This is a genomic window from Engelhardtia mirabilis (genome assembly GCF_007748095.1).
GTDB lineage: Bacteria > Planctomycetota > UBA1135 > UBA1135.
The window spans coordinates 3,055,921-3,113,591 of record NZ_CP036287.1; the positions used below are offsets into that span (position 1 = coordinate 3,055,921).

Below are 57,671 nucleotides of genomic sequence, written 5' to 3' on the forward strand. Positions count from 1 at the left end.
GCTGGTAGTTCCAACGCACCCGCTCGTCGCCCTCGGGGGGATCCGCCAGGAACGCATCGTTGCGCGGCCCGAAGTGGGCGTCCCAGGCGGCGCGCTCGTCGTCGCTCATGCGGTCGAGCAGAGCCTGGGCCCAGCGATCGGGACCCGTCAGCTCGACACCCGCTGGAATCGGCAGCTTCAGATCGTGGGCCGGCCAGAGGTGGTTCGCGATCGTCATCTCCTGTTCGGCGGCGGCCGGCGCGCGCCCGGACCAGTCGTCGAACAGCGTCGCGGGCTCGGGCAGGTCCTCGTCGGCCCACAGGGAGAGCTCCTGGGGCCCGGGCATCCAGGTGCGGTGGGGCGCCTTGTGGTGCACGTGCAGCAGGAACGGCGCATCCGGATCGCGCTCCTCGCGCAGCCACTCGACCGCCATGTCGGTGACCACGTCGCTGACGTAACCGGACACGGTGAACTTCCCGTCGGGTCCGATGAAGTCCGGCGAGTAATAATTCCCCTGCCCCGGCAGGATCGCCCAGTCATCGAAGCCCTGGGGATCGCTGCCCAGGTGCCACTTGCCGTAGAGGGCCGTCTGGTAGCCGGCGTCGTGGAGCCGGCGCGGGAAGGTGTCGAGGCTCGGGTCGAAGGAGTTGCCGTTCTGGCGGAAGCCGTGCACGTGGCTGTAGGCGCCGGTCAGGAACGCCGCGCGACTCGGCCCGCAGAGGGAGTTCTCGCAGAAGGCGTTCTCGAACAGGAGGCCCTCGGCGGCCAGTCGATCGAGGTTCGGCGTGTAGGCGCGCTCCGAGCCGTAGGCGCCGAAGCCTTCGATCGCGTGGTCGTCGGCCAGGATGAAGACGATGTTGGGGCGCGACGTGAGGCCTCGCGCTTCACGCCTTTCGGAGTGATCGGCGGCGTCCGGCGCAGAGCACCCCACCAGGGCGAAGAAGAGGACAGCGGCAACTCGTCGGGCGGGGGCGCAGCGGTGCATGGTCGGATGGGGGGCTGATTCCGCGGGGCGACTGCGGCCGACACCGACTCACAGTCGCCCCGCAGTCTAGGGCCCCAGGTCCCGAACTCCGTGGCACCGGCCCCGCGCAGGTCGCCGCTGCCTGCCCTGCGCCTGCTTCCCCGATTCGCAGCGAGCACCCGGGTTCGGCGCGTGCTGCTGCTCGGGGCGATCAGGGGACGAGCGTGAGGGGCGTCGCCTGGCTCGCGGAGGTGAGCGCCAGGCCCAGCCCCGCGTCGATCGTCACGAAGGCGTGGTGCAGCGTCAGACCAGCCAGGACGGGGTCGAGCGGTCCTTGGAGGTCTAGAGCCGCCAGGGCCCGACCGTCACCGTCCAGGACGCCGAAGGTCGACTCCAACGGCGGGAGGTTGGGCGCGGAGAGGGTCGCCAGGGTCCAAGCGTCGAGGACCAGGGGAATCAGGACACCGCCGAAGGGAATGCCGGGTGCGGTGCCGCTGACCGAACCCAGGACGAGGTACAGCTCGCCCGCGTGGTCCGGCCCGGCGTCGAGCAAGAGGTCCTGCCGGCCAGCGCCGGACGGGGCCGCAGAGGCGTTGATGAACGAGATCGAGCGGGCCCACGGAACGCCGAGCATGTCGGGGCAGCCGACACCCGCGAAGGACCACAGGGACCCCGAGCCGGCGCTGACTTCGAGCGAATCGTCCAGGTAGGCACCGACCGCGACGGTGTCGCCGGAGACAGCGACGTTCGAGCCGAACTCGGTGGTGTTCGACGGCGGCCAGCTCGGCGTCAGGACCCCGGCCGGTTCGAAGCCCGTGACGCCGTCTTGATAGAGGTAGACCTTGCCGTGCGCCCCGCCCTGTGCGGCCAGTGCCAGGGAACTACCGACGGCCAGGCGTCCCTCGTCGAGATCGATCGACTCGCCCCACGCTTCCGACGGGGTCCCGAAGGGTTGAGGGACCTGCTGCAGCAGGTTGTAGGAGCCGCCCGATCCGATCGGCGCGAGCACGTCGACCCGGGCCCCGCAACCGGGGTCCGGCGCGCCCGCGGCGACCTGGAGCGAGACAGCGATCAGCTCGCCGTCGAAGGCCAGATCCACCAGGTCCGTGTCGGGCGTGCAGAGGCTCAGCAGCACCTGCTCGGAGAGGAACCAGTCCCCATTGGTGTTGCGGTCGTAGATGAAGACGAGGTTCTCGTTCGACGTCACGACGCAGCGCTCGCCGCGAATGTCGACGTTGTCGCCGTGGACCTTCGGCGGCTGTCCGAACGCGCCGAACTGACCTTCGAGGGACCAGGTACCACTCTGACGCCCGTAGATCCGGGCGTAGCCGACGCCACTCGGGTTGAAGGGGAAGCCGGCCACGAAGTGATCGCCGTCGGCGGCCAGGTCCCGCACGAGCGCCGCCGCGGCGGGCACGGCCGCGGTCACGATCCGCTCCTCGAAGGTGAACTCGTCGCCGACGCGGTCGAAGACGTAGATCGCGTCGGGGGCGACGAGGCTGCCGCCCTGCAGGTTGCCGACCCCGACCGTGACCAGGAAGTCGTCCGCGATCGCGACCCGGCGGCCGAAGCCCTGGACGGTTTCGGTGGGCGGCGCGGTCAGCTCCTGGCTGAACTGCCACTGGCCCTGACCGTCGCGCAGGTACACGAACAGGCTTCCGGTGGAAGTCGCCCCGGGATGCGCCTTGCGGTGGGCCGAGAAGACGGCCACGTCCCCGTGAACGGCTATGGCGCGGCCGAACTCGTCCCCGGTCGAACCGCCGAAGTCGGTCACGTGCTGGAGGGGGCATTGGGCGGCGGCGACGCTGGAGGTCGCCAGGGCCGCGAGGAGCAGCGAGCCGTGGCGCAGTAGAAGTGAGATGGGTTGCATGGAGTCGTTGGACCGGAACGGGCCGGGCTGCAAGGGGTTGGCGGGAAGAGGAGGCAAGCCGGCCGTGCGCTCGAGCCGCCGACTGCCAAACTACCCTGGTCGGTGGGGACCCGCCGTTACCGCCCAGAGAGTCGAAAGGGTCGCTGGCCTGGCCCGGAGGCGGTGGGGCAGGCCCAGGGGCTATAGTCGCTGCCCTGCCCCGGCGCCGCGCCGACGCCCCCACATGACCGAAGTCCCCTCCGACGCGACCTGCCCCAACTGCGGAGCCCCGCGGCTCGATCGCTTCTGCCAGGTGTGCGGCCAGGACAACGTCTACGCGCGGCTGCGAGCCCGCCAGATCGTGGGCGACCTGCTCGGGGGCATGTTCGGCTGGGAGTCGCGCGTCGCCTTGACGGTGCGCGGGCTGCTGCGGGATCCGGGCGGCCTGGTGCTCGACTTCCTGCGCGGTCGCCGGGTGCGCTACGTCCGTCCCGCGCGCTTCGCCCTGATGTGCCTGGCCCTGTGGCTGGTCCTCGGGCGCCTGCTCGACTTCGATCCCATGGAGTCGAGCGGCATCACGATCGGTGCGACGAACGAGGTCGCCGTCGAGCTGCGGGCCTTCCTGACCCGGCACTTGGACCTGTTCCTGTACCTCAGCCTGCCCCTGCGCGCCCTGATCCTGAAGCAGATGTTCCGTCGCCAGGGTCTGGACCTGGCCGAGGAGCTGGTCTTGGTGCTCTACCTCGAGGGCCTCAAGTTCCTGATCGCCGTCGCGACCTTCCCCCTGGTCCTGATGGGAGTCGAGGGCATGCTGCCCTTGCAGCGCCTCGTCGCCCTGGTCTGGTTCATCTGGGCGGTGAGGCGGGTGCACGCGGTCGGCTGGTGGACGGCGATCTGGCGGGGGACCCTCGTGGCCTTCCTGCACGCGGTCGGGACCTTCGTCCTGATGACGGCGGTCGCGCTGCCCTGGGTGCTGTTCACGCGCTGACCGGGGCCTGGGGATCGCCGGTCGGGGCTTCGCGCCGGGGCTGGGGAGCGTCGGCTCGAATCGGTAACCTCTGCGGCCCATGGCCAAGATCCGAGCGATCAGCGGGTTCCCCGAGTGGACCCCCGAGCAGCAGCTCGTCGAGAACCACGTGCTGGACCAGGTGCGCCGGCAGTTCGAGCTGCACGGTTTCACGCCCCTGGAGACCCGCGCCGTCGAGCCCCTCGACGTGTTGCTCTCCAAGGGCGAGACCAGCCAGGAGGTCTACGTCCTCAAGCGCCTGCACGCCAAGGGCGACGAGCCGGCCGAGTTCGGGCTGCACTTCGACCTGACCGTGCCCTTCGCGCGCTACGTGGCCCAGAACCGCGGCAACCTGCCCCTGCCCCTGCGGCGCTACCAGATCCAGAAGGTCTGGCGCGGCGAGCGGCCGGCCCTGGGGCGCTACCGCGAGTTCATCCAGGCGGACATCGACGTGATCGCCTCGGAGAACCTGGCCGTGGAGTACGACGCGGAGGTGCTGCGCACGCTCCACAACGTCCTCGCGAGCCTGCCGATTCCCCCGGTCACCCTGCGGGTCAACAACCGCAAGCTGCTGCAAGGGGCCTACGAGGCGCTTGGCTTCCGCGAGCTCGACGAGGTGTTGCGGCTGGTCGACAAGCTCGACAAGGTCGGCCCCGACGAGGTCGCGAAGCTCCTCGTCAAGGAGCTTGGTGCGAGCGAGGACCAGGCGCGCTCGGTGCTGTCGATCGCCAAGGTGCGCGGCACAACCCCGGCGGCCCTCGAGGCGGTGCGCGCCATGGGCCTCGCGAACGCGACCCTCGACGAGGGTCTGGAAGAGCTCTCGACCCTGCTCGAGAACCTGGCCGACCTGCCCGAGGGCGCGGTCCTGTGCGACCTCTCGATCGCGCGCGGATTGAACTACTACACCGGCATGGTCTGCGAGGGCCAGATGCGCGGCTACGAGGACATGGGCTCGGTCTGCAGCGGCGGCCGCTACGACAACCTGGCCTCCATGGGCTCCAACGAGAAGCTGCCGGGCGTCGGTCTGTCGATCGGCGTCACGCGCATCCTCGGGCGGCTGTTCTCGGAGAAACGGTTGGTGGCGAGCCGCGCCACGCCGACGACGGTGCTCGTGGCCCTCGACGCCCCCGAAGCGCGCAGCGCCGCCGACGCCGTGGCCGTGGCCCTGCGCGCGCGCGGGATCGCGACGGAGGTCTTCGACCGGCCGCTCAAGTACGGCAAGCAGATCGCCTATGCCGACAAGAAGGGCATCCCCTTCGTGTGGTTCCCCACCGGCGCCGACGGAGCGCACGCGGTGCGTGACATCCGCACGGGCGAGCAGACCGAGGTCGACCCGGCCGCGTGGGAGCCGCCGGCGGAGGATCGCGGCGTCAGCGTGCGCCTGGTCGACCAGGTCTGAGGCCCGACGCTGGGCTCAGCGCTCGGTCGCGGCTTCCAGGGGTTCGAGCGCGATCGGCGGCAGTTGCAGCCGATCGCCCGGCTGACCGGCGGGCACGGTGACGACGACGGACTCGTAGCCCTCGAGGTGCAAGGCGATCTCGGTCGGTGTTCCGATGGGCAGGCCGCCAAGCACGAGCCGTCCTGCGCGGTCCGTCGGCGCACCGGCGGGTTGCGCCGCCTCGAGTTTGCCACCCTCAGTGGCGCGCTCGGCGAGGGCTTCGGGCAGGGGGGCGCCGGTTCGGGAATCGACGACTGTCGCGACGGCGATGACTCCGTCTGGGGCCAAGTTGAACGGATTCACCAACCGGACGTGTCCGTAGTATCTGCAGACGTAGGACGGAAGCAGGGCGACGCCGTGGCGACCATCGGTGCGCGGGTCGAATCCGCTGATCACGTTGCGCTCGCCGTAGCCGACGTCGATCCAAGGCGGAGGCTCGTCGCCGACCACGACCGTCACGTCGTAGGGCAACTCGGCGCTCACCACGGGAAGGCCCACCGACCACTGCTCGGCCAGGCTCCCTTCGGCGCGCTTCGCACGGACCCTCAGGTCCACTGGGTTGGATCCACTCGTGGAATGGACCGCGCTCAGGTCCAAGGTCACGCTGGCGAGGGGCCTGGGGGCGAGGTGAGCGACCTCGAGTCCGTCAGCGACGGATTGCACGCTCGCGCGGGTGGGTGCATGTCCCACCAGGTCTAGCTCGACCTCTCGAAGGCGAGGCTCGTCGACCTCCTGCCAGGCGGTCATGCGGTCGCCGTCCACGTGCTGAGCCCACGCCGCACGCCAGGCTCCGTCCTCACCGAGCCAACGCAGGGCGGCTCCGACACCCTCGCGCTGGTAGGGCACGTCGCGATCCCGGGTCGGATCCACGCAGCGATGCTCGGCGAGGGACGCGAAGCTGCGCTCGAGCGCCACGTGCAGGTCGATCCGACGCCTCGGCCGCAACCGCAGGATCGTCCCGTCGCAGCGCTCACCCTCGAGAACCCGGGGCATGGGGACCAGCTCGTCCCGGTTGTCGCGCGTGTAGACGCTCAGGATCTGTCCGAAGGCCCAGCGGGCGAGGTCGGTCGGGATGGTCAGCTCGAAACGGCCGTCCTCGCCGGTCCGCGTGCGCGGTCGGGAGCGTGCCGCGCCTCGGTAGCTGAGCTCGCCGGGGAGGAGCGCGCCGGTCTCGAGGTCGACCCGCCTGGGGGTCACGACCACCAGGGCGTCCACCAGGGGACTGCCATCCGAGTCGAGCAGGATCCCGCTCAAGACCGCGCCTTCTCCTTCCCAAGGCGAAAGCTGCGGCAGCGGGTCGACCGCAGTCGTCGACGTCTGCGGCAGCGGGTCGAGCGGGGACCGGGCCGGATCGAGGTCCCCGGCACCAGGTGCCGCGAGGACGACGACCCCCGCAGCCAGGCTCGAGATCAGCGTGGACGCGGCGCAGCAGGCGATCAGCCGCGAGATGGGTCCTGATTGAGTCACCATGGATCGGACCCAACGGCCCGGGGAGTGCGCGGTTCAGTCGAGCGGCGTCGAACCCCACCAGTCGGGCGAGCGGGCCCGCCCGGTGGGGTCCAGGCCCCCGGCGACCGGAGATCTGCGCGCGAAGCGCCTGCCTCGGAGCTCAGCCGCCGGTCGACGCATCCACGACCTGGCGCCCTGTGCCGGGCTCGACGGTGAACTCGAAGGCATCCGTGCCGCTCACGGGCCCGCCGAGTCGGTAGCGCCCTGCGGGCAGGTCGAGCAAGAACCACGCATCGCGGCGAGGCGCGTCCTCCAGGGGCGCACCGAAGAAGCCCAGGTCCGGCAGCCAGTCGACACCCGCCTTACGCAGATCCACGTCGATCAGTTGGAAGGGGCGACCCACGCCGCCCTCGATGCGCAGCTCGACCGAACGGACCTGGGTCAGGCGCAGGGTCACCTCGTCCGGGCCCGTGGGCGGGGCGAACCGCCAACCGGGCTCACGGCCCACGGTGACGAAGCTCGTGTCGTAGGGCGGCCGGCTCGGGAAGCCGACGCGACCCTCAACGTCGGTCTCGCGGGTCAACTGCCCGAGGGCGACGGCGATCCCTGCGACCGGCTCGCCGTCGGGTCCGAGGACCCGCAGCCGGTGGCTCGGCGGCTCGGGCTCGAGCGCAACGTGACCCAGGTCGTAGCGACTGCCCGCGGCGAGGGGCGGGACCTCGACGGTCTCAAGGCGGTAGCCGGGCAGGTCGAAGCCCACGGTCGTGGCCACGTGCGGCGGCAGGCCCCCGGCCAGGGTCCGACCGCGACCGTCGCTGGGCGCACTGGCGGGCCGCTCGATCGTGAGCGGACCGCCGAGACCGGAGCGCACCAGCACGACCCCGGCCAGGGGCTCGCCACTCACCGCGTCGATCGCGGTCCCCGCGACGGTGACGGTCTCGGGCGAGAGGTCGAAGCACGAGGGTTGTCGCGCCGTGGTGCGTGGATCGGGCGGCGGCCAGGCCCCGACGGCGGGGATCTCCACCGACAGGGGGCGAGGGTCGAGCTCGGGTTCGCAGCTTGCCAAGAGCTGCTCGGATCCGTCGGGCTCCATCAGGACCACCTCCAACAGGTCGATCGACCGGCTGCCCAGGGCCACGACGACTTCGCGGGGCAGCTCCTCGAGCCGAACTCTCAGGTGAGCGGCCCAGTCGTAGTGCTCGCGCGACAGGCTCGGCTCTTGGTTGCCCCGCACCTCGAGCCGGACCTCACCCTCGCGATGGCCTGCGACGGCGGAACGCACCCGCAGCGTGAGTTCGCGCTGGGGCGGCGCAGACAAGCGCGCATGAAAGGCGTCGACGCCGGCGCGGGTCACGGGAGCCGACGCCAGCTCGCGCCCCGGAATGGTCAGCTCGACCTCGAGCGGCGCCGAGCCCTCGGGATCGAGCCAGGCGGTCAGCCTGCGGCCGCCGGTCTGGACGGCAGTCAACGCGGTGATCCGGCCCTCGCCGTCGACGACGTGCCCCGTCGCGCCGACGAGCCCGTGGTCGCGATACACGTCCCAGGACCAGCTTCGGTCGCGGTCGAAGTCGACGTAGCGGTCTTGCGTCAGCCGTTGCAGATCCACGTCGGGCACGTCGATGTCGAGCCGGCGCGCGGCGGGAAGGCGCAGGATGAGGTCGTCGACACGATCTCCGCTGCCCACGCGGGGCAGCTCGAGGGACTCCCAGCGACCGTCGGCGGTGACGACGGTGAGCCCGTGCCCGAACCCGGCCCGCGCCGTGTCCTCGGCGAAACGCAGGTCGAACAGGCCATCGCCATCGGTCACGACGGCGTCGAAGGCGCCCGCAGCGGGCCGCGACTCATCCGCCCCGAGGAGGTAGAGGAACGACGACGCGGGGTCGGGTTGAGACCTCACGCGCAGAATGGCGCCCGGCACCGGCCGACCGTCGTGCTCGACCAGCCGGCCCGTCACCCGGGCACCGGGCCCGTCGAGAGCGCTGAACACCGGGGTGCCATTCTCGTTCGGGTCGACCTGGCCCTCGATCGGGGGGGCGACCTCGCGCCGCTCACCGACGGTCTCGACGGGTGGCCGCGCCTCGACGGTGTCCCTTCTCGGGTCGGTCTGCGGCACGGCGACGGTGGCGTCGCCGGCCGGGTCGACGGGGTCCCCGCAGTCGAACAGGAGCCAGCCGAGCAGCGACAACGCCGCCAGGGCCGATGCTCCACCTACCGTTCGCCAGTTCATGGTTCAGCCGAGGACTTGCTGGATGGAGCAGTTGCCGTGCCGCAACGGAGTCGGGTGGCGCGAGTCGAGCGCACGCATCCCGGCTCCGCTGCGCGCCAAGTCAGGGCAACAGGCTCAGGGGCGCTGCTTCACTCGCGAACGTCACCGTCGGCAGCGGGACCGTGCCGAGGGTCACGAAGGCGTGGTGCAGAGTGAGCCCGGCGAGGGCGCCGTCGAGGGGCGCTGCCAGCTGGATCGCCGCCAGGGCGCGGCCCTGGCTGTCCAGGACTCCGAAGGTCGACTGGAGCGGGCCGCTGTTCGGCGAGGACAGGGTGAAGGCCGTCCAAGCGTCGAATACCAGGGGCAGCACTTGTCCGTCCAGGTTGATCCCCGGCGCCGTGCCGGTCACCGAGCCCAGCACCAGATACAGCTCTCCCGCGTGGGCCTGGCCGGCATCGAGCACGAGGTCCTGACGCCCGGCCGGCGCGTAGCCCGGCACATCGTTGACGTAGCCGATGGAGCGCGCGTCGGGCACCCCCGCGAGGCTGGGGCAGCCGCTGCCGTCGATCGACCAGAGGCTGACCGAACCGGCGGCGACGCCGACCGAGTTGTCGGAGTAGGCTCCGTTGACCACCGTGTTGCCGACCAATGCCAGGGATCTCGCCGCGCCCGTGTGGTTGTTGGCCGGCCAGGACGGCGTCAGCAGCGCACCGGCGACCCAGCCCGACGGCCCGCGGTCGTAGACGTGGACCTCACTGTGGGTGAAGGGCGCGCTGGTGTCGTTGGACGGACTACCCACGACCAGTCGGTTGGGCTCGGCGACCATCTTCTGACCCCAACGCAGCTGCGGATCGGTCACCGGCGACAGCAGGGTCTGGCTGGCCGCGAAGGGCAGGCCCGCCGCGGGTCGCTCGAAGATCTCGATGTGGCTGGGGCAGTCCGCTGGCGTCTCGTAGACGCTGACGAACGCCTGGTTCCCGGCGAGGGCGACGTCCATCACCCCCGAGTTCTGGCTGCAGGCTGACGTCGCGAAAGTCTGGGTGTACTGCCAGGTGCCGGCGGAGCGCTCGTAGTGGTGAACGAATCCGGGCCACTGGGCGACCAGCAGTTGGTTGCCGTCCAGGTCCACGTCGCCGCCGAAGTTGGCGTTGCCGAAGCCGGCCGGGGCGGAGATGGTCGGACCGGAAATCCACAGGCTGCCGCTGCGCTCATAGGTGGCGACGGCGCCACCGGCCCAGCCCAGGCCCAGGTCGGAGTAGCCCGCGACGATCGTCGCGTCGTTGGCATCGACGGCATGGACCGCGTTGAAGCCGAGGGCGTCGCTGACGACGCCGGTGTCGAGCTGTTGGGACAGGACGAAGTCGCTGCCTTGGCGCTCGAAGACGAAGATCGAACTGGAGACGGGAAGCCCGGTGGGCCCTACCGCCCCAGGTTCGTTGCGCGTGAGCACGGCCAGGACGTCGCCACCGAAGCCCAACTTCTCGCCGAAGAAGCGCAGGCCGGGGGCCGACGGCATGGTCACCGACTGGCTCAGCTGCCAGCCGGCGGCACCCTGGTCGCGGAAGAGGTGGACGATTCCCTCGGTCCCCTGGGAGCCGGGTACCTCGACGTAGGAGGAGACCGCGAAGCGGTCGGCGCTGGCCGCGATGCGCAGACCGAAGCCCCCTTCGGCGGCTCCGGCGGGCGGCGTGATCGTTCGCACCTGGCACTGGGCGGACGCGATCGAGGTGAGGGTTCCGGCGGCGAGCAACAGTGCGCCGGCGCGGGCGGGGGAGAGGGTGGTCATGGGGCCTCCTATTGGCCTGCGGGAAGTTGGCTCGGAGATCCGGAAAGGCGGATTCGAGGACCGGGCCGAGTCCGAGCCTAGATCGCCGGCGGCCGGCGGCAAGCGGGGATGGGACCCTCTGCTCTCGCCAGCGGCCTGCCAGCCGTCAATTCCAACGGCGTGGGCCGACGCGGATCGCGCCAGGAAACCCCTGAACTCTGTCCGAACAGGGTTCCAGGCCCACTTGGGGCCGCCGCTCCGCCAGTTGCCCGCGCCCCGACGGCGCCTAGTGACCGCGACCGATCCGAGGCGACGGCGATCAGCGTTGAGACCCCGCTCGGCATCCCGGTACCCTCCCCGGCTCCCTTCCCGCCGGCCAACGCTGTGTGGGTCCCTCCGTATCTCCTCCCAGCGCCACTCGAGCCCCCCTTGATCGACGCACGCGACCTGACCAAGACCTTCGGTGCCCACACGGCGGTCGACGACATCTCGTTCCGCCTGGAGCAGGGCGAGGTGGTCGGCTTCCTGGGCCCCAACGGCGCCGGCAAGACGACCACCATGCGGATGCTCACCGGCTACCTCCCGGCGACCCGCGGGACGATCCGGGTGGGGGGCTTCGACGTGCTGCGCGAGTCGATGCAGGTGCGTCGCCGGCTGGGCTACCTGCCCGAGAACGTGCCCCTGTACCGCGAGTATCGGGTCGAGGAGATGTTGCTGTTCCAGGCGCGGCTGCACCGCATGTCGAAGGCCGACGCCAAGCGCCGCTGCGGCGAGGTGCTCGAGCAGGTCGGCCTGACAGACCGCCGCCGCTCGCGCATCGGCGACCTGTCCCGCGGGCTGCGTCAACGGGCGGGCCTGGCCGTGGCGCTGCTGCCGAATCCGGACGTGCTGATCCTCGACGAGCCCACCAGCGGCCTGGACCCGATCCAGCGGCTCGAGGTGCGCGCGCTAATCCGGGACTTGGCAGCCCAGCACACGGTGCTCTTGTCCTCGCACATCCTGGCCGAGGTCGAGGCCGTCTGTCCGCGGGTGATCATCCTGGCCGAGGGTCGCATCGCCGCCGACGGCACGCCCGAGCGCCTGGTCTCCGAGCTGGGCGGAGGGGGCCACGTGCGCTTCGAAGCCGTGGTCGGTGACGCCGCCGTTGCGCGCGAGATCCTGGAGTCCCTGCCCGGCGTGAGTCGAGTGGAAGACGACGGGCGCCTGGGCATCCACCACCAGTTCGACGTCTACGGCTCCGAGGACCTGCGCGAGGACGTGGGGGCCCTGTCGGCGGCCAAGGGCTGGGCCATCCGCGAGTTGTCCTGGCGCCAGCCGACCCTCGAGCAGCTCTTCGCGCGCATCGCCCTGGGCCTCGACAAGGAGGCACAACTGCCGAGCGACCGGCCGGTGGTGACCGCGCCCGCCGCCGACGAGCCGGTCAAGCTGGTCTACAACCTCGATCCCTTCGCCGGCGGCGCCGAGCGTCCACTGGATGCACCCGTGGATGCGGCCGCCGCCAAGAAGCCCGCGGCGCCGACCCTCAACCCCTTCGAGAACTTCGGACAGTCCGCGCCCGCCGCGCCGCCCAAGCCCGCGGGTCCGACCCTCAATCCCTTCGAGAACTTCGGACGACCGGCGCCCTCCGAGGACGACCCCAACCGCGACGTCGGGGGTGAGGGGTGAGCGGCGCCGTCGCGATCTTCCGGCGCGAGTTGTCGGGCCTGTTCTTCCAGCCCCTGGCCTGGGTGCTGTTGTTCCTGGCGCTGCTCTTCAACGGCTACCTGTTCACCTACTACGTGCAGGCCACCGAGGGCGACGTGACCGAGGCGATGCTGCTCTCCCTGGGCCAGGCCCTGCCCTTCTGGGGCGTGCTGTGCGTGCTGGCGCCCCTGATCACCATGCGGATGATCAGCGAGGAATCGCGCAACGGCGTGCTCGAGTTCCTCTTGACCGCGCCCGTGACCGACGCCGCGGTGGTCGCCGGCAAGCTGCTCGCCGCGACGTTCTTCTTCGCCGTGCTGTGGTCTTCGGTGCCGCTCTACGGCCTGGTGATCGACCTGCTCGGGACCTCGCCCGACTGGGGCCAGCTGCTCACGGCCTACGCCGGTAGCGTGCTGCTCTCGGCCTTCTTCTGCGCCCTCGGCCTGTTCGCCAGCACCCTCACCTCGACCCCGGCCCTGGCCGCCTTCCTGGCCTTCCTGCTGAACATCGGCTTCCTCTTGCTGCCGCTGCTCAAGCGCGTGCTCGTCGGCGTGGTCTCCGAGGACCTGCTCGAGGCCGCCGTGGCCAAGGTCGACGTGATGACCCGCTTCCAATCGTCCTTCATGGTCGGCGCCCTCGACACGGGCCACCTGGTGTTCTTCCTGGCCTGGACCGGCGCGCTCCTGTTCGCCACCGTGCGCCTGCTCGAGACGCGGAGGTGGAGCTGATGGTCGCCCGCACCTTCACCCGCTGGACCCGCGCGTCGCTCTCGATCCAGGTCGCCTTCGCGGTGCTGCTGTCGATTGCGGCTGCGGTGCTCGTCATCGGCCTGGCCGAGCAGCCGCGCTTTCGAGCCCGCGTCGACCTGACCGAGAGCGGGCGCAACAGCCTCGACTCCCAGACCGTGGCCCTGCTCGAGTCGCTCGAGGAGGAGGTCCAGGTCGACCTCTTCTTCCGCGCCCAGACCGGCGCCCTCGGCCCGCCCCTGGCCGAGGTGCAGCAGCGCACGCGCGAGCTGCTCTTCGTGGCCGGCGAGGCGGTCCCCGGCTCCCTGGACGTCACCGACCACGACCTCTACTCGCGCGAGGGCCGAGCCGCGGCCGACGAGCGCATGCGCGAACTCGGCGTCTCCGTGATCCAGGTCATGGTGATCTCGATCGGCGAGCGGCGCGCCGTTTTGGGCGTGGACACCGACCTCGCCACCTTCGATCCGGGCGACCCGAACCCGCGTAGCTACCGCGCGCCCTCGGTGGCCTCCTACCGCGGCGAAGAGGCCTTCGACGAGGCCCTGGCGCGGCTCTTGAGCGAGCGCAGCCCGCGCGTGCTCTTCGCCACCGGCCACGGCGAGTACGGCATCGACCCGGTCCCCGCGGCCGAGCGTCAGACCCTGCGCGCGGCCTCGTTGCTGGGCGCCGAGCTACGCGGCGAAGGCTTCGACGTGGGCACCTGGGACCCCCTGCGCGACGGAGGCGTGCCGGCCGACTGCGACGTGCTCGCGATCATCGGACCGGACCAGCCCTATCCCGCCAACCACGCCGACGCGGTGGCGGCGTTCGTGGAGCGCGGTGGCGGCCTGATGGTCGCCGTGGACGACGGCCTGTTCATGCGCGACGACGCCCTCTCGGAGCTGCTCGCGCGCTACGGCATGGGCATCCAGCGCGGCATCGTCAATGCCCCGGTCCGCAATCCCCTCTCGGGCAGCCTCGAGTCCGGCTTCGAGCAGTGCGCCCTGTTGGACGTGTCCGAGGATCGACTGTCGAACGGCCACCCGATCACCGCGCCCCTGCGCGAGCGTGGCCGCCGCCTGCGCCTGTGGCGCTCGCGCAGCTTCGAGCGCTTGCCCGCGCCGGCGGGCGCCGTGCTGTTGGACCTGGTGCAGACGCCCGAGAACGCCTGGCGCGACCTGCCGGACGACTTCGGCCGTTGGAACTTCATCTACGAGCCCAAGCGCGAGGATCGCTCGCCCGCTCACCTGGCCTTGGCAGCGCAGATCAGCGTCGACGGATCCAGCGCGGTCGATGGGGGGCTCGGCGCCGCGGACGACGATGCACGCATCGTCGCCGTGGGGGCTGCCAGCGCCTTCGACGACGAGTTCGTGACGATCAACCTCGACTTCGCGCGCAACGCCTTCAACTGGCTGGTCGACCGCGACCTGCGCATCCGCGTGGCCGAGCGCGACCCATTCGAGGCGCGCATCGACACGCGACGCGGTACGGCCTTCCCGGTCCTCTCGAAGGTGGCCCTGTTCGGATTGCCGGGCCTGTGCCTGGCCCTGGGCTGTTTCGTGGCCTGGCGTCGCCGCCGCTGAGGACCGCCGGTCCCGCTGTCTCCGCTACCAAGAACCGATGCACCTCCGTACGACGCTCGCCCTGCTCCTGGTTGTCCTCGCGCTCGGCGCCCTAGCCTGGTGGGGCGGTGACGGGCAGGAGACGGATCCGATCGCGCAGTTGGATCGCCCCCTGTTCTCGGGGCTCGAGTCCTCGCGCGTCGTGGGCCTGCGCGTGGACTTCACCGATCGCGAGCTGACCCTGGAGCTGGAGCGGGGCCCGTCGGGGAGCTGGTCCCTGATCGCGCCGGTGAGCTTCGCGGCGGACCCCGGGCCGGTGAAGCACCTGCTCGACCTGGTCACCCGCAGCCGAGCGGAGCTGGCGCCCCTGATGACGCCCGACGCGGTCGGACTGGATCCGGGCGTGGTCGAGATCGAGGTGATCGAGTCCCTGGCCGACGGGAGCACGCGCAGTCGATCGATCCAACTGGGCGAGACCGACTTCGACGGCGCCCAAGTCTTTGCCACGATCCGCGCAGGGGGCGCCGACGACGAGCTGGCGGACGCCGTCTACCGCGTGCCCCGCGCCCTGTTGACGGCGGTCGACCTGCCCCTGGTGGAGTGGCGTGAGCGGCGGCTACTCCAGGCCAGTTCGCGCGACGTGATCGTCTTCCGCCGGCGCGGAAGTCTGCCGGAGATGGACGGCTCCTTCGATCCCGCCTTCGCCGGTGAGCTCGACCTGGACTTCGAGTTGGCCGCGAACCAGTTCTACGCCACCGCGCCCTACCGCGCGCGGCTGCATCCCTCGGCGGTCGAGCCCCTGCGTCTGGCCATTGCCGGCGCACGGGCGCGACGCTTCCTGGCCGACGACACCAGCGACCTGCGGCCATTCGGCCTCGAGCCGCCGGCCTTCACGATCGAGGTCGAGCTGCGCGATGGCGTCCGCCAGCGGGTTCTGTTCGGCGTGATGCCCGACCCCGGGGCCGACCCTGCGGACCGGCGTTGGACCGCGTTGGTCGAGGGGCGCCCGGTCGTCTACGAGTTGAACCCGGTGGATGTGCGCATCCTCTCGGCGCCCGTGGACCAGCTCCTGGATTACGACGTGATCAACGTGCTCGCCACCGGGGTCTTCGGGCTCGAGCTACGAGTTGACGGTGCCGAGGTCGGCCTGGAGCGCGACAACCTCGGTTGGACCGTCGCGGACTCCGCGGCGACGGGCGACGAGCCCCGGCGCGCGGACGAGGGCGCGGTGGCCGACCTGTTGGGTGAAGTCCTGAGCGCGGAGGTGGCGGCGTTCCTGACCGAGCCCGAGCAGCGCGAGCAACCCGTCACCGGCCGCGTCTCCGTGCGGCTCGAGGGCGGCGAGGAGATCGGCGCCGACGTGGGGCCGCGCATCGAGTACCGCGGTCTCGAGGGGCGTTTGGTGCGGCGCGACGGCGAAGACCTGTGGGGCCTGGTGACCGTGGACCTGGACGGACTCGCCACGACGGACCAGAGCTCCCTGCTCAGCGCCTACGTGTTTCGGTTGGACGAGCTGAACCAGGCCACGATCGAGCTCGCCGGCGACGAGCGCAGCGCGACCTGGCGCCGCGACCCGCAACAGGGCCTGTGGAGCCGCGCGGGGGCGAGCGGCGAGGATCGCGAGTTCGCACTGCAGGTGGAGAGCATTCTGGCACCGCGGGTGCGCCGCTGGCTCGAGGTGGACTCTGGCGCCGTGATGGAGAGCGCGCTATCGGTCGAGATCGTCGATCGGGCCGGCCGCAGCCAGACCTACGAGCTGGGTCGCATGGCGGTCGGCGGCGAGAGCCTTTCCGTGGTGCGCGCCGGAGTGCGGACCGGTGAGATCGCTCCGCGGTTGACCGAGACTCTGGTCGACCTCCTGGCGCGCTGAGCGGCGGGGGCTGGCCGCTCGGCGGGGCCGAGTCGCCCCGCTGTGGCCCGGATCGAGGGGACCGTTGCCGCCCACGGCTCCGCCGGGCTAGGCTGCGCCCTAACGGAAAGCGAACGCCTCCGTCCCGCCATGAGCCTCGATCAAGACCCCGAGTTCCACCGGCCCCTGGGCGTACCCCGAACCCCCCCCGTGGGCGCGGGCGCCGGTCCCGGCGCGTCCCCCTCGGTCACGCCCCGGCCCGACCGGGGTGGGCCACGGAGGGCGCGGCGCGTGCACGGGGTCGACCGCATCGTCGACGCGCTCAAGGCAGATCCGGAGCTGCGCGATCGCTTCCTGCACTGGCACGAGGCTCCGCCCAGACCGGCTCTCGTGCAGGACCTGCCCGCCAGCTTGGATCCGCGGCTGGTCGCGATGCTGCGCGCCCAGGGCTTCGATGGCCTCTACGCCCACCAGGCGCGCGCGATCGAGTTGGCCCTGGCCGGTGAGGACGTGCTCGTCGCGACGCCGACCGCGTCGGGCAAGACCCTGGCCTACAGCTTGCCGGTCTTGCAGCGCATGCTTGAAACCGGCGGCCGCGCGCGCTCCCTTTGGTTGTTCCCCACCAAGGCCCTGTCCCAGGACCAGTCGGCCGCGCTGAACGCGCGCATCGAAGGCTTGGCCGCGACTTGCGCCAGCGAGGGCGGCGAGCCCTTGGACTGGCACTCGTTCACCTACGACGGCGACACGCCGCCGAGCGTTCGGCGCACCCTGCGCGATCGCGGCAACGTGATCCTGACCAACCCCTGGATGCTGCACCAGGGCATCCTGCCCAACCACGGCAAGTGGTCGGAGCTGTTCCGCGACCTGGCCTTCGTTGTGATCGACGAGGTGCACACGCTCTCGGGCGTGTTCGGCTCGTCCGTGGCCAACGTTCTGCGGCGGCTCGTGCGATTGGCACGCTTCTACGGTTCCGATCCGAAGTTCCTGCTCTCCTCGGCCACGATCCCCGAGCCCGCGGCCCACGCGCGGGCGTTGATCGGACGCGACGTGCAGGTGGTCGACCAGGACGGGTCGCCCGCCGGTCGCCGCATCTTCGGCGTCTACGATCCGCCGCTGGTCAATCCGGTGGCGGGGCTACGAGCCAGCGCGCTCGAAGAGGCTCGCCGCCTGGCGGCCCACGTCTGCGGGCCGAAGCACCAGACGATCTTCTTCTGCAACCGGCGCACGGCGGTCGAGGTCCTGACGCGCTACCTGAAGGAGGGTGCGTCGCGCATGGGCCTCTCGCCGGACGAGGTGCGCGGCTATCGCGGGGGCTACCTGCCCAACCTGCGCCGCGAGATCGAGACGGGCCTGCGCGACGGCAGCGTGAAGGTCGTGGTGACCACCAACGCCCTGGAGCTGGGCGTCGACGTGGGGGCCCTCGACGTGGCCGTGTTGGTGGGCTATCCCGGCAGCCAGGCATCCTTCTGGCAGCGCGCCGGGCGCGTCGGTCGACGGGCCGGGGCCAGCCTGTGCGTGATGATCGCGCGCTCGGACCCGGTGGATCAGTTCCTGGCCCAACACCCCGATTGGCTCTTCGCCGCGCCCAAGGAGCGCCTCGGGGTGGACCCCGACAACCTGGTGCTCTTGTCCGAGCAGCTCAAGTGCGCGGCGTTCGAGCTGCCCTTTAGGGCCCAGGACGACAGCGGCGGCGGCGAACCGACGGTGGGCGACTTCGGCGACAGCCCGCACCTGGTGGACGTGCTCGACTACCTGGCCGAGGAGGCCGGCTTCCTGCACCGGCGCGGCGATGCCTGGTACTGGATGGCCGACGCCTACCCGGCCCAGGACGTCTCCCTGGCCGGCGGCGAGCCCGACAACGTGCTGGTGATCGACCTCGAGACCCAGAAAGCGATCGGTGAGGTCGACCGCGAAGGCTCGATCACCACGGTGCACGAGGGGGCCATCTACCAGGTCGAGGGCGAGACCTGGAAGGTGGAGCGCTTCGACTACGCCGGGCGGCGGGCCTACGTGCGCCAGACCGTCAGCGACTACTACACCGACGCCCAGACCGACACGGAGGTGCGCGTGCTGCGCCTGGAGGAGCGGCGCGCGCGCGTGCTGGAAGGCACCGACACGGAGGACGCGTCGCTGTTCCGCGGCGAGGTGCACGTCACGACCCTGGCCACGCTCTACAAGAAGATCCGCTTCTACACCCTCGAGAACGTGGGCGCCGAGGACATCCACCTGCCGGCCGAGGAGCTGGACACCGAGGCCTTCGTGCTGACGCTCTCGGAGGAGACCGCGGCGACGCTCGAGTTGCACCAGGGCAGTCGCGGGGCCGCGTGGTCAGCGGTGGGGGGCCTGTTGCGGCGTGTGGCGCCCCTGTTCCTGCGTTGCCAACCGGCGGACCTGGGGCTCTCCTCGCAAGTCAAGAGCGGCCACTTCAACCGGCCAGCGCTGTTCCTCTACGACCGCGTCCAGGGCGGCGTGGGCTTGTCGGCGCTGCTCTTCAACCACGCGCGCGAGTTGATCGGCGCGGCCCTCGAAGTGGTCGAACGCTGCGCCTGCCTGAGCGGCTGTCCGGCCTGCGTCGGTCCGACCCAGGAGGCGGGGGTGTTGGGCAAGGAGACCGCGCTGGCGATCCTGCGACACTTGCACGGGGGCGCCGGCTTCGAGCCGGCCGAGATCGGCGAGGACGAGGTCGTGCACGCGCCGGACGACGGCGAGACGTTGGCGAGCGGCGGCGAGAAGGCGGCCGCGGAGAGCTCGGGGTGAGCGGCGGGGACTTCCGCGCGAAGCTCCGCCGGCTGCGGCGCGAGGAGCCGGCGCAAGCCGCGGCGGGGGGCCCCGGGGCCGCCGAGGCGAGCGCGGTCGGAGCGCCCGACCCGGGCACCGGGGGCGAGCCGACCGGCGACCGAGCAACACCTGTCGCGGACCCGGGGCTTGGCGGGGCCCTGGACGGGGCGGAGGGCACGGAGGTCGAACAGGCTGCCGGAGGGACCGCCGAGCGGGCGGAGCTTGTCGTCCGCTCGGACTCCACCGACGAACGAGTCCCTGCGGTTTCGCCCCGGCTGGTGGTGCCCACCGGACCGGCGCCGCGCGGAGAGCTGCCATCCTGGCTCCGCTCCCATCTGGGCCGTGGCGCTCGACCGATCTCGTCGGGTGGATCCATCGATCCACCTGCGGGTCTGGAGCCCGTGCTCGTGGACGGCGTGCCCTCGCGCGCCGTCGCGCGCACCACTCGCTTCGAACCGGATCACCGCCACGGCGCCTGGCGCTTGGAGGCCGTGCACGGGGCCGACTGCGCGTGCCTGTCCTTCGTTGCGCGGGATCCGGCGGTGGCCGAGTTCGACAGCTCGCGGGCCGTCTTCCTCGACATCGAGACCACCGGCCTGTCCGGCGGCGCGGGGACCTACCCGTACCTGGTGGCCCTGGGGTCGTTCGCCGAGGACGGGCGCTTCGAGCTGTGGCAAGGCTTCCTGCGCGAGCCGGACGAGGAGCGCGACCTGCTGCGGGAGGTAGCCCGGCGCGTGGCCTCGGCGGGCCAACTCGTGACCTTCTTCGGCAAGTCCTTCGACCGCCACCGGCTCGAGGACAAGATGCGCCTGCACGGGGTGGCGGCGCCCTTCGAGTCCGTGTTGCACCTGGACCTCTACCACCCTTGCCGACGCCTGTACCGCGAGGGCTTCGTCGACGGTCGTCTGCAGACCATGGAGCGCGGTCTGTGCGGCTTCGAGCGCGTCGACGACCTGCCCGGCTCGATGGCCCCCGCGGCCTGGTTCGACTTCATCGGGGGCCGGCCGCACCAGTTGGAGCGGGTCTTCGACCACAACCGCGACGACGTGTTGTCGCTCGTGACCCTGACCGCGCACCTGGGCCGGACCGTGCTCGAGCGCGACGCCGACGGCGGTGAACTCGAGGGCTGCTCCCTGGCCCGCGCGAGGGGGATGGGCAAGCTGGCCGGCGCCGCCGGTGAACGCGCGGCTGAGTTGCAGTGGGTCGAGCGCGCCCTCGAGCGGCTCGAGCACACGCGCGGCGACCGCGATCATGCGCGGCGGGAGCACCTGCTCTGGCGCGCCGCGACCATCGAGCGTCTAGGGGACCGCGCGCGAGCCTTGGAGCTCCTGGTCGAGCTGGCCCAGGAACGACTGGACGCGAACGCCGCCCACGCCTGGGCGCGGGCCTCGAAGCTGCTCGAGCACCACGCCCGCGACTTCGACGGCGCCGTGGAGGCCTGCGATCGGGCCTCGAGCTTGGCGGCGAGGACGCTGCTTGGTCGTGAACGGCGAATGCTCGAAGCCGAAGTGAGCAAGCGTCGCGCCCGCCTGGAGCAGCGGCAGGCCGATCCTCGTGCGAACAGCACTCGCGCGGATGGACCTGGCCCGGATAGCCGTCGAACCGACGAACCTCGGCCAGCCGATTCGGAACCCGCGCCGAACTGACGCGGCGGTCCCTCGTTCCGACAGCGGACTCGATCAAGTCGAGTAGCGCTCAGCAGCTCGCCCCCGTGCGCCGCGGCGCGAACCCACCGGGCTACTCGTACTGCAAGCTGGCTTCGGTCGTCGTGCCTGCCACGACCTCGAAGGTCGTCGAGAGACGAGTGGGCTCCCTGCTCAGCCGTGCGGTGTAGGTCCCCGGGGCGATCGGACCCAGGTTGATCGACCAATCGCCTTCGAGGGTGCGATCGTCAGCTCGCGGGGTCAGCCAAGTGAAGAAGCTCCGAGGTGCGTCCGTGTCCGACGAACGGATCGCGAGCGGGGCCGGCTCGCCTTCCGCCAGCGTCGATTCCGCGGGAACGTGGACCGTCAGTGCGCCCGTCTCGAAGTCGAGCTCCTCGTCGAGCGCTCCACGTACCTCGAACTCGCGCGAGACTCCGACCGACAACCCGCGGCCGTTGCGCAGGTCGAAGCGCAGTCGCGAGCCGTCTTTGACCCAAGCCACGCAGCGGCCGTTCGCATCGGTCTTGCCGAGCTCGTCGGCGGCACTCTCGCCCTCGATCTGCTGCAACCTCCACACCCCGAATCCGGCCGCCGGCTCGCCATCCACACGCACGGCCAGGCGGGCTTCGACCGTGGCGCCGGCCGTCAGGTCGACGAGTAGCTCGCGTCGCTCTTGCGGTCCCAGGTCCACGCGCTCGCGGTAATTCTCGTCGAGGACGCCAGGCGCGGCGTGCACCCACAAGTGGTAGCGACCCGGGCGCAGCCCGGTGAACTCGAAGCGGCCCGCCGGGTCCGTCTCGGTGAAGGGCTCGTCATCGGGGTAGTTCTCGCTCCCCAGGCCGACCCGCAGACCCTCGGCGGAGTGTCCCGTCGCCACCACGATCGTTCCGCCCAGGGCGGCGCCCGGGGAGCTGGGTACGTCACCGAGATCGAGCACGTCGCCCCGCGAGATTTCGAGCAACTCGACCCAGGTGGTGGGGGCGCCGGGCCCCCGCAGCTCGAGCTCCCAGGTGCCTGCCGCGAGCCCTTCGACCTCGAAGGTCCCGTCCGCGCTGCCGCGCAGGCTGCGCTCGCTGCCTTGGACGTCCCCGAGATCGCGCCGGGTGTCCGCTTCGAAGATGTCGTAGCGATCCTCGGGTGCACCGGGGACCTTCGGGATGCGGTCAGCGCGCACCGAGACCATCGGGTGGGGAACCGGCCGACCTTCGTGCACGAAACGTCCGCGAATCCCGCTCTGCCGCTCGAGTTGCACGACCAAGTGGCCCGCGGCATCGGCTCGATCGAAGGTTCCCCGCTGGAGCACGAAGCCTGGAGCGAAGACGGTGAAGTCGTCGACCTCCGGATCGGCCTGGACCTGGGCCGATCCGCCTGGATGGGGGACCACGGCCGCGGGCGTCCCGAAGACGCTCGAGTGAATCGTCCCTCCGCTTGTGGTGCGGACCTGGATCACCCTCAGCCCGAATTCTTCGACTGCCTGCCCCTCCGCGTCCTGCACCGAGATGCGGAAGCTCGGCTTGTCGGCAACGACGAGCTCGACCTCGCGAGCGCCGGGCGGGAACTCCTGCCAACGGCCGTCCCACATCGGCGGGGTCTGGTCCGGTCTACCGGCAGTCAGGCCGTACCGGCGGTCGACGAGCAGCGACACCTCGAAATGCCCCTGGTCGTCGGCTTCAGCGCTGATCGAGTACCCGCCCCGTTCGGGCACGCCCCAGACCTGGGCCGCGGCGATCGGCCTGCCCGAGGCGTCGACGACCCGCCCGGCGATCGTCGGCGCGATCTCGAGCACGATGGTCGGTTGCTCACAAGTTCTTCCCGGTTGCACCTCGACGGACTCGAACTCACGGGTGAGGAAGCCCTCGCAATCCGCGCTCAAGACATGGGATCCGCCGGGCAGGTGCTCGAGGACGAAGGAGCCATCCGGGCCGGAGCGAACCCGTTGCCCTCGGCCGGGCCCAGCCACACCGATCCGCGCTGCCTCGACCGGCGCGCCGTCGGGCCCCACGACGAGGCCGTGCAACAAGCCGCACTCGGCCAACTCGATCCGACCCAGGTCGTTCTCGCCCGCCTGCAGCGGGGGCTCGTTGCGCCCCCCCGCGCGCCCGAAGTCCCGTCGTAACTGCGCGCGCATGGGCGGCGATGCGGCCGTGAGGGCGACCCAACTGGACGTCGGGAGGATCGTCCCGAGGGCAAAGCGACCCTCGGCGTCCGTCTCCGCCACCAGGGGCTGGTCCGGGTCGAACCCGGCCGGCGGCGTGAGGTGCCAGGGCTCGCCCACGGACTCCAGGCGCAACTCGATCCCCTCCAGGCCTTGACCGAACTCATCGATGAGCTGGCCGCGCAGGCTGAACCGCGGGAGGTCGTCCGGGGTCGCGGCGACCCCATCGTCCTCGCCCGAGAAGGACTGGTCTCCCACGACGACCGTCCGCTCGACCAGAGCACCGACCGGCGCCTCCAACTCGACGGACGGCGCGGAGGGAGCCGAGAGCCTCGCCGGCCCCACCCCCGGCTGCTCGGGAGCCGCCGTTTCACGCTCCGCGGCCGAGCTCCCCAGGTTCGAGATGACGGCGACCACCAGCACGGCGAGGATCGCCAGAACCACAAGCAAGGCTGGCCGGATCGAGCCGGCGCGGGAATCGTCGGTGGACATGGGATCGATCATGCCTCGGTCGTGGATCCTCCAGATCCTTCGGAGCCTCCAGTGACAGACCCGTGACAACTCGGGCTGCGTCAGCCATCGCCGCGCACGACGCGGCCGGCGACGAAACGCACCTCGCCTGCCAGGTGCTGGCGTAGGGCTTCGGGGAGGGCGATGCACTCCTCGTCGAAGACGCGGCCGGCCAGGCTGTGGACGTCGTCGTCGGGGCGCACGTCGACTCGGCGTTGCAGGATGATCGGGCCGGCGTCGAAGACGTTGTCGACGTAGTGCACCGTGCAGCCGGTCACGGCGTCGCCCGCTTCGAGCACCGAGCGGTGCACGTGGTCGCCCCAGAAGCCCTTGCCGCCGTGGGCCGGCAGGAGAGACGGGTGGATGTTGAGTACGCGGCCCAGCCAACCCGCGGGGATCGGGAGGTGTCGCAGGAAGCCCGCCAGCACCACCGTTCCGCAGGCCGCGGCCTCGACCGCGTCGAAGACCTGTGCCGAGAAGTCCTCGGGGCCGTCGCAGTCGCGGGGTCGGATGACCTGGGTCGGGACGCTCGCCGCCTCGGCGATCTCGAGCCCGCGGAGCTTGCCCCGGTCGGCCACGACCAGGCCGACCTCGGCGTCCAGCTCACCGGCCGCGCACACCCGCAGCAGGTTCTCGAGGCTGCGACCGGTGCCCGAGATCAGCACCGCGATGCGCGAGGGACTCACGAGCGGCGCGGGCGCGGCGTGCCGAGCCCCTCGTCGTGGTCGGTCTGGCGAGCGATCGGGCCGGCCAGGTGCACGATCAGCTCCTCGATGGCGGGGGCGCTGCGCTCGGCGCGCTCGAGGATACGCCGCAAGTCCACGCGCTCCTCGGCGGAGGCGGCCAGGGCCACGATGGCGACGCTGGAGAGGCCGGCGTGGGCGGCAGCGATGTAGGGCCAGGCGGCCGATTGCACCGCGACGTCGGCACCGGCCTTGGCGAAGTAGCGACACTCCGCGGGGGTGTCGAGGCTCGGGCCGGCGGTGCAGGCCACCACGGCTTCGCGCGCTTCGATGCCGTTCTCGGTGCAGACCTCCAGGGCGGCGTGGCGCAGCTCGCGGTCGTGGACCGTGGTCTGGTCGGGGAACAGGGGGCCGAGGGTCGTGGTGCCGAGGCCGGTCAGGGGCGAGCGGCCCGAGAGGTTGATGTGGTCGCTGGCGAGGGCCAGGCCACTGGCCCGGGCTGCGGCGCCGGTGCCGAGGGCGACTCCGGCCGAGACGTGGACCATGACCTGCGCGCCGCAGGCGGCCGCGAGCCAGACGGGCAGGGCCCGGCGCCAGTCCGGGCCGCCGTCGTCGAGCGCTTCGCCCGACAGGTCGTCGAGGACCCAGACCGGGAGCGGTCCCAAGCGGCCCGCGACCAGGGTGGTCGTGGTCCAGGGCGCCGGAACGCCGTCCAGCTCCGCCAGGGGCACGCTGGTCGAGGCGGAGCAGCGCTCGGGCAAGAGGCCCACGCCGGTCGCCATCAGGAGCAGCGCGCGCGGCGCCGGAACGTCGTGTTCGTCGAGCTGCGCGCGCAGTCGTTCGACACTGTCGTCGAGGTTCGGCGGGCTGGCGATCAACGGGGGTCCTCGTTCGTGGGGGGGGGATCGGTCGACTCGGCTTCGTCCTCGGGAGTGACCGGAACCTGCGCTTGCATCGCCGCGGCTTCGTCCACGCCGGGCAGCGTCGGCGGCCAGTGGGCGGGTTCCTCGAGCGGACGCCCGTCGGAGAGGATCATCACGAGCAGGGAGGTGGTCTCCTGCTCGAGCAGGGTCTCGAAGGCGTGGGCCGCGCTGGTCCAGTCGTCCTCGTCGAGGGCTCGCAGGGCAGCGCTCAACAGGGAGCCGGCGTGGGCTTCGGCCGCCGCGGCGGCCTCGGCCTCGCCTCCCGCTCGGGCACCCCAGTCCGTGGCTCGCGCGAAGGCGTCGGCAATCTGTCGCGCCTCGGAAGGGCTGAGCCGAGACTGCCGCTCGGAATCGAGCACGGGATCCGCCAGGACCAGGGCCTCGTTGACCGCGGCGACGCGCAGCAGCGTGGCGACGGCGGTCAGCTCGGCCGTGACGAATTCGCGCTGTAGGCGCGATTCGTAGAGCTGCTGCAGGGCGTCCGTGTCGGCGGCGAAGGCGGACCAGGGCAGCGTTTGCGGATCGCCGTCGCCCGTGCCGAGGACCAGGCCCGACGAGATCACGCCGCGCGCCTCGACCACGCTGCGATCGGCGCCGGGCAGGGCCAGGGACTGTCGACGCCATTCACCCTCGCTCCAGGCTCGAGCCAGGGTGGCGAAGGCCGACGGCGCCGCGCGCAAGTCCCGCGCGAGGTCAGCCAGTGCCTCGCCGTACTCGGGCGAGCGCGCTTGGCCGGCGAGCGCCTCGACGGCCGTCGCAGCCGCGGCGAAGTCGAAGCCGCGCAGGTCGCGTTCGACCTTGCCAGCCGGCAGGGTGCGAGCGACCAAGGCGCGGTCCGCCTGGCGCATGGCCAGGGCGTGGGCTTCGATCCAGGTCGGGAGGGTGGCCAGGCGCGAGCGTACCAGGGTTACGCGCGCGGGCAGGGCCCAAGCGGTCGTGCCGGCGCTGCCACCCAGTTGCTCGCGCAGCTCCTCCGGAGTCTGGGGCAGTTCGGAAGCCTCAGCGTTGTCGTCGTCGGTCGCCGGAGCATCGTCGCCTCGGCCGGCCACTCCGTCCTGGCCGTCTTGTCCCGAGCCACCTTCCGTGTTGCCGTCGGTCTTGCCGACAGCGGGGGCAGCGGGTGACTTCGCGCCGGATTTCGCTGGTGGTTGCTCGGTGAGCCAGGCCAGCAGTTCTTCATAGCCTGCCTTGGCCGCCTCGAAGTCGCCCGCCGTCAGCAGCGCGTCGATCGGCACCAAGCGTGAGTCCGCTTCCGCGCGCAGTTGGGTCGAGACCTTCTCGCGCAGGGCTGCATAGCCCTCGAAGTACTCGGCGTCGGCCACGTAGCCGGGTGGCAGGGTCACACCGGCCAGGGCAGCCAGGGCCAGCTCGGGCGCGAGCAGCGCGCCGTCGGCGTCGCGCGTCGCCGCCTCGGCGGTGGCCAGCAGGGTCTGGGCCACGGACACCCCGGTCGAGCCCGCATCGTCGGTCGCGGCGGTCGACTGCTCGGGTTGTTGCAGCTCCTTGGCGCGCGCCAAGGCCACGGTCGCCGCGGTCGTACCCGGGAACTCGGCGGACACTGCGTGCAGGGCTTCCGTACGTTCGACCGGATCGACCAGGGACTCCGTGGCGAGCAGCGCCGCCGCAGCGCGCTCCTCGAAGCGTTGAAGTTGAGCCTCGGCTTCGGCGGCGTCGAGGGTGTCGGGCTCACCGACTTCTGCGCCTGGATCCTCGCTCGCGTCGACGGACGGCTGCGGGTCGTTGGTACTCGTCAGGTCCGCGACTTCGGTTCGGCCGTTTCGTTCGCCGTCGATCGAACCACCGTCGCCGTTGCTCGAGCTGCCGTCGCCCGTGGTGAGCAGCACGACCCCAATCGCCACGGCGGCCAACAGAACCAGCGCGCCGACGACCAGACCCAGCTTGCTGCCCTTCTGCGAGCCGTCGCCGCCAGCCGAGTTGGCCGCGGAAGCGAGCTCTTCGACCCGAGCGCGCAGCACGCTCGCCGAGCGTGGCCGGGCATCGGGGTCCTTGGCCATCAGGCCGTGCACCAACGCAGCCACCGGCGGCGGCAGGTCGGGCACCAGTTCGGTCAGGGGCCGCGGCTCGTCCTGGACCACGGCCCGCAGGATCGCCTTGCTGGACGCCCCTTCGAAGGGCGTCTTGCCCGAGAGCAGGCGGTAGGCGGTGGCTCCCAGGGCGTAGAGGTCCGAGCGCGCGTCGACGGCCATGCCGCGCGCCTGCTCCGGCGCCATGAAGTGCGGCGTGCCGCGGATCTTGCCGTCGCTCTCGGCCTCGGCGGCCGTGGCCAGGCCGAGGTCGACGATCTTGGTCGCGCCCGCGGCGCTCTGCATCAAGTTCGCCGGCTTGATGTCGCGGTGCACGATGCCGTGCTGCTCGGCGAACTCGAGGCCCGCCGCCGCGTCGCGCAGGATCCCGAGCACCGCGCGCCAGGGCAGGGGGCCCTCGGCCGCGAGTCGGTCCTCGAGGCTCCCGCGCTGCATGTACTCGAGCGCGAGGTAGTGCTGGCCCTTGTCCTCGCCCACGTCGTAAACGGTGACGACGTTGGGGTGCGCGAGCTTCGCCGCGGCGCGTGCCTCGGCCTGGAAGCGCGCCACGAAGTCGGCGTTCTCGCAGAGCTGGCGGCGCAGGAGTTTGAGCGCAACTTCGCGATCGAGGCTCTCCTGCACGGCGAGATAGACCAGTCCCATGGTCCCCTTGCCGAGCAGCTTGGAGACGCGGAAACCGGTCACGTCGACCTCAGCGCCCCGGCTGGCGGCAGTCGCATTCGCATTCGCATTCGCAGCCGCAGTCGCAGCCGCAGTCGCAGTCGCAGCCGCAGTCGCAGCCGCAGCGGGGCGAGCGCGCTCGGCTGGCGCCGCTCCCCGGGCCTCGATGGTCAACTCCACGGACCCCAGGCGCAGTCGTGTGCCCGCGTGCAGGCGCGCCTTGCGGACCGGGTGCCCGTCGATCTCGGTGGTTGCCCCATCGTCGAGTGCGACCACGCCGTGGCCTCCGCCGCGCACCGCGGCCAGGGCCACGTGCTCTGGTGCCACACCGACGCCGGCGAGTTCAAAACCGCCCTCGCCCGGCGCGCTACCGACGACCAGTCGCCCCTGGGGCGGGATCTCGGCCGTGCGCCCGTCGGGAGCGCGGACGACCAAGCGATCGGATCGGGCGGCGCTCATCGTCGAGCCTCCTGCGCCGACTCGACGAACAGGGCGGATCCGATCCGCAGCCAATCGCTGCCCTGGTCGACGGCCTGTTCGAGGTCGTCGCTCATGCCCATCGAGAGCAGCGCGCGGCCCTCGATCCAGGGCGCGTCCCCATGGCGCTCGGCCAGCTCGGCCAGGCGACCGAAGGTGCGGCTAGCGGACTCGGCACGGCGCTGGGGATCGTCTTCGAGGGGTGCCATGGTCATCAGGCCGGCCAGGTCGAGGCAGGACGGGTCGCTGGCCTCGATCGCCTGGGGCAGCTCACTCGGGTCCAGCCCGTGCTTGGTGGCCTCGTCGGTCAGCCGTACTTGGAGGTAGATGCGCGGCCGCAGGCCCTCCTCGGCGCAGACCCGCGACAGGGTCCGGGCCAGGGCGACCGAGTCCACCGCGTGGATCTCGTCGGCCAGGCGGGCCACGCGGCGGGCCTTGTTGCGTTGCAGGTGCCCGATGAAGTGCCAACGCACCCTGCGCCCACCCTCTGATTGTCCCGACTCCAACTCGGCGTCGAAGAGCCGCCGCTTGGCCTCGAGACCTTCGGGACGGTTCTCGCCCAGATCGAGCTGACCGAGCCGCGCCAGCGCCAGGGCGACTTCGGGCTCCACGGATTTGGTCACGGCGAGCAGGCGCGCCTGGCCGCTGCGAGTCGCGGTCCGTCGGGCGCGCTCGATCCGCGCGCGGACGCGCTCGAGGTTCTGTGCGAGGGCCAGGGCCAAATCGGGAGCGGGGCGGTCGGGCCGGCGGGGCGTGGTGAGCGGGTCCCGGCGCGTCTGGCGCCCCCCCGTTGCTGGTCGACGAGGGTACCCCCCGAGGACCGTGAAGTCACCGCGCGGGGCGACTCCGGGTCCCTGTCGCTGTGGGCGCGGCGGAACTCGGCGCCTCGGAGCGGGGCGCGGGCCGGTGATCGGCGCAGGCGGACCCGTCCTCAGCCCGCCCGCGCGACCGCGCCGCACAGCAGCGTCAGTCTCAGGCGTCGCTCCGTCGTCGAACTCACCCGCAGGCGCTCACAGGGCCGCAGGCCCACCACCCACAGCACTTCGTCGCCCGCGCACACGACGGGCACCCGCTGTCGTTCCTCGCGCGGCACCCCGGCGTCGGCCAGAAAGCGCCGCAGGGTCTTGGACCCGGGCGCGCCCAGGGGGTGGAAGCGATCGCCGGGCCGGGGCCAGCGAACCTGCAGCCCCGATGCGAGCAGGTCCATGCCGATCGCGTCGGCCGAGAGCTCGACCTCGTCGCGCGCCTGGGGGATCGGCGCGCCGGCGGGGCTCTCGATCAGCTCGGCCACGATGCGGCGGCCGTCCTCGAGGCTCGCGACACCGGGAATGGGCAGGTGGCGCGTGCGGTCGATCTCGTCGGCGGCGGCGCGCCGGGGTCCGAGGTCGGGGAAGGGCAGGTGCAGTTGGATCGATTGGGCCGGATCGGTGGCCTGGGCGATCCGCGGCCGGCGCTCGAGGGCCGGCGGCGGCGGGATCAGCAGCAGCTCGGCCGAGCGCAACACGATGCGCCAGCCCCCGGGCAGGGTGTGCCGGGCGCAGCGACCGCCGCGCAGGTCCGTCACGATGAGCTGCAAGAGGTGCTTGCCGGGCGCGCGACCGCTGCCCTCCGTGATCAGGCGCCACAGCGCTCGGCGCGCCAGGGCGGCCGGCAGGCTCATCAGGTCCGAGCGCGGCATGGAGCCGCCCAGGTCCGCGGCCGAGGCGTCCCGGCTGGCGCCCGCGAAGGAGGGCCGGCGCCAGGCCAGGTGGGCGGTGCTCTTGGCCAGATGGTTTTCGAGCCCCTCGACCGCGCGGGCGAAGGCCGCCAGGGCCTCGCGACCGCCGGCTTGCTCGAGGGCCGGGACCAGGCCGTGGCGCACCCGCGAGCGGGCGAAGCGCGGGTCGCGGTTGCTGGTGTCGTCGACCCAGGTCAGGCCCCGCCCGCGCAGCAGCGCGCGGACCTCCTGGCGCCGCAGGGTGGCCAGAGGGCGCACAACTTCGACGGGCTCCAGGTCCTCGGGACGCTCCTCGGGGGCCTCGCCCGGGCGTCGCCCGCGAATCACCAGGCTCCGCCGAGCGCCGCGCAGGCCGCCCAGCTCGCTGCCGCGCATCCAGCGCAAGAGCAGGGTCTCGAGCTCGTCGTCGGCGTGGTGGCCGGTGAGCAGGGTGGTGTGGCCCGAGGATCGGGCCTCGCGGGCCAGCAGCTCGTAGCGCGCCTCGCGGGCGCGTTCCTCGAGCCCCGACGTGCCCGCCGTGGGGTCGAGATCCGCCTCGAGCACCGCCAGGGGCACGTCGAGGGAGGTGCAGAGGTCCTCGCAGAAGGCTCGGTCGCGCCGGCTCTCGGCCCCGCGCAGGCCGTGGTCGACGTGGACCGCCCGGAAGGTCGGCCGGGGCCGGGCCGCCGCCAGAAGGTGCAAGAGGAGCACGCTGTCGGCACCGCCGGAGAGGGCCAGGGTCAGCCGGCGCCCCTCGTTCAGGCCCGCGCCACGGGCCAACTGGGACCAACGCTGCCCCCAGGGGTCGACGTGGTCGGTCATGGCGCGGGGATTGATCACTGTTGGGGTGGGCCTTCGTTGGAGGGCCCCCGCGTGCGAGGGCCTGAGTGGGGCGAGAGCCCCCGTGGTCGAGAGCCCCCGTGGTCGAGAGCCCCCGTGGGGTCCGGTTACGCAGGTCGCGGGCGGGACGACACCCCAGCCCCGTGGCCGGCAAGATCGCGCACTGTCGGAGTCCGGCACCGCCAATGCGCAGTGCGGAGGCCCTGCCCGAGATTGATGCCATCGGCGGCCAGGGCTAATCTGTTGGCCCGTTTTCGCCAGGAATCGTGGCTTTCGGAAGTCGGGACCCGGGACCTTCCGAGCGGCTCTCGACTTGCAACGGGCCGAGAGCCGTCGGACCTCGATCCGCGCGGCTCCCGACAGCGAGACTGGACCCCGGGGTCCCGAGTCCTCGACTCGGCTCGGCCCCGAGCCACCCTCTCCCGTGGCCCCAGCGAGCCAACCGCAGTCCGCGCGCGTCGATCCTGGCGCGAGACCCTTCGATCACCGGCCGGAACCCCGGCCGAGACAACCAGTCGATCCCCGCCGCCCTCTCGGGCGGTCCAGCCCCCCCGGCAAGGAAATTCATGTCGATCCGCATCGCCATCAACGGCTTCGGCCGCATCGGTCGCACCGTGTTCCGCATCGCCGCCGGTCGCGACGACCTCGAAGTCGTGTCGATCAACGACCTGACCGATCCGGCGACCCTGGCCTACCTACTCAAGTACGACTCGATCATGGGTCGTTTCGACGGAACGGTCTCCTCCGGCGACGGCTACATCGAGGTCGACGGCAAGCGCATCGCGGTCAGCGCCGAGCGCGACCCGGCCGCGCTGAAGCACGCTGACAACAAGGTCGACATCGTGGTCGAGGCCACCGGTGTCTTCTCCAGCCGCGCCGACTGCCAGAAGCACATCGACGCGGGCGCGAAGAAGGTGGTGCTCACTGTTCCGCCCAAGGACGCGATCGACAACATGATCGTGCTGGGCGTCAACCACGAGACGCTGGAGAAGGAGCACCGCATCATCTCCAACGCCTCGTGCACGACCAACTGCTTGGGTCCGATCGCGCGCGTGCTGCACGAAGCGTTCGGTATCGAGCACGGTCTGATGACGACCGTCCACGCCTACACCAACGACCAGCGCATCCTCGACTTGCCGCACAAGGACCTGCGCCGGGCGCGGGCGGCGGCCGAGAACATCATCCCGACCACCACCGGCGCGGCCCGCGCGGTGGGCAAGGTGCTGCCCGCCCTGGCCGGCAAGCTAGACGGCATGTCCATGCGCGTTCCGGTCAAGGATGGCTCGGTGGTCGACCTGGTCGCGACCCTCTCGCGCGACGTGACCATCGACGAGGTCAACGCCGCCGTCCTGGCCGCCTCCAAGAGCGAGTCGTCCATGGGCGTGATCGAGTACTGCACCGACCCGATCGTCTCCAGCGACATCATCGGCAACCCGCACAGCTCGATCTTCGACGTGGCCTCGACCATGGTCATGGCCGGGCGCATGGTCAAGGTCGTGAGCTGGTACGACAACGAGTGGGGCTACTCGAACCGGGTCTGCGACCTGATCGCCTTCGCCCACTCCCTCGGCTATTGAGCCGCTGAAGTGACTGGTGCAGGGGGCACGCTCGGGACGACCTCCCGGTCGTGCCTCCTTCCCGTTCCGGACCAATCTCCGCCCGGGCCGCCCTTGGGTCCGGGGATCCGATCTCTCCCTTCCGCCAACCCAACGTGAAACTCTCGATCCCCGGTCTCGACACGCTCGACGTCAGCGGCAAGCGCGTGCTGGTGCGCGTGGACTTCAACGTGCCCCTCGACGGTGACCAACGCATCACCGATGACACGCGTATTCGCGCGGCCCTACCGACGATCCAGGCGCTGCTCGAGCGCGGCGGGCGACCCGTCTTGATGAGCCACCTCGGTCGCCCCAAGGGACAAGTTGTCGACGAGCTGCGGCTCGACCCGATCGCCGATCGCCTGGCGCAACTGCTGCCCGGGCGTCAGGTGATCAAGCTCGACGCCTGCCGCGGGCCGGAGGTCGAAGCAGCCGTGGCGGGCGCGCCCGCGGACGCGGTCGTGTTGCTCGAGAACATCCGCTTCGAGCCCGGCGAGACCAAGGGGGACGAGCAGTTGGCCGCGGACCTGGCGCGTCTTGGCGACTGCTTCGTGAACGACGCCTTCGGCACCTCCCATCGCGATCATTCGAGCGTGTGCGGCGTCGCGCGCATCCTGCCGGCGGCGGGCGGGCTGCTGCTCGAGCGCGAGATCGCGGCCTTCGCGAGGGTGCTCGAGGATCCGGCGCGTCCCTTGGCAGCCGTGCTGGGCGGGGCCAAGGTCTCCGACAAGCTGACGGTCATCGAGCGCCTGCTGGACGTCGTCGATCGGCTCCTGATCGGCGGCGGCATGGCCTACACCTTCCTGGCGGCGCGCGGCGGGTCGATCGGTTCCTCGCTGGTGCAGCCCGACCAGTTCGACATGGTGCGCCGGGCGATGGCGATGGCCAAGGAGCGCGGCGTGCAGCTCCTGCTGCCAGTGGACCACGTGATCGGGCGCGACTTCGCCGAGGGCACCGAGCACCGCACGGTCGAGGGCGACATCCCCGACGGTTGGATGGGGCTCGACATCGGCCCGAAGGCCTGCGCCGCCTACGCCGCCGCCCTGGCCGACGCCAAGACCATCGTCTGGAACGGCCCCATGGGGGTCTTCGAGTGGCCGTCCTTCGAGGCGGGCACGCGCACGGTGGCAGAGGCCGTGGCGGACTCGCCCGCCTACTCGGTCGTGGGCGGCGGTGACTCCGTCGCGGCCGTGGAGAAGTTTGGCCTGGCCGAGCGCATGGGCCACATCTCCACCGGTGGTGGCGCATCCCTGGAACTGCTCGAGGGCAAGGTGCTGCCCGGGATCGCGGCCCTGCAACGTTGATCGACTAACCTCGAGGGCCTCTCCGACCCGCCGCACGCATCGGTACGCAGATCCAATGACCGACTCCGATCGCCCGATCCTGATCGCCCCCTCGCTGCTGTCCTGTGACTTCGCCCGCATCGGCGAGGAGGTCGCGCGGGTCGAGGCCGGGGGCGCGGACTGGCTCCACGTGGACGTGATGGACGGGCACTTCGTGCCCAACCTGACCATCGGCCCGCCGATCGTGAAGGCCATCCACGCGGCGGCTCGGATCCCCCTCGACGTGCACCTGATGATCTCGGAGCCCGTGCGCTACGCCGAGGCCTTCGTCGACGCCGGGGCCCACGTGCTGACTTTCCACTGGGAGGTGACGGGCGCGGCGGGCACCGGAGCGGCGATCGAGGCGATCCGCGCCACGGGCGTCCCCGCGGTGGGCATCTCGGTCAATCCGGATACGCCGGTGGAGCCCCTGGAGCCCTTCCTGGACAGCCTGGATCTGATCCTGGTAATGAGCGTCTTCCCGGGCTTCGGCGGTCAGAAGTTCATTCCCGAGGTCCTGACCAAGGTCCGGCGACTGCGGGAAATGGGTTTCGAGGGCCTGATCGAGATGGATGGGGGGGTGGCGCCGGCCACGATCGCGGACTGCGCGGCGGCCGGAACCGACGCCTTCGTCGCTGGATCGGCTATTTTTGGGTCCGAGGACGTCGCGGCGACCATGAAGGAGATGCGACGATTGGCCGCAGAAGGACGCCAGACGGCCGCGATCTGAGCCGAAGTCACCAGGGGGACGCTGGTGCCGGCGAGACCATCGCGGACAGAGCGACCCGTCACAGCCTCCCGAGTCCGAGCCTGAACCCGAGACCAGTCGAGCTGCCATGAGCAAAGAACCCGATCCCAAGGAAGTCGCGGAGCAAACCGAGGACCCGTCCGAGCGCAAGCCCGGCCGCCTCTCCCGCCTGCGTTTCTCGAAGAAGAAGGACATGCCGGGCGGGCTGTGGCTGAAGTGCGAGAACTGTAGCTCCCTGATCTACCGCAAGGAGCTCGAAGCCGCCGGGCGGGTGTGCCCCTCCTGCAGCTTCCACTTCACCCTGCCTGGGCGGCAGCGCGTCCAGTCGCTCTTGGATCCGGGCTCCTGGGAAGAGGTCTTCGCCGACATCACCGGCCTCGACCGCCTGTCGTTCACGGACAAGATCCCCTACTCCGAGAAGCTGGCCAAGACCGCCGAGCGGCTTGGCCAGAACGAGGCCCTGATCTGTGGGCGCGGCAGCATCGAGGGTCGCTCGGTCATCCTGGCCGTGCTCGACTTCTCCTTCATGGGCGGGTCCATGGGCGAGGTCGTGGGCGAAAAGCTGGCCCTGGCCAGTGACCTGGCCCGCGTCGAGGGCCGGCCCCTGGTGATCTTCACCAGCTCCGGCGGCGCACGCATGCACGAGGGCGCCCTGTCCCTGATGCAGATGGCGAAGACCTGCTCGGCCCTGCAGAGCCTCTCCGACGCAGGCGGCATGTCGATCTGCGTCATGACCCACCCGACCACCGGCGGCGTCACGGCCTCCTTCGCCAGCGTCTGCGACCTGGTCCTGGCCGAGCCCGGCGCCCTGATCGGCTTCGCCGGCCCGCGCGTGATCGCGGCCACGCTCAAGCAGGAGCTGCCCCCCGGCTTCCAGCGCGCGGAATTCCTGATCAAGAAGGGCATGCTCGACGGCCTCGTCTCGCGTTCCGAGCTGCGCCCGATGCTCGGTCGCCTGCTCGACTACGCCAAGGGCTCCCACGTGGGCGGCGACGTCGAGGACGACCTGGCGGCAGACGAGGTGCCGAACCGCTTGAGCGGAGGCCGTACCGATTCGCGCACGCCCAGCGAGCGCGGCAAGGTTCGTCTCGACGTCCCCTCGGCCGAAAGCTCGAACTAGCGTCCTGGATCAGAAACTCGGCGTCACTTCCCGGGCTCCGATCGCCGCTGGCGTCGCCAGCGCCTCCTCCGAGTATCGCAGCGGATACGCGTCGTCGGCGCGCCTAGCCAGCATCGATCGGACTTCCGGGCAGTGACGCCGAATTCCTGATCCAGGACACCAGACGCCCGATCCGCGGGTGATCGTCACCCCGGAACGGGCGAGGGCCGCGCACGACAACCGGTCGTGCGCGGCCCTCGCTCGTTCTCGCGCGCCAATCCGTACCGCAGCGGGGCGGATCAGCCCAGCGTGGACGGGTCCCAACCCGTCGGCACGTCGAACTCCATCACCCAGGAGTCGAACTGGCTCGCGAGCCCGTTGCCGGACATGCGGTCAATGGCCGTCAGGCCGGCATTGGCCCAAACCAGGGGGTGCGACAGCAGTCCGCCGAGCTTGGTCTCGTTGACCTGCATGATCTGCGGCATGGGCCAGGTGGCCTGGTAGCCGACGGTCTGCTTGTGGACGAAACCGCGGGCCTCGAGCCAGGTGCGCAGCTCGGACGGCCGGCGACCGTTCAACTCGCGAATCGGCAGGATCGGCTTGGCGCCGCGGCGGCGGTGGAAGCCGCGTGAGTCGGGGTTGATGTCGCCGACCACCAGCGTGCCGCCGGGCTTGCAACAGCGCACGAGGCCGCGCATCCAGGCCTCGAAGTCGGGCGAGAAGCTGACCACGCCCGAGCTGATCACCAGGTCGAAGGGCTCTTCGCCCTCGGCCGGGAAGGGCGGGGCCTCGCCGAAGCCGACGCGGCCGGTAAAGTCGGTCACGCCTTCCTTGGCGGCGTTGGCGGCGGCGATCTTGACCATCTCCGGGGAGGGGTCGAAGGCGGCCAGGGCGATGTTCTTGTGACCTGCGGCGGCCTCGATCCCGACCCAGCCGGCGCCGCAGCCGAAGTCGATGATGCGCTGGCCGTCGGCGGCGGGGGCGAACTTGCCCACGAGCTTTCGCATCCAGCGGAAGTGCGGGTAGCCGGGGCCGCCCGGCTCGCCGTTCCAACCGCTGGCGTTCTGGTCGAACTTCTCGCGCGTGGCCTCGGGCGACATCACGTGACTGACCCGCCGCATGGCCATCACGGTGCCGCTGCCAGGGCAGGCGCCCAGCTTGGTGCGCCCTTGCAGGCTGCGTCGAACCAGCGGATCGCCCAGCTCGTAGATGGCGACCACATGCAGCAGCGGCCACAGGTCGTTGCGCCAGCGCGCGAGCTCAGCATCGTCGGGCTGGCCCTCGAGGACCAGCAGTACGGCGCCCGCTGCTCCCAGGCTGGATTTGGCCTCGGCCAGGATTCCGCTCGCCCCGCTGCGACTCGACAGGGCCAGGCTGGCGGTGTCCGCGGCGGCGGCCCTGGAGCCCTCGAGGGCGTCAGCCGGCAGGCCGAGGTCGGCGAGGATCGGGGACCAGTCGAGGTCGATGGGGGCGCTGACGGCGGGCACGGCTGGGCTGAGGGGGGACGCGGGGAGCCGGGGATCCTACGCGGAGGCCTTCCCGGGACGGCGCTCCGGCTCCCGAAAGCTAACCCGTCGGTCCGGCCCGCGTCGTACGCTCTGCGCCCTCTTCGGACCCATCGGACCCGAATCGACCGCCCCATGAGTGCGACTCCCCCCCCGCCCCGGCGGCGCAAGGTGACGACCGAAGCCCTGCGCCGCATGAAGGCCAAGGGCATCAAGATCAGCGCCCTGACCGCCTACGACCACCAGATGGCGCAGGTCCTCGACCTGGCCGGCATCGATGTGATCTTGGTCGGCGATTCGGTGGCCACCGTGGTCCAGGGTCGTGATTCCACGGTCACCGTGACCATGGAGCACATGCTCTACCACGCGTCGATCGTCTCGGGCGCGGTGGCGCGGGCCCTGGTGGTGGGCGACCTGCCCTTCATGAGCTTCCAGGTGAACTCCGACGAGGCCCTGCGGAACGCCGGCCGCATGGTGCAGGAGTCCGGGGTCGAGGCGGTCAAGGTCGAGGGCGGCGAGAAGGTCGCGCCGACCGTGGCGCGCATCGTCGACGCCGGGATTCCGGTCATGGGGCACGTGGGGCTCACACCACAGTCGATCCACAAGTTCGGCACCTACAAGGTGCGCGCGACGAACCCTGCCGAGGCCGATGAGGTCCTGGCCGGTGCGCGCGCGCTGCAGGACGCCGGGGCCAGCGCCGTGGTGGTGGAGAAGGTGCCGGCGGCGCTCGGCAAGCGCCTGGCCGACGAGCTCGAGATCCCGGTCATCGGCATCGGGGCCGGACCCCACTGCGACGGGCAGATCCTGGTCAGCCACGACATGCTCGGGCTCTACAGCAAGTTCCACCCGCGCTTCGTGCGGCGCTACGCGTCCCTGGGGGATGAGATGCAGCGCGCCTTCGAGAGCTACGTCGCCGACGTCAAGTCGGGCGAGTTCCCGACCGACGACGAGAGCTACTGAGCGGGCGAGGAGGGCTCCCCGGGCAGAGTGGCTCCGGGTAGGCGTTCGTACGGTGCCAGGCACAAGACCGCCTACCCGGACGCGCGCGGGCCCCGTTCAGCGGCGCGTGAGCTTGGTGGTGCTCGACTGGGCCGAGGCCCAGAGCACGAGTTCGCCCACGTTGACGCGTTGGGGACGAGTCGCGATCCAGACGATCGACTCGGCGACGTCCTCCGGTGTCAGCGCATCCACGCCGTCGTAGACCGCGGCGGCGCGCTGCTCGTCACCGCGAAAGCGCACGCGGCTGAAGTCGGTCTTGACCATCCCCGGATCGACCGTGCTGAAGCGCACGCCGCGCCCGCCGGCGTCCTGGCGCAGGCCCTCGTAGATGGCGCGCACCGCGTGCTTGCTGGCGCAGTAGACCGCGCCGCCCGGGTAGACCTGGCGCCCGGCCACGCTGCCGAGCAGGATCACGTCGCCGCGGCCGGCGTCGAGCATCGGCTGTAGGGTGGCGCGAACCGTGTTGAGCACACCCTTGACGTTGGTGTCGATGACCTCGGACCACTCCGCGGGGTCGCCCTCCTGCAGGGGCTCGACCCCGCGGGCCAGGCCCGCGTTGGCCACCACCAGGTCGAACTCGCGGCCCGCGAGGGCGGCGGTCACCGCGGCGCTGTCGGTTACGTCGAGGGCCAGGGCCTCGGCGCCATCGAGTTCGGCCGCGATGGCCTGGACGCGCTCGAAGCGGCGGGCGGCGAGGGTGACGCGGGCGCCGGCGGCGGCCAGGGCGCGGGCCGTGGCCTCGCCGATTCCGGCCGAAGCCCCGGTCACCAGGGCACGTCGTTGGGAGAGGTCGCTCATGGGCGACAGGTTAGCCCGAAAGCCAGCGCGGCTCCGTAAGCTCTGCGGCCATGGTCGAGATCCACGTCACCTATCGCGGCGAGCTGCGTTGCGGCGCGGTCCACGCTCCTTCTTCGGCCGAACTGGTCACCGATGCTCCTGTCGACAACCAGGGGCGCGGCGAGTCCTACTCGCCGACCGATCTGGTGGCCACGGCTCTTGGCTCGTGCATGCTCACGATCATGGGCATCCGGGCCCGGGACGAGGGCTGGGACCTGGACGGCGCGACGGTCAAGGTGACCAAGCACATGGTCGCGGATCCCCGTAGGCGGATCTCGAAGCTGGAGGTGCGGTTCGCCCTGCCGAACCTCGCCGATGAGGCCCGCGACGTGTTGGAGCGCGCCGCCGAGACCTGTCCGGTGTTTGAGAGCATCCACCCGAACATCGAGGTCCCGGTGCACTTCGGATGGGCCGAACTCGTTCGCTGAGGGGCGGGCGATCGTCGGTGTGGATCGCGGCCCTGGCCCTGGTGGTCACCGGCTTCGGTTGTTTGAACGCGCTGCTGCCCATCGACGGAGCGGCTCGACTGTTGTGGTCGGCGGCCCTCGGCGATGCCCCGGCGAGCGGCGCGGCCAGCCTGGCCGCCGCGACCTGGCGCACGGTGCTCTGCCTGGTGGCGGCGGGCGCGGTGGTCGGGATGGCAGAGGGCGGCTCGACCGACGCCCGGCGGCGCTGGCCGAGCCTCTCGATCGTGGCCGCGAGCCTCGCGGCCAGTGCGGCGGCGGCGCTGGTGCTCGAGCGCGGCGAGGTCTGGCCACCGACCGCTAGCGTCTTGCGATCAGTGACCGCGGCCCTCGCGGCGATGGCGGCTGCGGCCCTCTCGCTTCGATGGACCCGCACTCGGCCCGCCCTGGCCCTGTGCTCGGCGTTGCTGCTGGCCGCTGCCCTGTGGGGCTGGCTGGGGTTCGTCGCCGCAGGGGCGCCTGAGGCCCAGGCCTCGCGCGGGCGCTTTCTGCTCGGCGGGTACTGGGCGCCATCGGTGACCGACACGGCCCTGGCCCTCTTGGGCTGGGCAGTCACCTGTCTGCCAGGCGGCGCTCGCCGATGGGCGCCCTTGGGAATGGGTCTCGTGGCGGCGTCGGTGGGTCCCTTGCCGCTGGTCGGCGCCCTGGCCCTGGTCCCAGGCGCGGCCGCCGGCCCGCTCGCGCGGGGACTGTGGGGGGGATCGGCAGCTCTGCTCGCGGCAACGGTGTCGGCCTTGATCGCGCCCTCTGCCTCGGTTCCGGCGGGTGCCCTAACCCTCCTGGTCGGGTCGCTTTATCTCGCGGGGCGCCTCGTCTGGAGCCGCGCGCGTCCGGGATCGGTCTGACCTGGGTATCCTGCCCCGCTCGCTCGACCGGAGTGCGACTCCGAGCGACACCGCAGAGACCGTCCCCTGTCCTCCCGTTCCCCCTCCGACGCCGGTCTCCGACCCCCGTCGCACCGCGCCTTCGACCCGCAGCGCAACGCGACACGCCCCCGATGAGTGAAGCGATCTGCGTGCTCGGTGCGCTGCACATGGACCTCACCATCGAGGTCGAACACCTTCCGTCCGTCGGCGAGACCGAGATCGGCAAGGGCCTCGAGGTCCATCCCGGCGGAAAGGGAGCGACCCAAGCGGTGGCCGCGGCGCGCCTCGGGGCCAGCGTCAGTCTGGTCGGTGCGGTCGGCGACGACGGTTGGGGAGCGGATTTGCGCTCGGCGCTCTTGGCCGAGGGCGTGAACCTCTCGGGGGTCGTCTCCTCCAGCGCTGCCGTGACTGGCGTGGCCCTGCGCGCTCGGCACGCCTCGGGCGAGAGCGCGACGGTGATCGGTCCGGGTGCCAACCGCATGGTGGACGTGGCGGTGATCGAGGCCGCGCGGGAGGCCTTCGCCCACGCCAAGGTCTTCCTGTGTCAGCTCGAGATCGGCGAAGACGCCCTGTCGGCCGCGGTCGAGTTGGCGCGGGCGTCGGGCGCCCTGGTGGTGCTGAACGCTGCGCCCGCGCGCGAGTTGTCGCGCGAGTTCCTGGCCAAGATCGACGTGATCGTGGCCAACCGGCGCGAGGGCGCTCGGCTGGCACGGGTCGAGAAGGACGAGTGTTCGGACTCCGGGCTGATGCGCCGCATCGCGGCCCTGGGACCGTCCAAGGTGGTGCTGACCCGGGGCAAGCGCGGCGCGATGTTCTTCGACGGCGAGCGCACCTTCGAGCAAGCGGGCTTCCCCGCCGAGCGGCTCGACTCCACCGCGGCCTCCGACGCCTTCTGCGGCGCCCTGGCAGTGGCCCTGGCCGAGGAACAGCGCTGGGACCAGGCCCTGCGCTTCGCCTGCGCGGCCTCGGCCCTGTCGGCGGAAGTGCAGGGGTCCTTCCCCAGCCTGCCGACGCGGGACGTGCTCGAGCCGCGACTCTAGTGTCCTGGATCCGAAATTCGGCGTCACTTCCCGGGCTCCGATCGCCGCTGGCGTCGCCAGCGCCTCCTCCGAGTATCGCAGCGGATACGCGTCGTCGGCGCGCCTAGCCAGCATCGATCGGACCTCCGGGAAGTGACGCCGAATTTCGGATCCAGGACACTAGCTCGCTTCGGCCGCCGGTGTCCGCGGCCAGCGCCGGCCCACACTTCGGCTACCGCATCGAGCGCAATAGCGCCGGCGGGATCGACGCGCGTAGGACCATGCCGCCGGGCACGGGGTTGCCCTCGAGCCAGATCACGCCACCCTTCTTGAGCGGCAGGGAACTGGCGGCCTCGGTCGAGCCAATGGTCAACCACGCGGCGAGTTCCCCCAGCCAGGGCTGATGCCCGACCAACGCCAGTCGCTCGGCACCCTGCTGCTGGAGCTCGGACAAGAGGGTGAACAGGGGCCGACCCGGCGGCCGCGCGAGGAGGTCATCGACGCGGATGTCGTCACAGAGCCCGGCCATCAACTCCGCGCTCTCTACGGCGCGCAGCAGGGGACTGTGCACTATCGCGTCGTAGCGCGGGCCGATCCGACCCAGGCCTCGGGCGCACTTGCGGAAGCGTCGCTTGCCCTCCGCGGTGAGCGGGCGGGCCGCGTCTCGCTCCGCGCCGGCGCGCTCGGCTGCGATCGCATGTCGAACCAGGTGCAGGTGCATGGTCGGATCGTGGCGCCCTTCAGCGGCTCCGTCCAGCGGTCTTGCCCACCAGCTCGCCGCGGCATTCGTGCCATGCGGCCAGTGCGTCCACGTGGGCGTCGTCGATGCGGGCCGCCAACTCGCGGGCGAAGTCGTCCAGTTGCTGGCGGTCGTCGAGCAGGCCTAGGCGGCGCCGCAGCTGCTCCAGATCGTTGAGCTCTCCCAGGGCGGTCTGCAGCCGCTTCAGGGCAGGGTCGTTCTCTCCCAGCCATTCGCGGGCGTAGCGCAGCCGTCGCAGCGCCCGTCGCAGGGCATGCAGCCGTCGGCGTTGGGCTCGGGAACTCTTGCGCTCGCGGTCGACCTGCTCGCCCCGCCGGCGGACGACATCGACCAGTCGGGCCACGCCGTCGGCTGCGCTCCGCGCGGAGAGGGCCGACAAATTCTCGAGCGCGGCCAGCAGGCCGGTGAGTCGAGTGCTCTCGAGCTCGTCCACGAGCTCCCGTCGTGCGCCGTCGCGCCGGGCCGCGAGTTCGCTGCCCAGGCGCTCGGGGAGGGGCTGCATCATCAGCACGTCGAGATCCCGCACTTCGCCAGCGACCTTGCGTAGCCAATGCAGATCCCCGGCCAAGGTCCGCCGCTCGGCCAGCTCGAGCCAGACGGCGATGCGTCGCGCGGCCACGCGCAACTGATGGACTCCCTCGGGATCCAGGCCCTCCAGTGCCGCGGGCAGGTGCCCACGCAGGTCATCGAGGGCGGGTCGCAGCGGGATGGTCCGGGGCATCGGGGGCCGGGCATATTAACTTGCCCGGCGGCGATGGGGGGCCGAGGCTGCGAAGTCCAGCGACCGGGCACCTTCGGCCGATGAGAGTGTCCGAGCAGATTCGACCCGCGCCGTGAAGCAACCCGAGCACCAGCCTCCGATCGACCTACGCCAGCCGGAGCTGTTCCTCAACCGGGACCTGTCCCTGCTGGAGTTCAACCAGCGGGTCCTGGCCCAGGCTCAGGATGAGCACAACCCGCTCTTGGAGCGGCTGCGCTACCTCGCGATCTGCACCACGAACCTCGACGAGTTCTTCGAGATCCGTGCAGCGGGTCTGCGCCAGCAGGTGGTGGCGGGCGTCACGCGGCCTCCCGGACCCGACGGGAACTCACCGCGTGAGGTCCTGCAGGCCATCTCGACCAAGGCCCACGAGCTGGTCGACGAGCAGTATCGGACCCTCAACGAGATGATCCTGCCCGCCCTGGCGGCGGAGGGCATCCAAGTCGTGGCCCGGGACCAGTGGAACGAGGACCAGGCTGCCTGGGTGCGCAAGCACTTCCGGCGCGACGTGCAGCCGGTCCTGACGCCCATGGCGATCGACCCGGCCCATCCCTTCCCGCGCATCGTCAACAAGAGCCTGACCTTCCTGATCTCCCTGCAGGGCAAGGACGCCTTCGGGCGCAACGACGGGTTGGCGGCCCTGAACGTGCCTCGCTCCCTGCCGCGGGTGATCCCGCTCCCGGAGGAGGTCGCGACCGAGCCCAACTCCTTCGTGCTGCTCTCGTCGGTGATCCACGCCCACGTGGACGAGCTCTTCCCCGGCATGGAAGTGCGCGGCTGCTACCAGTTCCGAGTCACGCGCAACAGTGACTTGTGGGTCGAGGAGGAGGAGGTCGACGACCTGCTGCACGCCCTCGAGGGGGAGTTGCCCCGCCGCAACTACGGTGACGCCGTGCGGCTCGAGGTGGCCGACAACTGCCCGGTCGAGATGACCGAGTTCCTGCTCGACCAGTTCAGCCTGGGGGAGCAGGACCTGTACCAGGTCAACGGCCCGGTCAACCTGCACCGCCTGGCCGGCTTGATCGACCTGGTGGAGCGCCCGGACCTGCGCTTTCGCAGCTTCGTGCCCGGTTGGCCCGAGGGACTCGAGCAGGGCGCCGACATGTTCGCGGCCCTGGGCGAGCGTGACCTGCTGGTGCACCATCCCTACCAGTCCTTCCAGCCCGTGGTCGACCTGGTGCGCCAGGCGGCGGCCGATCCGAACGTGCTGGCGATCAAGCAGACCCTGTACCGCACCGGCGAGCACTCCTCGGTGGTGGAGGCGCTGATCGACTCCGCCGAGGCCGGCAAGGAGGTCACCGCGGTGGTCGAGCTGCGCGCACGCTTCGACGAGCGCGCCAACATCGACCTGGCCCATCGGCTGCAGGCGGCGGGGGTCAACGTGGTGTACGGCATCGTGGGCTACAAGACCCACGCCAAGATGCTGCTGGTGGTGCGGCGCGAGGGGCGGCGCCTGCGACGCTACGCGCACCTGGGCACGGGCAACTACCACCCGGGCACCGCGCGGACGTACACGGATTTCGGCCTGTTGACCAGCGATCCGGTGCTGTGCGAGGACGTGCACCAGCTCTTCCTGCAGATGACCGGCATGGGCAAGGTGCGTCGACTCAAGAAGCTCTTGCAGGCGCCGTTCACGCTCCACAAGACGCTGGTCGAGATGGTCGACGCGGAGGCCGAGGCGGCGCGGGCGGGTCGACCGGCGGCGATTCGGGCCAAGATGAACTCCTTGACCGAGCCCGAGATCGCGATCGCCCTGTACCGCGCCTCCCAGGCTGGGGTGAGCATCGACCTGATCGTGCGCGGGGCTTGCTGCCTGCGCCCGGGCATTCCCGGGGTCAGCGAGAACATCCGGGTGCGCTCGATCATCGGGCGCTTCCTCGAGCACCACCGCGTCTTCCACTTCCACGCCGGGGGCGAGGACCGCGTGCTGTGCTCGAGCGCGGACTTCATGTCGCGCAACTTCTTCAGGCGCGTCGAGTGCTGCTTCCCCGTCGAGGATCCGAAGTTGAAGAAGCGTGTCCTGCGCGAAGGGCTGGACCTACCACTCAAGGACAACCTGCAGTCCTGGTTGATGCAGGCCGACGGCAGCTACGCTCGAGTCCACCCGGCGCGGGCGCGGGACCGAGCGTCGCAGCGGGAACTATTGACCCTCTTGGCCGATTTCTCCGACCCGCAGGTCGAACCCGACCGCCGCAAGCTGGGACGCCTCGACCGCGAGGTCCGCGCGGGCGAGCGGCTGCGCGTCAAGCCAGCCGGGCGGAAGGTCGAGGGCAAGCGCGGAGCGAGCCGCTCGAAGCACGAGCGGGGGTAGGGCTTCGACGCGGCGGCTGCGGTGCAGTAGCACGGACAGCCGCAGGAGCGTGGTGAGCTGCAGGGCCTTGCGTGCGGTGCCCGGACCCAGGGCGGCGAACATCTGCTTGGTCAGCTTGCGCCGGTGGGCGCGCACCATCACGGCCAGGAGTTCCTGGTCGTCGCGACTGAAGCCGGGCAGGTCGCTGTTGGCCACCAGGTAGGCGCCGTGCTTGTGGTAGCCCGAGTGGTTCAGGGCCAGGCCGATCTCGTGGAGCTGGGCAGCCCAGGAGAGGAAGCGGCCGGCCTGCTCCTCGTCCAGCTCCCAGATGGCGGCCACCTGTCGCAGCGCGCGGATCGCCGTGCGCTCGATTCGCGAGGCCTGGTTGCGGTCGACCTGGTAGCGCTCCTGCATGCGCTGGATCGTCCGGTCGCGCACGTCCTCGTGGCGAATGCGACCGATCAAGTCGTACAGCAAGCCCTCGCGCAGGGCGAAGGACGAGAGCTGCATCCGTTCGATCCGCAGCGAGGAGAAGATCGCCTTGAGGATCGCGAGCCCCCCGGCCAGAACGGGCGTGCGATCGGGTGTCAGACCCGGGAGCACCAGCTGGTCGATGTGTCCCGCGGCGATCATCTCGCGGCGCAGATTCTTGAGGTTGGCGTAGGTGATCCCGCCGCCTTCCCAGCCGGCCTCGTCGATGATCCGACCGATCGAGTTGATCGTGCCCGACGAACCGGCGGCGTCCTCCCAGCCGAGGGCACGATAGCTCTCCTGCAGGCCCTGGAGCTCGAGCCCCGCCGCCAGCTCCGCGGCGCGGAAGCGCTCGCGGGTGAGTTCACCGTTGTCGAAGTAGCGCTGGCTGAACGAGACGCAGCCCATGTGGAGGCTGTCGCGCAAGAGCGGCTCGAAGCGCCGTCCGATCACGCACTCGGTGCTGCCGCCGCCGATGTCGACCACGAGGCGACGGCCGCCGTCGTCCGACAGGTCGTGGGCGACGCCCAGGTACACGAGTCGCGCCTCCTCCTGGCCGGAGATGATCTCGATCGGATGGCGCAGGGCCTCCTCCGCGTGGCGCAGGAAGCTGCGCGTGTTGCGCGCCTTGCGCAGGGTGTTCGTGCCCACCACCCGCACGTTCGAGCGCGGGACGTCCGCCAGCCGGTGCCCGAAGCGATCCAGGCACTCGAGCGCCCGTTCCCGCGCCGAGCGCCGCAGGCGGTTGTTCTCATCGAACCCAGCGGCCAAGCGCACGGGCTCCCGCAGGCGGTCGACGATCAAGAGCTCGTCGTCCACCACCCGGGCGATCAGCATGTGGAAGCTGTTCGAGCCCAGGTCGACGGCGGCGTACTGCGGCTGGGGGAGGCGATCGGGCGGAGGGGCCAAGGGCGCGAGTATCGCCCGGCGGACTCCGTCGGCGCCAGCGTCCAGGGGGCATGCCGCGGACACGGCGAAGTCGTAGACTCCCGGGCCCATGGCGAAGAACACCTCGAACAGCGACGGGGCCGCGGAGGAGCTCGGATTCGACGAGCGCCTCGAGCGCCTCGAGTCGATCGTCAGCGAGCTGGAGGCCGGCGACCTGGGGCTCGAGCCTGCCATCGAGCGCTACACCAGCGGAATCGAGCTGCTCAAGAGCTGCCACGCGACCCTGGCTGCCCAACGCGCGCGGGTCGAGGAGTTGACCGCCGACGCGGATCGAGCCCTGCGCCCCTTCGAGGGCGATCCGGACCTGGCGGGCGGCGAGTGAGCGGCGTGGCAGCGGACGAAGACAGTTCGACCCGGGCCGAGCGCACCCTCGCATCGCAGGCGGGCGACGCATGGATCGAGGCCGCGCAGGCCTGGATCGAGCAGGGGCTGGCGGAGTTGGTCTGCGCCGAGCGGCGTCCCGAATGGCCTGGTCTGCTACGCGAGGCCATGGAGTACGTGCTGCTCGCCGGCGGCAAGCGCCTGCGACCGGCCCTGGTGCGGATGGTCTGCGAGGAGCTCGGCGGGACCAGCGAGCTGGCCCTGCCGGGGGCCCTGGCGATCGAGCTGGTCCACACCTACAGCCTGGTCCACGACGACCTGCCCTGCATGGACGACGACGACCTGCGCCGCGGCCGGCCCACCTGCCACGTGGCCTATGGCGAGGATGTGGCCGTGCTGACCGGCGACGCGCTCTTGACCCTGGCCTTCGAGGTGCTCGGGGGTTGCGGCGCGCGGGCCGGTGAGCTGGCACTGGTCCTGGCCCGGGCCGCCGGGTCGGGCGGCATGGTGGGGGGGCAGGTCCTGGACCTGCGCTCGGACCTGCGGGCCCCGGGGCACGAGGGGATTCGCGAGGTGCACCGTCTCAAGACCGCGGCCCTGATGGGAGCAGCGTCGGAGCTGGGTGCCACGGCCGCCGGCGCGGACGCCGACGCTCGGGCGGCGGCGGCTGATTTCGGCAGGGCCCTGGGCCTTTGCTTCCAGGCCGTCGACGATCTCTTGGACGTCACCGGCGACGCCGCCACCCTGGGCAAGACGCCGGGCAAGGACGCGGCCCTGGAGCGCGACACCCTGGTGGCCGAGTTGGGCCTCGATGGTGCCCGCGCCGAGGCCCAGCTCCAGGCGGAGCGGGCTCGCGCCGCAGCGGCGCGTTTGGGCTGGGTTCAGGGCCATCGAGCCGTGGCCCTGATCGACCGAATGCTCGAGCGCCGGACCTGATCCGGCCCGGAGGCGGCCACCGGCTTGCATTCAGGCCGGGAGGGGTCGATCCTAGGCGTGCTGCCGTCCGTCTCCCCCCTCGGTGGCCAACGATGTCCGCTCCCCCTCCCAGTCCGGGATCGAATCCCGTACCCGCGGATTCACCCGCGCTCGACGACGACGGCGCCGCCGTCGGCTACCCGCTCCTGGACCTGATCGAGTCCTCGCCCGACGCTCTACGCGAGCTCGAGCGCGAGCGACTCCCCGAGGTCTGCGACGAGTTGCGCCGCTTCCTGCTCGAAGCGGTGTTGTCCACCGGCGGGCACCTGGGCAGCAACCTGGGCGTGGTCGAGCTGACCGTCGCCCTGCACCGCGTCTTCGACTTCCGGCGCGACCGGGTGGTCTACGACACGAGCCACCAGGCCTATCCGCACAAGGTGCTCACGGGACGTCGGCATTTGTTCCCCACCCTGCGGCAGACGGGGGGCATGTGCGGCTTCACCAACCCCGAGGAGTCCGAGCAGGACCTGTTCCACCTGGGACACGCCGGGACCTCGATCAGCCTGGCCACCGGCCTGGCGCGCGCCACGGCCCACGAGCCGGACCCGCCCTCGGTGGTGGCCGTGATCGGGGACTCGAGTCTCGGCGCCGGCGTGGCGTTCGAGGCCCTGAACGACGCGGGCAGCGCCGGCGAGAAGTTGATCGTGGTGCTCAACGACAACGAGTGGTCGATCAGCCGTTCGGTCGGCAGCCTCGGTCGCTACCTGTCGCGCATCCGCTCGAACCGCACCCTGCAGCGCGCCCAGCAGGAGATCCACAACCTGATCGCCTCGATCCCGCTGATCGGCGATCGCGTCGAGCGAACCCTCGACCAGGTGCGCGAGGTCCTGCGCCATTCGATCGTTGCCGGGCACGTGTTCGAGGAGTTGGGCGTGACCTACGTCGGCCCCCTCGATGGACACGACGTGGACCAGTTGGTTTCCCGGCTCGAGGCGGCGCGCGAGTTGGACGGTGTCGTGCTGCTCCATACCCTGACCCAGAAGGGCAAGGGCCACCCGGACGCGCCGACCCACCCCGAACGCGTCCACGCGGCAAAGCCGCCCAAGTCGATCACCGCGCCCAGAGCCACGCCCGAGTCGATCAAGGTGCAACCCTCGGGCGGCTGCCTGGAGGGCACCACGGTGGAGGCAGGCATCAGCCACACCGAGGCCTTCGCCAGCGCCCTGGCGGCGGAGGTCGAGCGCGACCCGCGGGTCCACGCGATCGTCGCCGGCATGCCCTCGGGCACCGGTCTGGTGCAATTCGCCGAGCGCTTCCCCGCGCGCTTCCACGACGTGGGCATCACCGAACAGCACGGCGTGGCGATGGCGGCCGGCATGGCCAAGGCCGGCCTGCGTCCGGTCGTCGCGATCTACTCGACCTTCCTGCAACGGGCCTACGACCAGGTCTTCCAGGAGGTCGCCCTGCAGAACCTGCCGGTGGTCTTCGCCATGGACCGCGCGGGCCTGGTGGGGCAGGACGGGCCGACCCACAACGGCGTGTTCGACATCGCCTACCTGCGCACCCTGCCGAACTTCACGCTCTGCGCTCCGCGGGACGCGACGGACGCGCGTCGAATGCTCGAGCTGGGCCTGCGCCTGGATGGGCCGACGGGCATTCGCTATCCGCGTGGGAGCTGCCCCGGTCGCGAGCGCGTGCACGAGAGCGAGCGCGCGGCGATGGTCCCGGGCCTCGCCGAGGTCCTGCTGGAGGGCGAGGATGTCGTGATCTGGGCCTACGGGGCCCTGGTGCCTGAGGCGATCCTGGCTGCCGAACGCCTGCGCGAGCGCGGGATCCTGGTCGGTGTCGTGGATGCGCGCTTCGCGAAGCCTCTCGACGAGGAGCGCCTGGCCAAGGACCTGCGCTCCCACCGCTTGCTGATCACCCTCGAGGAACACCAGCGCGCGGGCGGCTTCGGCTCGGCCGTGCTCGAATCGGCCAGTCGCATGCGCGGGGCCAGGGCCCAGATCCGCGTGCTGGGCATCCCGGATCGCTTCCAGGACCACTGCACCCGCCGCGAGGAGCAGCTCGCCCGCTGCGGTATCGACGCCGACGGCGTCGAGCGCACGGTGGTGCAGTTCCTCGAGCGCTCCCGCGTCTGACGGACCGGACCATGGACCCGACCAAGGTGGATGCCCGCCCGTCCCTGCGCCTGGAGACTCGGGTCGAGCGGGTCCTGGTCCTGACCCATTCGGACAAGGTCGCCGCCACCCAGTTGGCCGCACGACTCTTGCCGTGGCTCGAGGAGCGCGTGACGCGGGTCGACTCCCACGGCGACCTGTTGTCCTTCGCCCGCGAACGCGAGCACGATCTGGAGTGCGGGGCCGCGATCGACGTGCCCGACCTGGTGGTGGTGCTGGGCGGTGACGGCGCGATGCTGACGGCCGTGCGCGCCTTCCGCGATCACCCGGTGCCGACCCTCGGCATCAACTTCGGCCGGGTCGGCTTCCTGGCTTCGACGCCGGTCACGCGTTGGGAGGAGACCCTCCAGGGCGTGCTCGACGGCGAGGGCGTGCTGGAGCCGCGGATGCGCCTGCTCTTGCGCCACCGCAGCGCAGCGGGGGAGTCCCAAGCGGTGGCCCTCAACGACCTGGTCGTCTCGCGGCGCCCCGAGGAGTCGATGCTGCACCTGGGCCTCGACGTGGGCGTCGATTGGGTCACCGACTACCGCGCCGACGGCCTGATCGTGGCCAGCCCCAGCGGGTCCACGGCCTACGCCCTGTCGGCGGGGGGACCGATCCTGGCGCCCTCCATGCTCGGCATCGTGGTGGTCCCGATCTGTTCCCAGGGCCTCTCCACCCGTCCGATCGTGTTGCACCCCGACCACGGTCTGCGCGTGCGGCTCGTCGACGACGGTGCCGAGGCGGACATTGTCGTCGACGGCCAGCGCTTCGCCACCCTGGGCGTGGGTGACGAGCTGTTGTTGGCTCGCCACCCGGTGCCCTACCCGCTGCTCAGCCTGCCCGGCCTCGATCCCTACCGCCGCCTGCGCGAGCGCCTGGGCTGGTCGGGCGAGATCCGCTCCTGAGCGTGTGAGCAGATCATGTTTGACAGCAACCATGCTGTCCGTGGCCAGTCCCGACAGTGGTGATCTTTACGCCGGAACTTGAGAGTCCGCAACGAATGGACCCGTTGCATTCAGAACCTTGGGCTGAGTCATCCCCGCTCATCGACACCGATTGAACTCTGCTACCCAGGTAGCGAAGCAGGTCGGAGTCAACTTTGTCGATCTGAGTTTTTGTGGGACTTTCGATTTGCTTCGGCACAGCAGTGCATCTTATTGAGAGGTTGAGACTGCGGCACGCGCTGACCACGCTTGGGTGTGGATGGCATCTAGTTCGCGAAGTTGATACCCCCCTGCTCCCATTTGATACTAGAACCAAACCGCCGCCATCAATTGATCCACTTCTAGCAAGCCCTTGTAGGATTCGAGTATCTTCCGATTCGATCCCTCTGGACAAACTCGCGCCGTGGTGTGACGCCACGATCACGTCGGATTGAAGGTCCGCCTGGACTAGCCCTGAGTCTAATGCCTCTTCTAGTTCTTCGCCGGTTGCATCGCCTAGAAGTAGAATTCTCTCATCCGATCGGCCTATGAGCTGCAATACGATACTGGTATCGTTTGAGGCTGGCAGGCCTCGAGCGATCGCACCTAGGACGTCAGAGGGCGTCGATGTCGTTGCATCAACAAATGTCAGGTCGGTAGCGGTTGCGAGTCGAGATTCTGTAGGCCCCCAGATCTTTGGGTCAACACCCTCTCTTTTACACGATGCCACAAAACGCGCGGACAGCTTTCCACTATCTAGTGTCTTCCCGAGTAGGGCCGGCTCAAATGGCGCGCCTTGCTCAGCAAGAATCTGATTCTCAAGTGCGAGAAGTTGAGTGAGCGCCCAAAGCGATCTGTAGGTTCGCGCGAGTGGGCTTCCCACTATCGATCGCCTGAGCCCAGCTTCCGTCGCGAGGGCTGCGCGAATCACTGTTGTCTCCAGCAGCTTGTTGCAGAAGAAGCCTCTAATCGCACGCCGGACCTTCTTGAATTTGTCGCTGCGGAGGTCCTCGAAGCCATTGATGTGATCGAGGTCTAGATGGGAGACAAACGCGTAGATCTCGCAGTCGCCGTCGATGCGCTCGCTTAGGAACTCAAGTGCTGGATTCGAGCTGCTTGCATGGCCCTGAAGGCCGCAGTCATATAGGATGAAGAGCCTCTCCGAGAGCTCAACGACTGCAGAAAGCGCATGGCCAACTGACATCAAGTACAGCTGCATGATCCTCCTCTCATTCTGATTGAATAATTGAGCTGGGATGTTCGAGATGTAGATCGCTTCGGGGTTATTCCAGCTTGTCGATAGTGCGTCTCATTAAGGAAAACAAACTGTCGAGGCCAGAAGTTGACCAGTCCACGGAATCTGAGGTCCTCGAGTGAATTGTTACTCCACCACCGTCTTGGGTGATTCTCTCCTCGGTCTGAATAATGAAGCTTGCCCCCGGTTGACGACAAGAAGTTGGGATTAACTCAAGCTCGAGGAATGCTGAAGCTGCCCAACCCTCATCTCTCCTTGTGAGCGCGATCTCAGCCATTCCTGTGTGCTCCTTCCAAGACCTCTTGAAATCGATCTGAATGACCGACGCGACGACCTCTTCTACTACTCGTCCCTCTACTCCGAGGAAAAAAGGGATCTGATTCCATAGGTCGTCTGCTTCGGTGACCTTTGCGAACGCCTTCACGGCCCCATTGCGCCGAGCTTCGGCTAGGTAGTCGTCCGATGCGGACGAGTAGGCGAGGAGTTCGATCGCGAGCCTACTGCCGGAGTCCTTTGTTCTTCTCCACTGATCGATCTCCCGAATGAGCGAGACTCCTGTCTCGGCATTATCGTCTTCGAGCATCAGGTCCATGACGACGACTGCCTGAATTGGACGCCTCTCCGCGTCCCAAGATCGCAAAGTCTCTAAGGCCTCTTCGCGTGTTGCTACGGTGCAGGTGTGGACGGAGGGGTGCGTGTGTCGCACCAGCTCCAAATCCGGCTCTAGTTGCTCGAACTCGTCATCAACTGCGAGCACGCGAGGCTCAGGGAGAGAGAGTAGGGTCATTACCGTTCCTCCATTCTTGGATGTCTTGGCGATCGTCGAGGCGCTGTCGAGCTTTGGGCTAGCGTTGCGATCGGGGTCTGGCGAGTTGAAAGCGAAGTGTTGCAGAGACGATGTGTCCTTCGTTCCGCTGGCGACGGTTCATGTCATCGAGAAACGACTCGCTTGAGAATGTGAGGTGGCCGCCATGCAAGTCCATAATTGTCTTAACGTTTGCGAGCCCAAAGCCACTCCCTTCGATCTCTCTCTCGATATCTCTGGTTGATCCGCGGATGCCGGGCCCAGTGAGTGAGGCTATTTCTCCCGAGGAGATCCCAAGCCCTCGGTCCGTTACCTGAATGTCTAAGTAGGGTTCCAGTACGCGGCAGCCAATCTCGATGACTGTGTTTCGCCAGGCGTATTTGATGGCGTTGTCTATCAGGTCATCGAGGGCGATCTCCGCGAGTAGGTCGTCGGCGAGGATGTTTGGGGCTGACCTTATCGAGTCGTAGACCGCAAAACGCTGCCCTCTTCGAGCAGCTCGAACTTGCCATCGTTCCGTGACAAGAAAGATCAGATCTGATGGTCTCGTAGGCTGCAGATTCACCTCCGATTCGTCGAGTTGACCTCGATACAGCCTGAGCTGGTGGTCAACCCGCGCAGAAGCTCGTTCGGTCTCTATTCTCGCCCTATTGAGCGAAGCCAGCGCAGCAGTTTCGCTGTGACCGATCTCAAGATCTCGACGAATGTGTTGGAGCTCCGTTCGAATCCCAGCGAGTGGCCCTTTGAGGGTATGCGAGATTCGGGCTATAACTTCCCGAAGTTTGTCCCTCTGGAGCACGGCTTCGTCCAGGTCGAGAGTTCCGCCTAAGGCTGATGATAAGGCCAGTAGCAGATCTACTGTTCGCTCCTGAAATCGACGTTGCCGAACAGAAAACACCGCGAGTGAACCACACCTATTGGATGAGCGCCACGGGACGAGCAGCCCCGACTTGAGGCGAAGCTGCTTCATCACTCGTTGATTCTTTGCTTGGGGGTGTCGGGAGATGTCGTCGATGGATAGAACTTCCCTTGTGAAGGCGACCTCCGAGGAGAGACTTGACTTGTCTAGGGTGCTGATCTCGTCAAGTACTGCTGAAAATCCGACTTGGGCAATAAGCGTCATTGCCGATTTCGACTTGGCATTGACTGCTTCATAGATTGCGACGGCCGGGCAGTTCGCAATCTTCGCGGCGCCTCTAGCTACTTGGTTGCTGAGTCGGTTCCATGGTGGGCGCTGCAGTTCCGCGATAAGGATCTGCATTTCGCCAGACTGACGGCGAGCCCAGGCCCCTTGCATTACTAGTCCAATGAGGCTCGCAGCGTGTTCGAGGATGATCTGGTCCGACTCTTTCGAGAATCCGAGTAGATTTAATTCGCCGCTCGACGTCGTCCTGTTAAAGGCGCGGATGACTCCTTCGCCTTCTTGGCCGCCTCGAAATGGGATGAGTGCGAGGGATGCGATCTTCTTTGAGGCTAGCCGGTTGCTCCAATAGCGGATTCTGTCGGGCGAGGCATTGGGGTAATTGCTAATTTCATCCCCGTTCAGGTATATGGCCCTTCCATTGCTAAAGGCCTGGCCGGTGAAGGGCTCTCCGAGGCCGTATTTCTCAATCTCGCCAGTTGCTGGCCTAACTTCGGGTCCCCCTACGCTTGCCAGGCAGTGAAGTGATTGATCTGCCGCGAAATAGGCGAAGATTGACACCGCTTCCACATTCAGCGACTCGTGAACGGTTGCTAGGACCCGACGCGCGTCGCGCCGGAGCCGGTCAAGCGGCGGCTCTCCCGGTCGAGACTCTGAAGCAGACGCGACTTCTGATTCGAGGATCCGACGCGCGAGATCCAAGATGGGGCTGTCCTTGCCTCGATTATCCGACCTTCCTCGCCCGCGAATTAGAGATGAGAAGTCACAATCACCAGAGGATGGTGTGGGGGTGTGCATCTGGATGGTGTATTGGCTTGATGGGCTACGATGGTCTGGAAGCGATTGTTGAATCCAGCCGTCGCCACTCTTGTACAGTATCGCGATTGACGGTGACGGGGCCGCTCACTAAGTTCTCGTGACGACTTCTCAAGATCTCGTGATGGCGCGCGCAGCCCTTTCGGGCCTGGCTCAATCGGTCTTGGAGAGGCGCAGGATACCGCTCTGCGCGAACGGGGCATCATCGGGGTGATCTTGGGAGGGCGTTTCCGTTGAAGGGGGGCAATGAACTGAGTTGCGGCTGTCGCGGGCTTAGATCGGCGGCATGCCCCCGAGCAATGTCTTCGAATTGACGCCATACTGGTCGACCTTCTCGTCGTAGCGTCACTGCTGATGCGTGCGTGGGGTCGGCGAATTAGTGCTGGTCGGGGGATCAACTACGGAGGCAGCTTCTCTAGCACTCTCCGCGTACGATATTGAGAGTGTCTTTCTGGGTCAATAGGGGTGATCGGCCTACCGCCTCCGCGGGGCCTCCCCCTCGGCCTCGCCTACGACACCACCACCGAAGCCAAGTCCCCGAGCCTCCGGGTTCTGACGGCATAACCAAAGCCCGCCTTCAGCTGGTGCCATCGGCCCGACCACCTCTTTGTGGCGAGTGAAAGCTCCAGGGTGATTGAGGGAGCCCTGTACTTGCGCAAGAAGTTCAAGTTCATGGCGATCAGGCCTGGGTCGCCCTTCGAAGGAGTTGCGATGATTGGATCGATAGCGAGCTGACGGACGTGTATCGGGGAACTTCCGTGTGTTCGACCCTCAATCCAAGGGTTGCAGTTGGAGTGAATGCAGGTGTTTGGCGCAGGCCGCTAGGAATGGGGACGCTGTTCTATGCGTTCGAGCTACGCTTTCCGTCTGGCTGCGTCACTCGCACGCGATCAATTCGAGACCGTCCGAGAAGGCCAAGCCACCCGGCTGACCCGCGTCGGCGGCGATCGACTGGAAGTGGAAGCGCAGCCCGGCCAGCACCGGGTCGTCGGGGATCACCAGGATCCACAGGGCGCTGCCGCCGGGGATCGTCGCGATTGGCTGGACCGCGACCAGGCTCGCCAGGTCGATCAACACCACCCCGCCGCCCAGGGGCAGGTTGCCGGCCGCCAGCGACAGGCCCGTGAAGACCAGGTCCCCCGGCGCGCCCGTGGTGATCAGGTCGACGTTCTGACCCAGGGTCCCGTCGTTGACGCCGGTCAGGGTCATGGTGTGGGCGGCCGTCCCGCTGCCGTAGGCGCTGAAGCCGCAGGGCTGCAGGGGCACGATGATCTGACCGCTGCTCGAGCTGTTGCCGGCGATGTCCGTGAAGGTGATCTCGTAGACCAGGCGCGTGCCGAGGCCAGCGGCGGTGTCGGTCATCTCGAAGCGATAGATCGAACCGCTGGACTGCAGCACCTTGCCAGCAGTGGTGGCGCCCTGGAAGGCTCCGACGTCGACCCGGTAGCTGACCTGTCCGGTGACCCAGTTCTTGCCGTCGTCGTGGACTTGGTCCATGACCTGGGCGCGGACCACCCAGGGCCCGGCCGGGCCGGCGCCGACGAGCGCCTCGAGGCGCTGGATGACGGGCGCGAGCGTGTCCGCGGGCCCGTTGTTGAGGTAGATCTTGTTGTCCCAGGACGACGAGGAGCTCTCACCCTGCACTGTGATCAGGTCGTAGTCGGCGTCGTTGTCGATGTCGACCACGGCCACGTCGAGGGTCTTGTCGGAGATGTTGGTGATCTCGCTGGTGAGCTGGGTGAAGCTCCCACCGCCGTTGTTGCGGATCAGCTTCTCGCGCGCGCCAAGGGAGCCGATCACCACGTCCAAGTCGGCGTCCATGTCGTAGTCGATGAAGGCGACCTCGTTGTCGTCGTCACCGCCGATCTGGGGTGCCTTGGTGAAGCTGAGCGCGCCGTTCTCGACCGTGTTGTTGCGCGCGGGCCCGTCGCTGAAGCCGACCAGGCTCAGGAAGAAGATGTCGAGGTCTGTGTCGCCGTCCAGGTCGGCGAGGTCGGACTCGTAGACGTTCCCGCTGGTGGCGGGGGTCAGGGCCGAGGCGTCGCTGAAGTTGCCGGCGCCGTCGTTCAAGAGCAGGTGGTGGATGCCGCCGGGCGAGTTGCCGCGGTTGGTGCCGTAGAGGTCCAGGTCCCAGTCGAGGTCGATGTCGACCAGGTCTACGTCCAAGTGGCCAATCTTGATCGGGGCGTTCAGGCCGGCGGCGTCCTCGGTGAACACGCCGCTGCCGTCGTTGATGAACAGGTGCGGCCGGCCTCCCGGGGCGGCGTTGAAGACCGGCCCGGTGTCACCGATCACGAAGTCCAGGTCGCCGTCGTTGTCCACGTCGCCGAAGCTGGCGCCGGCGGACGAGAACAGGGCCGTCAGGCCGCGGGTCGCGCCCTGCTCGTCGAAGAAGCCCGGCTGGGCTGCGCCGCGGTTGATGAACAGGAAGGGCGGGTCGGTGGCGAAGGCGTTGGAGTAGAGGGCGTCGACCCAGCCGTCACCGTCCACGTCGGCCGTGTTGACGTTCTTGGCGTGGGAGACGTGGTTGCCAAGGCGCGCGAGGCCCTCCTCGGCGAACTGGCCCGGGCCCAGCTCGAGCTGGTTGATGACCAGGCCCGCCTGGCGCTTGGTGCCGGGGCTGTAGAGGCCGTCGCCGTTGGCCAGGAACAGGTCCTGGTCGCCGTCCTGGTCGACGTCGGCGGCCTCGACGCCTTCGGTCCACACGAAGCCGCCCGGGAGGGAGGCTTGGTAGGTGAACTGCTGGGCGCCGGCGGTGCCCGCCA

General features: G+C 69.9%; 40 protein-coding genes and 1 pseudogene (2 of these 41 only partly in view). 21 read left to right on the forward strand and 20 right to left on the reverse strand.

The features are described 5' to 3' along the window. Together Pla133_RS11160 and Pla133_RS11165 are read right to left on the reverse strand one after the other, a co-directional pair. Positions 1 to 964 carry the 5' portion of a sulfatase family protein gene (locus Pla133_RS11160; protein WP_145065178.1) on the reverse strand. Its footprint begins 620 nt before the window's first position, so only the first 964 of its 1,584 coding nucleotides appear in the window; the start codon lies at positions 962 to 964; the stop codon falls past the left edge of the window. 190 nt (positions 965 to 1,154) lie between these two features. Further along, positions 1,155 to 2,813 carry a hypothetical protein gene (locus Pla133_RS11165; protein ID WP_145065180.1) on the reverse strand — a complete coding sequence of 553 codons (1,659 nt, stop codon included), beginning with the start codon at positions 2,811 to 2,813 and terminating at the stop codon, positions 1,155 to 1,157. A gap of 223 nt (positions 2,814 to 3,036) precedes the next feature. Between Pla133_RS11165 and Pla133_RS11170 the strand changes: the two genes are divergently transcribed. Further along, positions 3,037 to 3,780, forward strand: coding sequence for a DUF3667 domain-containing protein (locus tag Pla133_RS11170; RefSeq protein WP_145065182.1), 744 nt, complete (start codon positions 3,037 to 3,039; stop codon positions 3,778 to 3,780). Positions 3,781 to 3,859: 79 nt separating this feature from the next. After that, on the forward strand, positions 3,860 to 5,197 hold the full coding sequence (hisS, locus tag Pla133_RS11175) for a histidine--tRNA ligase (protein WP_145065184.1): 1,338 nt from the start codon (positions 3,860 to 3,862) through the stop codon (positions 5,195 to 5,197). Positions 5,198 to 5,212: 15 nt separating this feature from the next. Here hisS and Pla133_RS11180 read toward each other — a convergent pair whose 3' ends face one another. The 3 genes from Pla133_RS11180 to Pla133_RS11190 all read right to left on the reverse strand — a co-directional run bounded on the left by Pla133_RS11180 (position 5,213) and on the right by Pla133_RS11190 (position 10,677). Then, on the reverse strand, positions 5,213 to 6,706 hold the full coding sequence (locus Pla133_RS11180; protein WP_145065186.1) for a hypothetical protein: 1,494 nt from the start codon (positions 6,704 to 6,706) through the stop codon (positions 5,213 to 5,215). A gap of 139 nt (positions 6,707 to 6,845) precedes the next feature. Next, the gene (locus tag Pla133_RS11185) at positions 6,846 to 8,912 is read right to left on the reverse strand and encodes a hypothetical protein (RefSeq protein WP_145065188.1); all 2,067 of its coding nucleotides are present in this window, start codon (positions 8,910 to 8,912) and stop codon (positions 6,846 to 6,848) included. Positions 8,913 to 9,012: 100 nt separating this feature from the next. Beyond that, complete coding sequence (locus tag Pla133_RS11190) at positions 9,013 to 10,677, reverse strand: hypothetical protein (RefSeq protein WP_145065190.1); 1,665 nt, start codon at positions 10,675 to 10,677, stop codon at positions 9,013 to 9,015. 408 nt (positions 10,678 to 11,085) lie between these two features. Between Pla133_RS11190 and Pla133_RS11195 the strand changes: the two genes are divergently transcribed. From Pla133_RS11195 to Pla133_RS11220, 6 genes are all read left to right on the forward strand, one after another. Beyond that, positions 11,086 to 12,321, forward strand: a complete 1,236-nt coding sequence (locus Pla133_RS11195; protein WP_419192374.1) for an ABC transporter ATP-binding protein — start codon at positions 11,086 to 11,088, stop codon at positions 12,319 to 12,321. Continuing rightward, positions 12,318 to 13,067, forward strand: a complete 750-nt coding sequence (locus Pla133_RS11200; RefSeq protein WP_145065194.1) for an ABC transporter permease — start codon at positions 12,318 to 12,320, stop codon at positions 13,065 to 13,067. The genes Pla133_RS11195 and Pla133_RS11200 overlap by 4 nt, the downstream gene beginning before the upstream one ends. After that, positions 13,067 to 14,647: a GldG family protein gene (locus Pla133_RS11205; protein ID WP_145065196.1), complete on the forward strand. Its 1,581-nt coding sequence runs from the start codon at positions 13,067 to 13,069 to the stop codon at positions 14,645 to 14,647. The genes Pla133_RS11200 and Pla133_RS11205 overlap by 1 nt, the downstream gene beginning before the upstream one ends. 37 nt (positions 14,648 to 14,684) lie before the next feature. Next, positions 14,685 to 16,496 carry a DUF4340 domain-containing protein gene (locus Pla133_RS11210; RefSeq protein ID WP_145065198.1) on the forward strand — a complete coding sequence of 604 codons (1,812 nt, stop codon included), beginning with the start codon at positions 14,685 to 14,687 and terminating at the stop codon, positions 16,494 to 16,496. 129 nt (positions 16,497 to 16,625) lie between these two features. Continuing rightward, a complete protein-coding gene (locus Pla133_RS11215; RefSeq protein WP_145065200.1) occupies positions 16,626 to 19,232 on the forward strand; it encodes a DEAD/DEAH box helicase in 2,607 nt (868 codons plus the stop codon). Then, entirely contained in the window at positions 19,229 to 20,899 is a 1,671-nt protein-coding gene (locus Pla133_RS11220; protein WP_419192375.1) for a ribonuclease H-like domain-containing protein, read from the forward strand. Before Pla133_RS11215 ends, Pla133_RS11220 begins: the two co-directional genes overlap by 4 nt. A 91-nt stretch (positions 20,900 to 20,990) precedes the next feature. Here Pla133_RS11220 and Pla133_RS11225 read toward each other — a convergent pair whose 3' ends face one another. The 6 genes from Pla133_RS11225 to tilS all read right to left on the reverse strand — a co-directional run bounded on the left by Pla133_RS11225 (position 20,991) and on the right by tilS (position 30,867). After that, on the reverse strand, positions 20,991 to 23,543 hold the full coding sequence (locus Pla133_RS11225) for a carboxypeptidase regulatory-like domain-containing protein (protein WP_419192376.1): 2,553 nt from the start codon (positions 23,541 to 23,543) through the stop codon (positions 20,991 to 20,993). 80 nt (positions 23,544 to 23,623) lie between these two features. Then, positions 23,624 to 24,247, reverse strand: coding sequence for a phosphoribosylglycinamide formyltransferase (gene purN, locus Pla133_RS11230; RefSeq protein WP_145065206.1), 624 nt, complete (start codon positions 24,245 to 24,247; stop codon positions 23,624 to 23,626). Beyond that, the gene (locus Pla133_RS26190) at positions 24,244 to 25,122 is read right to left on the reverse strand and encodes a phosphorylase family protein (RefSeq protein ID WP_419192377.1); all 879 of its coding nucleotides are present in this window, start codon (positions 25,120 to 25,122) and stop codon (positions 24,244 to 24,246) included. Before Pla133_RS26190 ends, purN begins: the two co-directional genes overlap by 4 nt. Then, positions 25,119 to 28,331, reverse strand: coding sequence for an FHA domain-containing serine/threonine-protein kinase (locus Pla133_RS11240; protein WP_145065211.1), 3,213 nt, complete (start codon positions 28,329 to 28,331; stop codon positions 25,119 to 25,121). The genes Pla133_RS26190 and Pla133_RS11240 overlap by 4 nt, the downstream gene beginning before the upstream one ends. Then, positions 28,328 to 29,071: a YggS family pyridoxal phosphate-dependent enzyme gene (locus tag Pla133_RS11245; protein ID WP_419192378.1), complete on the reverse strand. Its 744-nt coding sequence runs from the start codon at positions 29,069 to 29,071 to the stop codon at positions 28,328 to 28,330. The genes Pla133_RS11240 and Pla133_RS11245 overlap by 4 nt, the downstream gene beginning before the upstream one ends. Positions 29,072 to 29,280: 209 nt before the next feature. Further along, positions 29,281 to 30,867, reverse strand: coding sequence for a tRNA lysidine(34) synthetase TilS (tilS, locus tag Pla133_RS11250; RefSeq protein WP_145168364.1), 1,587 nt, complete (start codon positions 30,865 to 30,867; stop codon positions 29,281 to 29,283). Between the two features lie 584 nt (positions 30,868 to 31,451). Between tilS and gap the strand changes: the two genes are divergently transcribed. The 4 genes from gap (at position 31,452) to accD (ending at position 35,670) form a co-directional block, all read left to right on the forward strand. Then, positions 31,452 to 32,462, forward strand: coding sequence for a type I glyceraldehyde-3-phosphate dehydrogenase (gene gap, locus Pla133_RS11255; protein WP_145065216.1), 1,011 nt, complete (start codon positions 31,452 to 31,454; stop codon positions 32,460 to 32,462). Between the two features lie 134 nt (positions 32,463 to 32,596). Next, positions 32,597 to 33,784 (forward strand): phosphoglycerate kinase, encoded by a 1,188-nt coding sequence (locus Pla133_RS11260; protein WP_419192379.1) that lies wholly within the window; start codon positions 32,597 to 32,599, stop codon positions 33,782 to 33,784. 55 nt (positions 33,785 to 33,839) lie between these two features. After that, entirely contained in the window at positions 33,840 to 34,532 is a 693-nt protein-coding gene (gene rpe, locus Pla133_RS11265; RefSeq protein ID WP_145065218.1) for a ribulose-phosphate 3-epimerase, read from the forward strand. Positions 34,533 to 34,638: 106 nt separating this feature from the next. Continuing rightward, the gene (accD, locus tag Pla133_RS11270) at positions 34,639 to 35,670 is read left to right on the forward strand and encodes an acetyl-CoA carboxylase, carboxyltransferase subunit beta (RefSeq protein WP_145065220.1); all 1,032 of its coding nucleotides are present in this window, start codon (positions 34,639 to 34,641) and stop codon (positions 35,668 to 35,670) included. A gap of 278 nt (positions 35,671 to 35,948) precedes the next feature. On the opposite strand, the gene Pla133_RS11275 is transcribed toward accD, so the two are convergent. Beyond that, positions 35,949 to 37,136 (reverse strand): class I SAM-dependent methyltransferase, encoded by a 1,188-nt coding sequence (locus tag Pla133_RS11275; protein WP_145065222.1) that lies wholly within the window; start codon positions 37,134 to 37,136, stop codon positions 35,949 to 35,951. 153 nt (positions 37,137 to 37,289) lie between these two features. Between Pla133_RS11275 and panB the strand changes: the two genes are divergently transcribed. Continuing rightward, positions 37,290 to 38,114 (forward strand): 3-methyl-2-oxobutanoate hydroxymethyltransferase, encoded by an 825-nt coding sequence (panB, locus tag Pla133_RS11280; RefSeq protein WP_145065224.1) that lies wholly within the window; start codon positions 37,290 to 37,292, stop codon positions 38,112 to 38,114. A gap of 96 nt (positions 38,115 to 38,210) precedes the next feature. Here the strand turns inward: panB and Pla133_RS11285 are convergent, their stop codons facing one another. Beyond that, positions 38,211 to 38,951 carry an SDR family NAD(P)-dependent oxidoreductase gene (locus tag Pla133_RS11285; RefSeq protein WP_145065226.1) on the reverse strand — a complete coding sequence of 247 codons (741 nt, stop codon included), beginning with the start codon at positions 38,949 to 38,951 and terminating at the stop codon, positions 38,211 to 38,213. A gap of 50 nt (positions 38,952 to 39,001) precedes the next feature. On the opposite strand from Pla133_RS11285, the gene Pla133_RS11290 reads away from it, so the two are divergent. The 3 genes from Pla133_RS11290 to Pla133_RS11295 all read left to right on the forward strand — a co-directional run bounded on the left by Pla133_RS11290 (position 39,002) and on the right by Pla133_RS11295 (position 41,360). Further along, positions 39,002 to 39,418, forward strand: a complete 417-nt coding sequence (locus Pla133_RS11290) for an OsmC family protein (RefSeq protein WP_145065228.1) — start codon at positions 39,002 to 39,004, stop codon at positions 39,416 to 39,418. Positions 39,419 to 39,435: 17 nt separating this feature from the next. Further along, on the forward strand, positions 39,436 to 40,299 hold the full coding sequence (locus Pla133_RS26195) for a hypothetical protein (RefSeq protein ID WP_419192380.1): 864 nt from the start codon (positions 39,436 to 39,438) through the stop codon (positions 40,297 to 40,299). Positions 40,300 to 40,451: 152 nt separating this feature from the next. After that, positions 40,452 to 41,360, forward strand: a complete 909-nt coding sequence (locus Pla133_RS11295) for a ribokinase (RefSeq protein ID WP_419192381.1) — start codon at positions 40,452 to 40,454, stop codon at positions 41,358 to 41,360. A 211-nt stretch (positions 41,361 to 41,571) separates the two neighbouring features. Here the strand turns inward: Pla133_RS11295 and Pla133_RS11300 are convergent, their stop codons facing one another. Beyond that, on the reverse strand, positions 41,572 to 42,060 hold the full coding sequence (locus tag Pla133_RS11300) for a SixA phosphatase family protein (protein ID WP_145065233.1): 489 nt from the start codon (positions 42,058 to 42,060) through the stop codon (positions 41,572 to 41,574). 19 nt (positions 42,061 to 42,079) lie between these two features. Then, a complete protein-coding gene (locus Pla133_RS11305; RefSeq protein ID WP_145065235.1) occupies positions 42,080 to 42,820 on the reverse strand; it encodes a CHAD domain-containing protein in 741 nt (246 codons plus the stop codon). A gap of 112 nt (positions 42,821 to 42,932) precedes the next feature. Here Pla133_RS11305 and ppk1 point away from each other — a divergent pair. Beyond that, a pseudogene (gene ppk1 / locus Pla133_RS11310) lies at positions 42,933 to 45,008 on the forward strand (polyphosphate kinase 1); the annotation flags it as partial. On the opposite strand, the gene ppx reads toward ppk1, so the two are convergent. After that, entirely contained in the window at positions 45,000 to 46,529 is a 1,530-nt protein-coding gene (gene ppx / locus Pla133_RS11315) for an exopolyphosphatase (protein WP_419192382.1), read from the reverse strand. The pseudogene ppk1 and the gene ppx overlap by 9 nt on opposite strands. 88 nt (positions 46,530 to 46,617) lie before the next feature. Here ppx and xseB point away from each other — a divergent pair, with 88 nt between their 5' ends. The 4 genes from xseB (at position 46,618) to Pla133_RS11335 (ending at position 50,871) form a co-directional block, all read left to right on the forward strand. Next, on the forward strand, positions 46,618 to 46,890 hold the full coding sequence (gene xseB, locus Pla133_RS11320) for an exodeoxyribonuclease VII small subunit (protein ID WP_145065239.1): 273 nt from the start codon (positions 46,618 to 46,620) through the stop codon (positions 46,888 to 46,890). A 5-nt stretch (positions 46,891 to 46,895) separates the two neighbouring features. Further along, positions 46,896 to 47,825 (forward strand): polyprenyl synthetase family protein, encoded by a 930-nt coding sequence (locus Pla133_RS11325; RefSeq protein WP_419192383.1) that lies wholly within the window; start codon positions 46,896 to 46,898, stop codon positions 47,823 to 47,825. 92 nt (positions 47,826 to 47,917) lie between these two features. Next, a complete protein-coding gene (gene dxs / locus Pla133_RS11330; protein ID WP_145065241.1) occupies positions 47,918 to 49,945 on the forward strand; it encodes a 1-deoxy-D-xylulose-5-phosphate synthase in 2,028 nt (675 codons plus the stop codon). Between the two features lie 11 nt (positions 49,946 to 49,956). Continuing rightward, positions 49,957 to 50,871 (forward strand): NAD(+)/NADH kinase, encoded by a 915-nt coding sequence (locus Pla133_RS11335; protein ID WP_145065243.1) that lies wholly within the window; start codon positions 49,957 to 49,959, stop codon positions 50,869 to 50,871. Positions 50,872 to 50,884: 13 nt separating this feature from the next. On the opposite strand, the gene Pla133_RS11340 is transcribed toward Pla133_RS11335, so the two are convergent. The 4 genes from Pla133_RS11340 to Pla133_RS11355 all read right to left on the reverse strand — a co-directional run. Then, a complete protein-coding gene (locus Pla133_RS11340) occupies positions 50,885 to 52,108 on the reverse strand; it encodes a ComEC/Rec2 family competence protein (protein ID WP_145065245.1) in 1,224 nt (407 codons plus the stop codon). Positions 52,109 to 52,172: 64 nt separating this feature from the next. Continuing rightward, positions 52,173 to 52,901, reverse strand: coding sequence for a hypothetical protein (locus tag Pla133_RS11345; RefSeq protein ID WP_145065247.1), 729 nt, complete (start codon positions 52,899 to 52,901; stop codon positions 52,173 to 52,175). An 88-nt stretch (positions 52,902 to 52,989) separates the two neighbouring features. Then, positions 52,990 to 54,651, reverse strand: a complete 1,662-nt coding sequence (locus tag Pla133_RS11350; RefSeq protein WP_419192385.1) for a sensor histidine kinase — start codon at positions 54,649 to 54,651, stop codon at positions 52,990 to 52,992. 1,131 nt (positions 54,652 to 55,782) lie between these two features. After that, a protein-coding gene (locus Pla133_RS11355; protein WP_145065251.1) for an FG-GAP repeat domain-containing protein crosses the window boundary here: on the reverse strand, positions 55,783 to 57,671 show its 3' portion. 67 nt of this gene lie beyond the right edge of the window; only the last 1,889 of its 1,956 coding nucleotides appear in the window; its start codon lies beyond the right edge, outside the window; the stop codon is at positions 55,783 to 55,785.

Excerpts from the sequence above, each read along its gene's own strand:
- Pla133_RS11295 (WP_419192381.1), top strand. The coding sequence starts at position 40,452 with ATGAGTGAAGCGATCTGCGTGCTCGGTGCGCTGCACATGGACCTCACC.
- accD (WP_145065220.1), top strand. The coding sequence starts at position 34,639 with ATGAGCAAAGAACCCGATCCCAAGGAAGTCGCGGAGCAAACCGAGGAC.
- rpe (WP_145065218.1), top strand. The coding sequence starts at position 33,840 with ATGACCGACTCCGATCGCCCGATCCTGATCGCCCCCTCGCTGCTGTCC.
- tilS (WP_145168364.1), bottom strand. The coding sequence starts at position 30,867 with ATGACCGACCACGTCGACCCCTGGGGGCAGCGTTGGTCCCAGTTGGCC.
- Pla133_RS11215 (WP_145065200.1), top strand. The coding sequence starts at position 16,626 with ATGAGCCTCGATCAAGACCCCGAGTTCCACCGGCCCCTGGGCGTACCC.
- Pla133_RS11210 (WP_145065198.1), top strand. The coding sequence starts at position 14,685 with ATGCACCTCCGTACGACGCTCGCCCTGCTCCTGGTTGTCCTCGCGCTC.
- Pla133_RS11290 (WP_145065228.1), top strand. The coding sequence starts at position 39,002 with ATGGTCGAGATCCACGTCACCTATCGCGGCGAGCTGCGTTGCGGCGCG.
- Pla133_RS11185 (WP_145065188.1), bottom strand. The coding sequence starts at position 8,912 with ATGAACTGGCGAACGGTAGGTGGAGCATCGGCCCTGGCGGCGTTGTCG.
- hisS (WP_145065184.1), top strand. The coding sequence starts at position 3,860 with ATGGCCAAGATCCGAGCGATCAGCGGGTTCCCCGAGTGGACCCCCGAG.
- Pla133_RS11165 (WP_145065180.1), bottom strand. The coding sequence starts at position 2,813 with ATGCAACCCATCTCACTTCTACTGCGCCACGGCTCGCTGCTCCTCGCG.
- xseB (WP_145065239.1), top strand. The coding sequence starts at position 46,618 with ATGGCGAAGAACACCTCGAACAGCGACGGGGCCGCGGAGGAGCTCGGA.
- Pla133_RS11305 (WP_145065235.1), bottom strand. The coding sequence starts at position 42,820 with ATGCCCCGGACCATCCCGCTGCGACCCGCCCTCGATGACCTGCGTGGG.
- Pla133_RS11300 (WP_145065233.1), bottom strand. The coding sequence starts at position 42,060 with ATGCACCTGCACCTGGTTCGACATGCGATCGCAGCCGAGCGCGCCGGC.
- Pla133_RS11335 (WP_145065243.1), top strand. The coding sequence starts at position 49,957 with ATGGACCCGACCAAGGTGGATGCCCGCCCGTCCCTGCGCCTGGAGACT.
- dxs (WP_145065241.1), top strand. The coding sequence starts at position 47,918 with ATGTCCGCTCCCCCTCCCAGTCCGGGATCGAATCCCGTACCCGCGGAT.
- gap (WP_145065216.1), top strand. The coding sequence starts at position 31,452 with ATGTCGATCCGCATCGCCATCAACGGCTTCGGCCGCATCGGTCGCACC.
- Pla133_RS11225 (WP_419192376.1), bottom strand. The coding sequence starts at position 23,543 with ATGTCCACCGACGATTCCCGCGCCGGCTCGATCCGGCCAGCCTTGCTT.
- Pla133_RS11190 (WP_145065190.1), bottom strand. The coding sequence starts at position 10,677 with ATGACCACCCTCTCCCCCGCCCGCGCCGGCGCACTGTTGCTCGCCGCC.
- Pla133_RS11285 (WP_145065226.1), bottom strand. The coding sequence starts at position 38,951 with ATGAGCGACCTCTCCCAACGACGTGCCCTGGTGACCGGGGCTTCGGCC.
- panB (WP_145065224.1), top strand. The coding sequence starts at position 37,290 with ATGAGTGCGACTCCCCCCCCGCCCCGGCGGCGCAAGGTGACGACCGAA.
- Pla133_RS11180 (WP_145065186.1), bottom strand. The coding sequence starts at position 6,706 with ATGGTGACTCAATCAGGACCCATCTCGCGGCTGATCGCCTGCTGCGCC.
- Pla133_RS11170 (WP_145065182.1), top strand. The coding sequence starts at position 3,037 with ATGACCGAAGTCCCCTCCGACGCGACCTGCCCCAACTGCGGAGCCCCG.
- Pla133_RS11240 (WP_145065211.1), bottom strand. The coding sequence starts at position 28,331 with ATGAGCGCCGCCCGATCCGATCGCTTGGTCGTCCGCGCTCCCGACGGG.
- Pla133_RS11205 (WP_145065196.1), top strand. The coding sequence starts at position 13,067 with ATGGTCGCCCGCACCTTCACCCGCTGGACCCGCGCGTCGCTCTCGATC.
- Pla133_RS11340 (WP_145065245.1), bottom strand. The coding sequence starts at position 52,108 with ATGCAGCTGTACTTGATGTCAGTTGGCCATGCGCTTTCTGCAGTCGTT.